General features: G+C 60.1%; 57 protein-coding genes and 4 tRNA genes (1 of these 61 only partly in view). 38 read left to right on the forward strand and 23 right to left on the reverse strand.

The annotated features are described in order from the left end of the window. Both I9184_RS00845 and I9184_RS00850 read left to right on the forward strand, forming a co-directional pair. A protein-coding gene (locus tag I9184_RS00845) for a TetR/AcrR family transcriptional regulator (RefSeq protein WP_171722789.1) crosses the window boundary here: on the forward strand, positions 1-565 show its 3' portion. It extends 95 nt beyond the left edge of the window; 565 of the gene's 660 nt are visible here — the last part of the coding sequence; its start codon lies beyond the left edge, outside the window; its stop codon occupies positions 563-565. Between the two features lie 256 nt (positions 566-821). Next, a complete protein-coding gene (locus tag I9184_RS00850) occupies positions 822-1,517 on the forward strand; it encodes a THxN family PEP-CTERM protein (protein WP_209832326.1) in 696 nt (231 codons plus the stop codon). A gap of 390 nt (positions 1,518-1,907) precedes the next feature. Here the strand turns inward: I9184_RS00850 and I9184_RS00855 are convergent, their stop codons facing one another. Together I9184_RS00855 and I9184_RS00860 are read right to left on the reverse strand one after the other, a co-directional pair. Continuing rightward, on the reverse strand, positions 1,908-2,528 hold the full coding sequence (locus tag I9184_RS00855; protein ID WP_171634247.1) for a pyridoxamine 5'-phosphate oxidase family protein: 621 nt from the start codon (positions 2,526-2,528) through the stop codon (positions 1,908-1,910). A 12-nt stretch (positions 2,529-2,540) separates the two neighbouring features. Next, positions 2,541-3,005 (reverse strand): nuclear transport factor 2 family protein, encoded by a 465-nt coding sequence (locus tag I9184_RS00860; protein WP_171634244.1) that lies wholly within the window; start codon positions 3,003-3,005, stop codon positions 2,541-2,543. A 292-nt stretch (positions 3,006-3,297) separates the two neighbouring features. Between I9184_RS00860 and I9184_RS00865 the strand changes: the two genes are divergently transcribed. The 3 genes from I9184_RS00865 to I9184_RS00875 all read left to right on the forward strand — a co-directional run bounded on the left by I9184_RS00865 (position 3,298) and on the right by I9184_RS00875 (position 6,623). Beyond that, positions 3,298-3,861, forward strand: coding sequence for a TetR family transcriptional regulator (locus I9184_RS00865; protein WP_171634241.1), 564 nt, complete (start codon positions 3,298-3,300; stop codon positions 3,859-3,861). A gap of 142 nt (positions 3,862-4,003) precedes the next feature. Then, positions 4,004-5,161, forward strand: coding sequence for an acyl-CoA dehydrogenase family protein (locus I9184_RS00870; protein ID WP_171228939.1), 1,158 nt, complete (start codon positions 4,004-4,006; stop codon positions 5,159-5,161). Between the two features lie 190 nt (positions 5,162-5,351). Next, a complete protein-coding gene (locus tag I9184_RS00875; RefSeq protein WP_209832328.1) occupies positions 5,352-6,623 on the forward strand; it encodes an FAD-binding oxidoreductase in 1,272 nt (423 codons plus the stop codon). A gap of 2 nt (positions 6,624-6,625) precedes the next feature. Here the strand turns inward: I9184_RS00875 and I9184_RS00880 are convergent, their stop codons facing one another. After that, a complete protein-coding gene (locus I9184_RS00880; protein WP_171634230.1) occupies positions 6,626-7,327 on the reverse strand; it encodes an SDR family oxidoreductase in 702 nt (233 codons plus the stop codon). Positions 7,328-7,430: 103 nt separating this feature from the next. On the opposite strand from I9184_RS00880, the gene I9184_RS00885 reads away from it, so the two are divergent. Further along, positions 7,431-8,282 carry a LysR substrate-binding domain-containing protein gene (locus tag I9184_RS00885; protein WP_209832330.1) on the forward strand — a complete coding sequence of 284 codons (852 nt, stop codon included), beginning with the start codon at positions 7,431-7,433 and terminating at the stop codon, positions 8,280-8,282. On the opposite strand, the gene I9184_RS00890 is transcribed toward I9184_RS00885, so the two are convergent. Continuing rightward, a complete protein-coding gene (locus tag I9184_RS00890; protein ID WP_209832332.1) occupies positions 8,273-9,175 on the reverse strand; it encodes a LysR family transcriptional regulator in 903 nt (300 codons plus the stop codon). The genes I9184_RS00885 and I9184_RS00890 overlap by 10 nt on opposite strands. Before the next feature lie 75 nt (positions 9,176-9,250). Here I9184_RS00890 and I9184_RS00895 point away from each other — a divergent pair, with 75 nt between their 5' ends. From I9184_RS00895 to I9184_RS00915, 5 genes are all read left to right on the forward strand, one after another. After that, positions 9,251-12,463: a reductive dehalogenase gene (locus tag I9184_RS00895; protein ID WP_209832334.1), complete on the forward strand. Its 3,213-nt coding sequence runs from the start codon at positions 9,251-9,253 to the stop codon at positions 12,461-12,463. 125 nt (positions 12,464-12,588) lie between these two features. Continuing rightward, positions 12,589-13,455, forward strand: a complete 867-nt coding sequence (locus I9184_RS00900) for a xanthine dehydrogenase family protein subunit M (RefSeq protein WP_209832336.1) — start codon at positions 12,589-12,591, stop codon at positions 13,453-13,455. Continuing rightward, complete coding sequence (locus I9184_RS00905) at positions 13,452-13,931, forward strand: (2Fe-2S)-binding protein (RefSeq protein WP_209832338.1); 480 nt, start codon at positions 13,452-13,454, stop codon at positions 13,929-13,931. The genes I9184_RS00900 and I9184_RS00905 overlap by 4 nt, the downstream gene beginning before the upstream one ends. Continuing rightward, entirely contained in the window at positions 13,931-16,186 is a 2,256-nt protein-coding gene (locus I9184_RS00910) for a xanthine dehydrogenase family protein molybdopterin-binding subunit (RefSeq protein ID WP_209832340.1), read from the forward strand. Before I9184_RS00905 ends, I9184_RS00910 begins: the two co-directional genes overlap by 1 nt. After that, positions 16,179-16,424, forward strand: a complete 246-nt coding sequence (locus I9184_RS00915) for a MoaD/ThiS family protein (protein ID WP_152458904.1) — start codon at positions 16,179-16,181, stop codon at positions 16,422-16,424. Before I9184_RS00910 ends, I9184_RS00915 begins: the two co-directional genes overlap by 8 nt. Here I9184_RS00915 and I9184_RS00920 read toward each other — a convergent pair. Beyond that, on the reverse strand, positions 16,421-17,125 hold the full coding sequence (locus tag I9184_RS00920; protein ID WP_171722794.1) for a DUF374 domain-containing protein: 705 nt from the start codon (positions 17,123-17,125) through the stop codon (positions 16,421-16,423). The two genes, I9184_RS00915 and I9184_RS00920, sit on opposite strands and share 4 nt — an antisense overlap. Before the next feature lie 141 nt (positions 17,126-17,266). On the opposite strand from I9184_RS00920, the gene I9184_RS00925 reads away from it, so the two are divergent. Beyond that, a tRNA-Trp gene (locus tag I9184_RS00925) sits at positions 17,267-17,342 on the forward strand. A gap of 427 nt (positions 17,343-17,769) precedes the next feature. Here the strand turns inward: I9184_RS00925 and I9184_RS00930 are convergent. Then, positions 17,770-18,537 carry an alpha/beta fold hydrolase gene (locus I9184_RS00930; protein WP_171634209.1) on the reverse strand — a complete coding sequence of 256 codons (768 nt, stop codon included), beginning with the start codon at positions 18,535-18,537 and terminating at the stop codon, positions 17,770-17,772. Between the two features lie 378 nt (positions 18,538-18,915). Here I9184_RS00930 and lptF point away from each other — a divergent pair, with 378 nt between their 5' ends. Next, the gene (gene lptF, locus I9184_RS00935; protein WP_171722795.1) at positions 18,916-20,055 is read left to right on the forward strand and encodes an LPS export ABC transporter permease LptF; all 1,140 of its coding nucleotides are present in this window, start codon (positions 18,916-18,918) and stop codon (positions 20,053-20,055) included. 3 nt (positions 20,056-20,058) lie between these two features. On the opposite strand, the gene I9184_RS00940 is transcribed toward lptF, so the two are convergent. Next, the gene (locus I9184_RS00940) at positions 20,059-20,892 is read right to left on the reverse strand and encodes a LysR family transcriptional regulator (RefSeq protein ID WP_171722796.1); all 834 of its coding nucleotides are present in this window, start codon (positions 20,890-20,892) and stop codon (positions 20,059-20,061) included. Between the two features lie 101 nt (positions 20,893-20,993). Between I9184_RS00940 and I9184_RS00945 the strand changes: the two genes are divergently transcribed. After that, on the forward strand, positions 20,994-21,596 hold the full coding sequence (locus I9184_RS00945) for an HD domain-containing protein (RefSeq protein WP_152458899.1): 603 nt from the start codon (positions 20,994-20,996) through the stop codon (positions 21,594-21,596). A 39-nt stretch (positions 21,597-21,635) separates the two neighbouring features. On the opposite strand, the gene speB is transcribed toward I9184_RS00945, so the two are convergent. The 10 genes from speB to I9184_RS00995 all read right to left on the reverse strand — a co-directional run bounded on the left by speB (position 21,636) and on the right by I9184_RS00995 (position 32,667). Further along, on the reverse strand, positions 21,636-22,478 hold the full coding sequence (gene speB, locus I9184_RS00950; protein WP_171634201.1) for an agmatinase: 843 nt from the start codon (positions 22,476-22,478) through the stop codon (positions 21,636-21,638). Next, positions 22,475-23,644: a carboxynorspermidine decarboxylase gene (gene nspC / locus I9184_RS00955; RefSeq protein WP_209832342.1), complete on the reverse strand. Its 1,170-nt coding sequence runs from the start codon at positions 23,642-23,644 to the stop codon at positions 22,475-22,477. Before nspC ends, speB begins: the two co-directional genes overlap by 4 nt. A 111-nt stretch (positions 23,645-23,755) precedes the next feature. Next, positions 23,756-24,967, reverse strand: coding sequence for a saccharopine dehydrogenase family protein (locus tag I9184_RS00960; protein ID WP_209832344.1), 1,212 nt, complete (start codon positions 24,965-24,967; stop codon positions 23,756-23,758). 14 nt (positions 24,968-24,981) lie between these two features. After that, positions 24,982-26,871, reverse strand: a complete 1,890-nt coding sequence (speA, locus tag I9184_RS00965) for a biosynthetic arginine decarboxylase (RefSeq protein ID WP_209832346.1) — start codon at positions 26,869-26,871, stop codon at positions 24,982-24,984. A gap of 101 nt (positions 26,872-26,972) precedes the next feature. Next, the gene (locus I9184_RS00970; protein ID WP_209832347.1) at positions 26,973-28,058 is read right to left on the reverse strand and encodes a DUF1513 domain-containing protein; all 1,086 of its coding nucleotides are present in this window, start codon (positions 28,056-28,058) and stop codon (positions 26,973-26,975) included. A 3-nt stretch (positions 28,059-28,061) separates the two neighbouring features. Then, positions 28,062-29,072, reverse strand: a complete 1,011-nt coding sequence (locus I9184_RS00975; protein ID WP_209832349.1) for an imelysin family protein — start codon at positions 29,070-29,072, stop codon at positions 28,062-28,064. A 3-nt stretch (positions 29,073-29,075) separates the two neighbouring features. Next, positions 29,076-30,623 (reverse strand): di-heme oxidoredictase family protein, encoded by a 1,548-nt coding sequence (locus I9184_RS00980; RefSeq protein WP_209832351.1) that lies wholly within the window; start codon positions 30,621-30,623, stop codon positions 29,076-29,078. Beyond that, positions 30,583-31,068, reverse strand: a complete 486-nt coding sequence (gene bfr, locus I9184_RS00985) for a bacterioferritin (protein WP_170346155.1) — start codon at positions 31,066-31,068, stop codon at positions 30,583-30,585. The genes I9184_RS00980 and bfr overlap by 41 nt, the downstream gene beginning before the upstream one ends. After that, the gene (locus tag I9184_RS00990; protein ID WP_171722804.1) at positions 31,016-31,309 is read right to left on the reverse strand and encodes a (2Fe-2S)-binding protein; all 294 of its coding nucleotides are present in this window, start codon (positions 31,307-31,309) and stop codon (positions 31,016-31,018) included. The genes bfr and I9184_RS00990 overlap by 53 nt, the downstream gene beginning before the upstream one ends. A gap of 86 nt (positions 31,310-31,395) precedes the next feature. Further along, positions 31,396-32,667, reverse strand: a complete 1,272-nt coding sequence (locus I9184_RS00995; protein ID WP_209832352.1) for an imelysin family protein — start codon at positions 32,665-32,667, stop codon at positions 31,396-31,398. Positions 32,668-32,916: 249 nt separating this feature from the next. On the opposite strand from I9184_RS00995, the gene I9184_RS01000 reads away from it, so the two are divergent. Then, complete coding sequence (locus tag I9184_RS01000) at positions 32,917-33,474, forward strand: DUF2796 domain-containing protein (RefSeq protein WP_209832354.1); 558 nt, start codon at positions 32,917-32,919, stop codon at positions 33,472-33,474. Between the two features lie 472 nt (positions 33,475-33,946). Here I9184_RS01000 and I9184_RS01005 read toward each other — a convergent pair whose 3' ends face one another. After that, positions 33,947-34,897, reverse strand: a complete 951-nt coding sequence (locus tag I9184_RS01005; protein WP_209832356.1) for a GlxA family transcriptional regulator — start codon at positions 34,895-34,897, stop codon at positions 33,947-33,949. Positions 34,898-35,065: 168 nt separating this feature from the next. Between I9184_RS01005 and I9184_RS01010 the strand changes: the two genes are divergently transcribed. Genes I9184_RS01010 through I9184_RS01025 form a run of 4 tightly spaced genes read left to right on the forward strand, consistent with a single transcriptional unit; the run spans position 35,066 to position 39,540 of the window. After that, positions 35,066-35,776 carry a GntR family transcriptional regulator gene (locus I9184_RS01010; protein WP_209832358.1) on the forward strand — a complete coding sequence of 237 codons (711 nt, stop codon included), beginning with the start codon at positions 35,066-35,068 and terminating at the stop codon, positions 35,774-35,776. A gap of 7 nt (positions 35,777-35,783) precedes the next feature. Further along, positions 35,784-36,701: a dihydrodipicolinate synthase family protein gene (locus tag I9184_RS01015; RefSeq protein ID WP_171722809.1), complete on the forward strand. Its 918-nt coding sequence runs from the start codon at positions 35,784-35,786 to the stop codon at positions 36,699-36,701. A 5-nt stretch (positions 36,702-36,706) separates the two neighbouring features. Continuing rightward, complete coding sequence (locus tag I9184_RS01020; RefSeq protein WP_209832361.1) at positions 36,707-38,203, forward strand: aldehyde dehydrogenase; 1,497 nt, start codon at positions 36,707-36,709, stop codon at positions 38,201-38,203. Next, positions 38,200-39,540, forward strand: coding sequence for an FAD-binding oxidoreductase (locus I9184_RS01025; protein WP_209832363.1), 1,341 nt, complete (start codon positions 38,200-38,202; stop codon positions 39,538-39,540). Before I9184_RS01020 ends, I9184_RS01025 begins: the two co-directional genes overlap by 4 nt. A gap of 10 nt (positions 39,541-39,550) precedes the next feature. On the opposite strand, the gene I9184_RS01030 is transcribed toward I9184_RS01025, so the two are convergent. From I9184_RS01030 to I9184_RS01045, 4 genes are all read right to left on the reverse strand, one after another. Beyond that, positions 39,551-40,285 (reverse strand): SDR family oxidoreductase, encoded by a 735-nt coding sequence (locus I9184_RS01030; protein ID WP_209832365.1) that lies wholly within the window; start codon positions 40,283-40,285, stop codon positions 39,551-39,553. After that, entirely contained in the window at positions 40,282-41,013 is a 732-nt protein-coding gene (locus I9184_RS01035) for an SDR family oxidoreductase (RefSeq protein ID WP_209832367.1), read from the reverse strand. Before I9184_RS01035 ends, I9184_RS01030 begins: the two co-directional genes overlap by 4 nt. Positions 41,014-41,027: 14 nt before the next feature. Then, positions 41,028-42,131 (reverse strand): mandelate racemase/muconate lactonizing enzyme family protein, encoded by a 1,104-nt coding sequence (locus I9184_RS01040; protein ID WP_209832369.1) that lies wholly within the window; start codon positions 42,129-42,131, stop codon positions 41,028-41,030. 72 nt (positions 42,132-42,203) lie between these two features. After that, positions 42,204-43,751, reverse strand: a complete 1,548-nt coding sequence (locus I9184_RS01045; RefSeq protein WP_209832371.1) for a trimethylamine methyltransferase family protein — start codon at positions 43,749-43,751, stop codon at positions 42,204-42,206. Positions 43,752-43,978: 227 nt separating this feature from the next. Here I9184_RS01045 and I9184_RS01050 point away from each other — a divergent pair, with 227 nt between their 5' ends. From I9184_RS01050 to I9184_RS01060, 3 genes are all read left to right on the forward strand, one after another. Next, on the forward strand, positions 43,979-45,451 hold the full coding sequence (locus I9184_RS01050) for an NAD(P)/FAD-dependent oxidoreductase (protein ID WP_209832373.1): 1,473 nt from the start codon (positions 43,979-43,981) through the stop codon (positions 45,449-45,451). Continuing rightward, positions 45,452-46,438, forward strand: coding sequence for an alpha/beta fold hydrolase (locus tag I9184_RS01055; protein WP_171722817.1), 987 nt, complete (start codon positions 45,452-45,454; stop codon positions 46,436-46,438). Positions 46,439-46,510: 72 nt separating this feature from the next. Next, positions 46,511-46,587, forward strand: a tRNA-Met gene (locus I9184_RS01060). 385 nt (positions 46,588-46,972) lie between these two features. Here the strand turns inward: I9184_RS01060 and I9184_RS01065 are convergent. Continuing rightward, positions 46,973-47,047, reverse strand: a tRNA-Thr gene (locus tag I9184_RS01065). Positions 47,048-47,130: 83 nt separating this feature from the next. On the opposite strand from I9184_RS01065, the gene I9184_RS01070 reads away from it, so the two are divergent. The 16 genes from I9184_RS01070 to I9184_RS01145 all read left to right on the forward strand — a co-directional run bounded on the left by I9184_RS01070 (position 47,131) and on the right by I9184_RS01145 (position 56,467). Then, positions 47,131-47,286, forward strand: a complete 156-nt coding sequence (locus I9184_RS01070) for a hypothetical protein (protein ID WP_171118532.1) — start codon at positions 47,131-47,133, stop codon at positions 47,284-47,286. A 6-nt stretch (positions 47,287-47,292) separates the two neighbouring features. Beyond that, positions 47,293-48,561 (forward strand): UDP-N-acetylglucosamine 1-carboxyvinyltransferase, encoded by a 1,269-nt coding sequence (murA, locus tag I9184_RS01075; protein WP_152458871.1) that lies wholly within the window; start codon positions 47,293-47,295, stop codon positions 48,559-48,561. After that, positions 48,558-49,034: a DUF2948 family protein gene (locus I9184_RS01080; RefSeq protein ID WP_209832375.1), complete on the forward strand. Its 477-nt coding sequence runs from the start codon at positions 48,558-48,560 to the stop codon at positions 49,032-49,034. The genes murA and I9184_RS01080 overlap by 4 nt, the downstream gene beginning before the upstream one ends. Then, positions 49,035-49,556, forward strand: coding sequence for a GNAT family N-acetyltransferase (locus I9184_RS01085; protein ID WP_171634128.1), 522 nt, complete (start codon positions 49,035-49,037; stop codon positions 49,554-49,556). A 61-nt stretch (positions 49,557-49,617) separates the two neighbouring features. Next, on the forward strand, positions 49,618-50,919 hold the full coding sequence (gene hisD / locus I9184_RS01090) for a histidinol dehydrogenase (protein WP_209832376.1): 1,302 nt from the start codon (positions 49,618-49,620) through the stop codon (positions 50,917-50,919). Between the two features lie 98 nt (positions 50,920-51,017). Beyond that, positions 51,018-51,497, forward strand: a complete 480-nt coding sequence (locus tag I9184_RS01095; protein WP_171722821.1) for a UPF0262 family protein — start codon at positions 51,018-51,020, stop codon at positions 51,495-51,497. Between the two features lie 3 nt (positions 51,498-51,500). After that, positions 51,501-51,953 carry a low molecular weight phosphatase family protein gene (locus I9184_RS01100; RefSeq protein ID WP_171634118.1) on the forward strand — a complete coding sequence of 151 codons (453 nt, stop codon included), beginning with the start codon at positions 51,501-51,503 and terminating at the stop codon, positions 51,951-51,953. A gap of 2 nt (positions 51,954-51,955) precedes the next feature. Then, entirely contained in the window at positions 51,956-52,354 is a 399-nt protein-coding gene (locus I9184_RS01105; RefSeq protein ID WP_152458860.1) for a ketosteroid isomerase-related protein, read from the forward strand. Beyond that, positions 52,347-52,940: a GNAT family N-acetyltransferase gene (locus I9184_RS01110; protein ID WP_209832378.1), complete on the forward strand. Its 594-nt coding sequence runs from the start codon at positions 52,347-52,349 to the stop codon at positions 52,938-52,940. Before I9184_RS01105 ends, I9184_RS01110 begins: the two co-directional genes overlap by 8 nt. 62 nt (positions 52,941-53,002) lie before the next feature. Continuing rightward, on the forward strand, positions 53,003-53,272 hold the full coding sequence (locus I9184_RS01115; protein ID WP_171722823.1) for a DUF4242 domain-containing protein: 270 nt from the start codon (positions 53,003-53,005) through the stop codon (positions 53,270-53,272). 67 nt (positions 53,273-53,339) lie between these two features. Beyond that, positions 53,340-54,215 carry a carbon-nitrogen hydrolase family protein gene (locus I9184_RS01120; RefSeq protein ID WP_209832380.1) on the forward strand — a complete coding sequence of 292 codons (876 nt, stop codon included), beginning with the start codon at positions 53,340-53,342 and terminating at the stop codon, positions 54,213-54,215. A gap of 91 nt (positions 54,216-54,306) precedes the next feature. Then, positions 54,307-54,525, forward strand: a complete 219-nt coding sequence (gene infA / locus I9184_RS01125) for a translation initiation factor IF-1 (protein ID WP_005978431.1) — start codon at positions 54,307-54,309, stop codon at positions 54,523-54,525. An 11-nt stretch (positions 54,526-54,536) separates the two neighbouring features. Next, on the forward strand, positions 54,537-55,115 hold the full coding sequence (locus I9184_RS01130) for a Maf family protein (RefSeq protein ID WP_171634104.1): 579 nt from the start codon (positions 54,537-54,539) through the stop codon (positions 55,113-55,115). Next, positions 55,112-56,134: a ribonuclease E/G gene (locus I9184_RS01135; RefSeq protein WP_209832382.1), complete on the forward strand. Its 1,023-nt coding sequence runs from the start codon at positions 55,112-55,114 to the stop codon at positions 56,132-56,134. Before I9184_RS01130 ends, I9184_RS01135 begins: the two co-directional genes overlap by 4 nt. Next, positions 56,131-56,313, forward strand: a complete 183-nt coding sequence (gene yacG, locus I9184_RS01140; protein ID WP_209832384.1) for a DNA gyrase inhibitor YacG — start codon at positions 56,131-56,133, stop codon at positions 56,311-56,313. The genes I9184_RS01135 and yacG overlap by 4 nt, the downstream gene beginning before the upstream one ends. 79 nt (positions 56,314-56,392) lie before the next feature. Beyond that, a tRNA-Phe gene (locus I9184_RS01145) sits at positions 56,393-56,467 on the forward strand. The last annotated feature ends 26 nt before the right edge of the window (positions 56,468-56,493 follow it).

Below are 56,493 nucleotides of genomic sequence, written 5' to 3' on the forward strand. Positions count from 1 at the left end.
CTTTGCCGAACGGGGATTCGAGGGTGCGTCGATCCGGGATATCGCGGCCTTGGCAGGGGTTCAGATTGGTCTTGTGCACCATCATGGTGGTGGCAAGGAGGAATTGTTTTACAAAACCGTGGCGCGGCGCGCGGACGCGCTGGCGCAACTTCGGATCGACGCGTTGAACAGGGCCAAGGCCGTCGCTCCGCTGACGCTTCACAGCATTCTGGACAGCTTTATCCGACCCTATGTGGACCTGGCAGAAACGGGTGGGCCTGGATGGATGGCATATGGGCGGTTGGTGGCCCACGTATCGGTTGACCCCAGGTGGCGCGATATCGCAGCGGAATGTTTCGACCCTACCGCCCAGCTGTTCATTACCGAGATCGCCACGCTTTACCCGGATGTCGATCCTGCGGTTTTGGCAAGTGGCCAGGTTTATTCGGTCTCGGCGATGCTGGCCCATCTCAACAGCGGATGGCGGGTCAAAGCCCTGTCGCAGGGCGGTGACGTATCAGGCATGGAGCGTCTGGTGGACTTTTGCGCCGCCGGTATCGAAGCAATGGTACGATCCGACCATTGATGAACCATCACGCGGTGCCCGGTTGCGTGTTCAATCGTTCAGTTGGCGCCTTGTATCCGAAGTATCTGTTTCCAAAAGTTGGACAATTGGCGCGTACTAGATGATTGTGTCCTTTTCGACGCTCTTTGGGGCGTCATTCGCCTTGATTGAGGTGAAAACGTGGCGTCAATGTGGCGTTTGAGCTAGGAATATGATCCTGTTGTGCTGCTCTTTCCCAGAGTGGTTTGTAACGAGTATTCATACGTAAGGTGGGCACATGACATTGATACGAAACATAGCTGCGATCGCTGTTGCAGGTGTGATGGCTGCAAGCGGTGCGTCGGCGCTGACCATTTCCAGCATCTCGCCCTCTTGGCAAAACGTAAATCCAAGTTCCGGCGTTACTGAAAGCACCTCTGGTTCTACGATTTCTCTTCGGTGGGGAAGTGGCAGCAGCTCAAGTGGTTACGATTTCACGCCAACTGGCACGCCAATTTCAGGTCTGTTGCCTGGAACGGCATTTGCTCTGGGTCAGTTCTCGCATCTGAATTTCCCGATCACTGGAACAACACTGAGCTCGGTCGACCTTCTTGTCGATATATTGATAAGCGGTGGCCCTCTGGTGTCCTCTTCGTTTGCCCTGACGCATAACGAGACATTGAATCGCCCAGCGAACTGTCCGGCGGATTCCACCCCTTGTGATGACATCGTGACCATTGCCAACAATTTGGGCTCTCAAAGCTTTAATTTCCGTGGACAAAATTATGTGTTCTCGGTCCTCGGTTTCTCTCAGGACGGCGGCAGCACCATTTCTAACGGCTTCAGCACAACGGAAAACATGCAAAACGTCGCAACGCTGTATGGGGAATACACGATTGCCCCCGTGCCGCTGCCCGCTGCTGGCTGGCTGCTTCTTGGCGGCATCAGCGGTTTGTTTGTGATGGGGCGTCGGAAAAAGCGCAGCACGGCCTGATTTGGCTTTAAATGCTCTCACCATTATTGGTGGTGAGAGCAGACCCGGAACTGTGCCGATCTTTTTCGACCAGGATTTTCAGCCTGACAGCGCATGCGCCCCCTGGGTTCGACTTGATAGCTTTGGTTGGAATCGACAAGCGCGCTTGTTGGACACCTGTCGCGGTGACGCGCGGTCATCATTCTTGCTGCAAGTGTTCGAACAAAATCTTGCTGAATACCGATGGCGGCGATGTTCGTACCGCACTGGGTGAAGCGAAAAAACCGAACATGATGATCAGAATGATCAGAGCAGTACCGGCAAGGCAAGCCGCCGAGAGGTGAAAGACCGAGCGAACCATTGCGACACTCCCTTCTCTTGATATCCGTAAATTTTGTGAGGGCTGAAACGTCAACCTGACTTTGCCAATTGCTGTTTCAGCCTTTGGTTTTCCGCCTGCAACTCTGCCAACTGCTGCCCCAGCCTGTTCAGATGAGGGCGCAACTCTGCTTCGGTGAAGCGCGGCGTGATGTGGCTTGGGCAGTTCCAGTCCAACGCCTCGACGCGGATGACCACGGCCCGTTCGGCCGGTGCCTCGGCCTCTTCCGGGTAAAGGGTGGCGGCCGCTGTTTCGCCTTCCGTGAACACGACACGCCCAAGGATCTTGAGACGGCGTCGGTTGGCGTAATCCATCAGGATCATTGCAATACGATCATTGCCGTCCAGATTCCCGCGCGAGATATACTGTTTATTGCCGGAAAAATCCGCATATCCGATGGTCTGAGGGCCAAGCACCTTCAGAAACCCTGTCGGCCCGCCCCGATACTGCACATAGGGCCAGCCGGTCTCGGACACGGTGGATTGATAGAACCCGTCCCGCGCCTGAATGAACTCTTTCTCGGGGTCTCCGATCAGATGGCCTTGCCGCGGGCCACCTGCAATGAACTTGGCATAGGTTCTGGCCGATCCCATCCTTTCTTGATGGGCGCGGACTGCGGGTGTGAAGGTCAGTTCGGAAAAAGCGCGGGGCATTGGAAAATCCTTTCAAAGACCCAGTTCGGACAACCCGGGGTGGTCATGAGGGCGTTCGCCCAAGGGCCAATGGAACAGCCTGTCATCTTCGGCTATCGGAAGATCGTTGAGCGAGGCATGGCGATGTGACATGCGCCCGTCATCGGCGAACTCCCAGTTTTCATTGCCATAGGATCTGAACCACTGACCGCTGTCGTCGCGCCATTCATAGGCATAGCGTACGGCAATGCGATTTCCGGCAAAGACCCACAGTTCTTTGATCAGGCGATAATCCAGTTCCTTCCGCCATTTGCGGGTCAGAAAGGCGTGGATGTCGGCATGGCCGGACAGGAATTCAGCCCGATTCCGCCATTGACTGTCATCCGTATAGGCGGGCGTCACGCGGTCGGGATCGCGGCTGTTCCAGGCATTTTCCGCCGTGCGCACTTTTTGAGTGGCAGTTTCCAACGTGAAGGGAGGCAAGGGAGTTCTGGACATTTCGCAAAGGCTTTCAGGTGAGGGAGGCGGCAAGAAGAGCAATGGTCAGAAGGAAGGGGACGTACTGAGGTGGAAAAATGCTGGCGCGACGTTTCATCGGTCAAATCCTCGGGTGTACAGATCGGTTAACTTACAGGCAAAGTGTACCGATCTGTAAACTTTTGCAAGTGGAAATTTCATGGTGAGACAAGGCGCCTGGTAAAACTATTTCAAAACAACGCTTTGGCCTGGGGTCATTGTACTTCACGCTCCATGGTAATATGTACAGAACGGTACACCATGGAGCCGAATCATGCGCCCAAACAAACGGGATGAGTTGGTCAGCAAGGCCCTGAAGGTCTTTTACCGCGACGGGTTTCACGCAACCGGCATGGACAAGCTGGTCGTGGAAACAGGCGTGTCCAAGACGTCGATGTACAAGCATTTCCGCACCAAGGAAGACCTGATCGTCGCCGCGCTGCGCTTGCGGGATGAGAACTTTCGCGACTGGTTCTTTCAGCGCATCGACGAGATGGCGGAAACACCGGCCGAGCAGATCATCGTCAGTTTCGATGCCCTGAAAGAGTGGTTCGAAGAGGACGGGTTCCGGGGCTGCATGTTCATCAAGGCCGGGGCCGAGTATCAGGACAAGGATCACCCGATCCATGTACAGGCCGCCGAACACAAACAGCTTTTGCTGGAACACTTCACGGCCATAGCCCAGCAGGCCGGCGCGCATGATCCTCGGAAGCTCGCGAGTCAGATCGTGTTGTTGCAAGAAGGAGCCATTGTTTCCGCCGTTCTGCTCAAGAACTGCGATCCGGCGGAAGACGCCAAGGATGCGGCCAAGCACCTTTTGGCCAAAGCACTGACTTAACCCCGCCAGCCAATAGGTATTCTCTGACATCGTAGGCCAGGGAACGTTGCGTTGTTCCGCAAAGGGACGCGGCGTCACAAGGATTGGCGTGAACCGAACACGGCGCTAGCCTTTTCCGGAAAGACCGATTGGAGGGCGTTCAATGTCACTTTTCACTTCGACTGCGGCATGGGTCACTGATGAACACCGCATGTTCGCGGATATGGCGGGTCGGTTCATGGATGACGAACTGTCGCCTAATATCGAAACCTGGGTTGAAAACGGCGTTGTGGATCGCGATTTCTGGCGCAAGGCCGGCGAAACCGGGCTGATGGCGGGTGCGATCCCCGAAGAATATGGCGGCGTCGGCGGCGGCATGGGCTTTGACGCCATCACGGCCTACGAACAGGGCGCGCGGGGTGATGCGGGTTGGGGTTATGGCATTCAGTCGATCGTGACCCACTATCTCACCGCGTATGGCAGCGAAGATCAGAAGAAGAAGTGGTTGCCCAAACTGGCGTCGGGTGAATTGGTCGGCGCGTTGGCAATGACCGAACCCAGTACCGGTTCGGACGTGCAGGCGGTGCGGACGACTGCCGAGAAGGACGGCAACTCCTACCGGTTGAACGGGTCCAAAATCTTCATCACGAACGGACAGACTGCGGATCTGATCATCGTGGCCGCCAAGACCGACAAAACCGCTGGCGCACGCGGCGTTTCGTTGATCGTGGTGGAAACTGACGGGTGTGAAGGTTTTCGCCGGGGGCGGAACCTCAAGAAACTGGGCATGAAGGGCAATGACACTGCCGAACTGTTTTTCGAAGATGTCAAAGTGCCGATGACAAACCTGCTGGGCCCCGAGGAAGGGCAGGGATTCTATCAGCTTATGAAACAGCTGCCGTGGGAACGGCTGAATATCGCGATCATGGCGCTGGGCGCGATCGATTTCGCCATCGGCGAAACCGTGAAATACGTGCAGGAACGCAAAGCCTTCGGGCAGCGGGTGATGGATTTTCAGAATACCCGGTTCAAACTGGCGGAATGCAAGACCAAGGCCGAGGTTCTGCGCAGTTTCATCAATGATTGTATCGGGAAACTGGAAGCAGGCGAGTTGGACGCGGCAACTGCTTCGATGGCCAAATACTGGGGGTCCGAGGTGCAGAACGAGATCATGCATGAATGCCTGCAACTGTTCGGCGGCTACGGGTTCATGATGGAATACCCGATTGCACGTCTTTACGCGGATGCCAGGGTGCAGATGATCTATGGCGGCACCAATGAGGTCATGAAAGAGCTGATCGCGCGATCGCTCGACGTCTGAGCCCACCACGCGGGCCCTCCCGCCCGTCGTCTTCATTCCTGACGGAATGACTCCTCCGGTTGGGCCCGGCAGGCCCGGGCAAAGCCCGGGCCTGCCGGGCCTGTTTCGTTGTCGCAGCACGGGTCAAAAGGCCGCTTGCAAAGGGGGGGTGTCGGTATGATGATCCGCCGACAAGACTCAGAGGCCCGACGTGAACGATCCCGAACAATCACTTTGGCAGACCACCTGCACCGAGACAGTCCCCGCACCGCCCCTGACCGCTGACGCAGCGGTTGATCTGGCTGTCATCGGAGGTGGCTACACCGGCTGTTCAGCGGCTTTGACCGCTGCCCGCGCCGGCGCGTCGGTCTGCCTGCTCGAGGCGCAGGAAATCGGGTTTGGCGGTTCGGGGCGCAATGTCGGTCTGGTCAATGCGGGGCTGTGGCTGCCGCCGGATGACATCCGGGCGCATATCGGTATTGAACCGGGGAACCGTTTGATCGACTTGCTGGCCAAGGCGCCGGCGGATGTGTTTGCCTTGATCGATGAATATGGCATTGCGTGTGAGCCCGTGCGCAACGGAACCCTGCATTGCGCTCATTCCGCGTCGGGTTTGAAGGACCTGCATACGCGTCATGCGCAGTTGAGCGAAGCCGGAGCGCCGGTTGTGCTGTTGTCGGCGGACCAGGCCGGTGAACGCACCGGCAGCCAGGCCTTTCACGGTGCCTTGTTCGATCCACGGGCAGGAACCATTCAACCTTTGGCCTATGCGGTGGGTTTGGCACGCGTGGCGTCACAGGCCGGGGCGCGGATACATACGCAAAGCCCCGTGCAGACCATGACATATGAGGGCGGGCACTGGGTTCTGGTGACACCGGGCGGGACGGTTCGGGCAAGATCGGTCATTCAGGCGACGAATGCCTATCATCTTGCGCTGCCGGATACCGCGCCTGCCTATGTGCCGGTCTATTATTTCCAGTACGCCACGGCCCCGCTGACGGACAATTTGCGCGCCAGTATCCTGCCACGGAAAGATGGGTGCTGGGATACCGGGCTGATCATGACGTCATTCCGGCTGGATCAGGCGGGGCGGATGATCATTGGCGGCATGGGGGATCTGGGACACGCCGGCCGGGTTGCACATTCCGGTTGGGTCCGGCGCAAGCTGGCCGAGCTCTATCCGCAATTGGCCAACCAGTCGTTGGAACACGGGTGGCACGGGCGGATCGCAATGACATCGGATCATATTCCAAAGATCACGCAGATCGGCCCCAACGCTTTGGCCGCACACGGGTATTCCGGTCGCGGCATCGGCCCGGGCACGGTGTTCGGCCGCTTGATGGCCGAAAGCCTTCTGGCCGATGATCCCTCGCTTCTGCCGGTTCCCGCCGTGTCGGAACACCGCGAAAACTGGACGCGCGTGCGCCGCGCATTTTTTGAATCCGGCGCGGCGCTGACGCATCTTGTAAAGGCGCGGTTCTAAGTTCAGACAGACCGGGTGATACCGCCGTCCACCCGGATATTCTGTCCGGTGATGTAACCGCCGCCTTCCGAGGCGAGCAGAGCGACGACCGAGGCGATCTCGTCGTAGCTGCGCCCATAACGACCCATCGGAATGCGGCTGCGGAATTCTTCTTTCTCGGGCAGGCTGTCAATGAAGCCCGGAAGAATGTTGTTCATGCGGATATTCTCGGCGGCATATTTGTCTGAGTACAGCTTGGTGAAGGCGGCCAACCCGGCGCGGAACACGCCCGACGTCGGGAAAACCGGATCCGGCTCGAAGGCGGCAAAGGTCGAGATGTTGATGATCGAGCCTCCTCCCTGCGCCTGCATGATCGGGGTCACAAGCCGGGTTGGGCGCACCGCGTTCAGGAAATAGACATCCATGCCGGTGTGCCAATCCTCATCCGTCAATTCAAGGATCGGGGCACGGGGACCGTGACCGGCAGAATTGACCAGAACGTCGACACGCCCCCAATGGGCCATGGCGGCATCGACAAGTTTCTGCAAATCCTCGGTGGACTGGTTCGAGCCGGTAATACCGACACCGCCCAGCTCTTTTGCCAAAGCTTCCCCTTTGCCCGAGGAGGACAAAATGCCGACCTTGAACCCGTCCGCCGCCAGCCTCCGGGCGGAATCCGCCCCCATGCCGCTGCCGCCCGCCGTTATAAGTGCTACTTTTTCCATCTGACATCTCCGTTTTCAGTTGATCCCAAGATGGCCGTCGGACAGTGGTTTGACCAATCAGTTCTGCTGCCTCTATTCTGTAGAAAATCTACAGGATAACAGCATGACCGCCCTTCCACCCCTTAACGCCTTGCGCGCTTTCGAGGCTTCTGCCCGTCACTTGAACTTTCGACTGGCCGCCGAAGAGCTGGGCGTGACGCAGGGCGCCGTGGCGCAGCAGGTGCGCGGGCTTGAGGCGCGATTGAACGAGGTTCTGTTCGACCGCCTGCCGCGCGGGTTGCGCTTGACGGATGCCGGGCGGCGGTTTTACGCGCCCCTGCGACGTGCTTTCAGGTTGATCGAAGAGGCTGTGGCCGACTTGTCTCCGGACCGGCGGATCACATTGTCGGTCACGCCCAGCTTTGCCTCGAAATGGTTGGTGCCGCGTTTGTCGGGCTTCACGGACCTGTATCCGGACGTCTCGGTTCAGGTGGATGCGCGCGAGCGTCTGGCGGATTTCAGTTCGGATGGCGTCGATCTTGCAGTCAGGCAGGGTCGGGCGCCGTTTGCGGCGGAACTGGAGGCGGTGCCTTTGTTCTCGACCGAATTCATCCCGGTATGCAGCCCTTCTGTTGCGGGCGGAATCAGCACCTCTTCTGATCTGCTGACGCAAGTGCTGCTGAACGACACCCACGGATTGTGGCCCTTGTTCCTTGAACGGGTGGGGGTAAGCGGAAAACCCAGAATGATGAGCTTCAGCCAGACCAGCCTTGCGATCGATGCCGCAGTTTCGGGGCAGGGGATAGCACTGGCCAATGCGCCTCTTGTCGCGCCCGAGGTGGCCTCGGGCCGTCTTGTTCAGCCGCTTGCGGATGTCCTGGTTGCAGATCTGGGGTTTTACGTGGTTGCGCCCCGCAAGCCGCGCCAGCCGCAACTGGTCAGGATCATGCGCGACTGGCTGTTGTCTCAGGTCTGAAGAGACGCGGCGATCGCCTCGATCCGGGCCCGCAACCAGCGATGTGCCGGGTCATTGGCCGACCTTTGGTGCCAGACCATGTAGATCGACACCGGCGCGCATTCGAACGGCAGTGGCGCGCAATCCAGCATGGCCAGCGGGCCCTGTTTCATCAGCGCCGTGTCGGTCGAGATCAGGTCGCTGCCCAGTATGAAGGCCGGGATGGCGTTGAAATGCGGCAAGGTCACCACCGCTGGCCTGATCTGGCTTTGATCGACGCCACGCATGACGGCGCGGGCATTGCGGCCATCGGCAAAGCGAACCTCGACATGATCGCAGTTGCAATAGGCGTCCCAACTGTCCGGCGGCGTGCGCTGTGTGGCGTCATAGAACAGCATCAGCGGGCTGGTCATCAGGCGTTTTTGAAAGATATCCGGCCCATCCGGTGGCAACGGGGTCAGCATCAACTGGCATCTGTCACTGCGCAGCAGCTCGGGGTCGGGCACGCCTGAAGGAATGAATTCCAGCCGCAGACCCGCGCCTTCGGCACGTGTTTCTCGTAACAGCTGCGGAAAGATCAACTCGCGCGGCATGTCATTGGTGGCGATGCGGATCCTGATCTGTTCAGACTGCGGATCGAACGGCCGCCCTTCGGTCAGCGCCCGCATTCCGTCCAGCACCTTTTGTGCGGGCTCCTTCAGAGACAAGGCGCGCTCGGTCGGGGTCAGGCCCTGACCGGACCGAACAAACAACGGGTCGCCCAGCACCAGCCGGAGCTTGGCGAGCGTGTGGCTGATGGCCGATTGCGTGACGCCCAGCCGATCCGCAGCTTTCGAAACCGAGCTTTCCTCGAGAATGGTCAGAAAGGTGCGCAGAACCTTGCCGTCGAGATCAGTGAAATCGATTTTCTTCATACCGCTTATGATTATGCATGAATGGTTTCGCTGTCCATGACGGGGTAGGGGATGAGTGGCAACAGGAGGCGCATAATGGGATTCCGCTTTTTCTCGGACAAGAACCGGCCCGTTCACATGGGGCGATACCCGTTGGAGCGTTTGACCCGACAAGATACCATGCCGGATTTGTCGCGCGTGCCCGCCATGGGCGAACTGAGTTTCCTCCGGCCGGAACGGCCCTACAGCATCGTCAACGCCATGGGCGAGTTTCAGGCGATGCTGGACGCGATCCGCGACGGGTTGGTGAACCCGATTGCATCCGAGATCCCCTCAGATCCGCAGGAGCGCGCCAACCATCTGAAGGCATTTGGGTATTTCAACGACGCATCGATGATGGGCTGTGGGCCGTTGCCGTCGGATGCACTGCTGGAGGAACCACGCCGCAACCCCGATATCGACCGGCTTGCCCACGCATTGCGCACGCGCCAGACCAAAACGCTGGCCTCTGGGATCGATCTCATCATGGCCGATCTGAAAGACAGTATGGAGGCCGCGCCCAAGCCGATTGACGACCACCGTCACGCCATCGTCTTTCTTTACGAACACAACCGCGACCCTGACCCTTCCGAACCCGGTGCGGACTGGATCATCGACGCGCAGGATCATCGTGCCTGCCTGCTGGCAACCGAGAATGCCGTGGTCATCGCCAACTATATCCGACTGCTGGGTTTTGACGCCCGCGCGCACAGCATGATGTCGTCCGAAGTTGATCTGGGCAAGCTGGCCATGGCCGCCGGTCTGGCCTCGGTCGAGGGCGACCAGCTGGTTGCGCCTTGGCTGGGCACCCGGTTTGGCCTTGCTGCCGTGACGACCGAGATGCCCATCGCGCATGACCGGCCGCTGAGGCCCATGCCGCAACAGCCGTGGTTTCGGACCCAAGGTCCGGCATGGTGGCTGGGCACGGGATTTGCCAAGAACGCCCTCAACCGTGACCCATATGCCAAACGACGCTATGTGGACGGGGCCCATCCCTTCGAAAAGCTCAAACGGGTCGAGGCTCCGACAACCTATATCGACGAAGAGAATGTGGCCCGCGTTCCCAAGCGCGCCGACATGTTCGCCCGCGCCCAGTTCGGCGACATGGGCAAGTCATTGCAGGACGCCGCGAAAGGCGGGTACTACGTGCGCAAGGCCGCGCCCAGCTTTGCCCAGCGTCGCGCGCTGGGTGCATTCGTTCTGTTGCAGGATGGTGAAAGCGCCGAGGTCGCCGGATCCACCGATGCCGAGCGCAATGCGGCGAACATCAAGGCGGCGACCTATTTCCTGGGGGTCGATGCGGTGGGCCTCAGCCGCTGCCCGGAATGGGCGTGGTATTCTCATGACGCCACGGGCGAAGAAATCGTGCCGCCGCATGATCAGGCCATCAGCATGATCATCGATCAGGGCTATGAAACGATGGAAGGGGCCAGCGGTGACGACTGGATCAGCGTCGCCCAATCCATGCGCGCCTATCTGCGCTTTTCACTGCTGGGCGGCGTGATTGCCCAGCAGATCCGCAACCTGGGCTACAAGGCCAAGGCGCATACGGTTATGGATGGCGAGGTGCTGCAACCGCCGCTGTTGCTGCTCTCGGGGTTGGGTGAGGTCAGCCGGATCGGAGAAGTTATCCTGAACCCCTATCTGGGCCCGCGCCTGAAATCAGGCGTGGTGACGACCGACATGCCGATGGCGTATGACAAACCCATCGATTTCGGCCTGCAAACCTTTTGCGAATCCTGCAACAAATGCGCCCGCGAATGTCCCTCGGGCGCGATCACCGCCGGACCGAAGCTGATGTTCAACGGTTACGAAATCTGGAAATCCGACAGCCAGAAATGCGCCACGTACCGTGTGACGACCCCGGGCGGCGCGATGTGCGGGCGCTGCATGAAGACCTGCCCGTGGAACCTCGAAGGCCTCTTCGCTGAACGCCCGTTCCGCTGGGCTGCGATGAACATCCCCACCGCCGCGCCCGCGCTGGCCAGGCTGGACGATGCGGTCGGCAATGGCGGGCTGAACGACACCAAGAAATGGTGGTGGGATATCGAGTTGCAGCCCGACGGCGCCTATCGCCCTACGACGCACCCGTTGAACCGGCGCGATCTGCAAAAGGATCTGGACCTGAAATATGAGGATCAGACCCTGGCCGTCTATCCCGCTTATCTGGCTCCGCACCCATGGCCCTATCCCTTTGCAATGGACCGAGAGGCCGGGATTGCAGCCTATGAGGCCATGGTGACGGCTGACGAGTACAAGGCCCGCAAGGCAAGCGGGGACATGTCGATCATCCATCGCTATCAGATCGCCGGTGATGCGCCCGTGATGCGGGTCGCCGTGACCAAGGTTGAAAAGATGACGGCGGATGTCACGAAATACGAATTTGCATCGCTGGACGGTGCGCCCCTGCCGGGATGGACAGCGGGCGCACATCTGGACGTTCTGGTCGCGCCGGAATTCCTGCGGCAATATTCCATGTCCGGCGACCCGTCGGATCGTACGAAATATCAGATCGGAGTGCTGCGCGAGGATGACGGGCGCGGCGGGTCCGCGCTGTTGCATCGCATCTTTTCCGAGGGCCGAAAGGTTTTCGTGTCCAATCCGATCAACCACTTTGAATTGGATGAAAGGGCCACCAGAACATTCCTCATGGGTGGCGGCATCGGAATCACCCCGATGATCGCATTTGCCCATCGTCTGCATGCGCTGGGCCGCGAGTTCGAATTACACTATTCGGCCAGCACACGGGGCGGGGCGGGGTATCTGGATGATCTGGCCGCCATGCCCTGGGCGGATCGCGTTCATTACCATTTCTCGGATGAAGGCACCCGCGCCGACCTGAATGTAATTCTGTCCGGCTACCGGGATGGATGGCATGTCTATACCTGCGGGCCGGATCGTTACATGGACGGCGTGGTTCAGGCGGCCGAGCAGCAGGGCTTTCCCGAAGAGGCGCGTCACCTGGAATATTTCTCGGTTCCTGAAACGCCTGAATATGAAAACCACGCGTTTGAGCTCAAGCTTGCGCGTTCGGGCCGGACACTGCCCGTGCCCGCAGACAAGGACGCGGCGCAAGTTCTGAACGAAGCCGGTATTCATGTGGATGTGAAATGCGCAGACGGCATCTGCGGCGTCTGTAAATGCGGTGTCATCTCGGGCGAGGTCGAGCATCGGGATTTCGTTTTGTCCCGCAAACAGCGCGAAGGCGCCATGATCCTGTGCCAAAGCCGCGCGGCGGAACCTGATGGGGTGATCGAGATCGATCTCTGAACCCTGTCCAAAAGCGACATTTGGAAGTTGAATTTTGATCGCTCGGCCCATGGACGCCGGACGAGGGGTGAATTAACGTCGCCGCGAACCCAGATATTCCTGACCAACAGGTACGAGGTAGCTTCATGGATTATCACAGCCCTGCCAGCTTTGCCGAAGCTTCGGCTCTGGCCGCGAACGCGACGGGCATCACACGTTTTCTGGCGGGCGGTACGGATGTACTGGTGCAACTGCGCTCGGAACTGGTGACGCCCGATACGCTGATCGACATCAAGAAGATCGACGGCGTGCGTGACATCACCCGCAATGCCGACGGCAGTTGGACGATCGGCGTGGCCGTCACCGGCGCCGAGATGAGCGAGCACCCCGAGCTTGGCCGCGACTGGCCCGGTGTGGTCGAGGCGATGGACCTGATCGGTTCAACTCAGGTTCAGGGCCGCGCGACGCTGACGGGCAATCTGTGCAATGGCTCACCTGCGGCTGATTCCGTGCCCGCCATGGTGGCCGCAGGCGTGACCGTCACCGTAACCGGCCCCGATGGCACGCGTGACGTTGCGGTCGAGGACATCCCGACCGGGCCCGGCAAGACCTCGCTGGCGAAGGGCGAGTTGATCTCGGCCATCAACATCCCTGCCCGAGGCAAGAATGGGGGCGACGCCTATCTGCGGTTCATCCCCCGTACCGAAATGGACATTGCGGTGGTGGGCGTAGGTGTGAACCTCCGTCTGGACGGTGAAGTCATCACAGAGGCGCGCGTGTCGCTGGGTGCCGTGGCACCGACCGTTCTGTTGGTTGAAGACTGTGCCAACGCGATCATCGGCAGCACTTTGGACGATGCCGCCCTTGACGCACTGGCCGCGGCCGCGTCCGCCGCCTGCAATCCGATCGACGACAAACGAGGTACGATCGCATTCCGTACCGAAGTCGCCGGCGTTCTGGCCAAACGTGCCGCAAAGATCGCCTATGCCCGCGCGAAGGGAGAAAACGCATGAGCAAGCTCCACGTATCCACCACCGTGAACGGGGACGCAGTCGAATACCTGTGCGACCCGCGCGAAACCCTGCTGGACTGTTTGCGCGACAAACTGAACCTGACCGGCGCCAAAGAGGGCTGCGGCACCGGTGATTGCGGCGCGTGTTCGGTCACCGTCGATGGCCGTCTGGTGTGCTCGTGCCTGATGCTGGGTGTCGAGGCCGAAGGCAAGCAGATCGAAACCGTCGAAGGGATTGCGGATGGTGACATCCTGCACCCGTTGCAGAAGAAGATGATCGAATACGCCGCGCTGCAATGCGGCATCTGCACCCCGGGCATTCTGGTGGCGGCGAAGTCGCTGCTGGAGAAGAACCCCTATCCGACCGAGGAAGAAACGCGTTATTGGCTGGCGGGCAACCTATGCCGCTGCACCGGTTACGACAAGATCATTCGCGCCGTGATGGACACGGCGGCTGAGATGCGGGAGGCGTCATAATGGCTCTGGACGATCGCAAAACTGACTTCACCTTCGTTGGCACCCGCCCCGATCGCCCTGACGGTCTGGACAAGGTGACGGGCCGGGCCAAGTTCGGTGCGGATATCTCGGCCCCCGGTATGTTGCACGGCGCAATTCTGCGCTCACCCCATGCCCATGCCCGGATCGTCAGGATTGATACCTCGAAAGCCGAGGCATTGAAGGACGTCAAAGCCGTCGTGACCCGCGCCGATTTCGCCGATGTCCCGTTCAAGCCCGGGCTTGAAGGCGAATTCTGGAATGTGCTGGAAAATGTCATGGCGGGGGAAAAGGCGCTCTATGACGGGCACGCGGTAGCTGCGGTGGCGGCCACATCTGCCTTGGCGGCACGTGATGCGCTGAAACTGATCGAGGTCGAATACGAGGTGCTGCCGCACGTCACCGATGTGGACAAAGCGATGGCCCCGGATGCGCCGGTGATCCGGGAAGGTGCTGCGGATTATTCGGTGCCGGAAGGGATGCACCCGAACGTCGTGCGTTATCACGAAAGCGGTCACGGTGACGTCGAGGCGGGCTTTGCCGAGGCCGATCTGGTTATCGAAGACAGCTTTGTCACCGAGGCGACCCATCAGGGCTATATCGAACCGCATGCCTGCCTGGGCATGCTGGGCAATGACGGCAAGGGCGAGTTGTGGTGCACAACCCAAGGCCACTGGATCGCGCAAAAGACCTGTGCGGCGCTGCTGGGAATCGAAACCTCTCAGCTGCGCGTCACGGCGTCTGAAATCGGCGGCGGTTTTGGCGGCAAGACCACGGTGTTCATCGAACCCGTCGCGCTGGCGCTCAGCCGCAAGGCCAACCGTCCGGTCAAGATCGTGATGACCAGGTCCGAAGTTTTTCGTGCCACCGGGCCGACCTCTTCGGCGTCGATGGACGTGAAGATCGGCATGAAGAAAGACGGCACGATCACGGCGGCGCAGGGTGTCTTCCGTCTGCAAGGCGGGGCCTTCCCCGGCGCCCCGGGCGATATGACGGCCATGTGTGCCTTTGCGCCCTACAACCTGACCAACGTCAAGCAGATCGGTTACGATGTGATGTCGAACCGTCCGAAACAGGCCGCGTACCGCGCGCCGGGCGCTCCGATGGGCGCCTTCGCCGTTGAATCCGTCCTTGATGAGCTCTGCAACAAGCTGGGCCTTGATCCTATTGATGTGCGTCTGAAAAATGCCGCGCATGAGGGCACGAAGGCCAGCTATGGCCCGACCTACGAACGCATCGGTCTGATGGAAACGCTTGAGGCTGCCAAGGCGCATCCCCATTACGCGGCACCGCTGAAGCCGGGTCAGGGGCGCGGGGTTTCCTGCGGTTTCTGGTTCAACCACGGGGGCGAGACCAGCGTCTCATTGGCACTGTCCGAGGATGGTTCGGCGCAGTTGATGGTCGGCACACCCGACATTGGCGGGTCGCGCGCATCCATGGCCTTGATGGCGGCCGAGGTTCTGGGCATTCCGTATGAAAATATCCGCGTGACCATCGCCGACACGGCGACGCTGGGTTACAACGACGTGAGCCATGGTTCGCGCGTGACCTACGCGTCGGGCCTCGCGACGATCAAGGCCGCAAGACACGCGGTCGAGAAACTGTGCGAACGTGCGGCGGCCAAGTGGGGCATCCCGGTCGATGCGGTGAAATGGGAAGACGGCTGCGCGGTGCCCTCGGGGCCTAATGCGGGGGATTTCGACCCGATGCCTTTGGCCGACATCACGGCGGATATGGGATCGACCGGAGGCCCGATTTCGGGCCATTTCGAAGCAACCCCCGAAGGCGCGGGCGTATCCTTTGGCACCCATATCGTCGATGCCAAGGTCGACCCGGAAACCGGCAAGACATCGATCACCCGGTACACGGTCATTCAGGACGCCGGCAAGGCGATCCACCCGACTTATGTGGAAGGGCAGTTTCAGGGTGGCGCCGCACAGGGCATCGGCTGGGCACTGAACGAGGAATACATCTATGGCGAAGATGGCCGGTTGCAGAACTCGATCTTTCTTGACTACCGGATTCCCGTTGCCAGTGACCTGCCGATGATTGACACGGTGATCGTCGAAGTGCCCAACCCGGGCCACCCGTTCGGGGTGCGCGGCGTGGGCGAGACGGGCATTGTGCCGCCCCTGGCCGCCATTGCCAATGCGGTGTCCAATGCGGCGGGTGTTCGGATGAAGCAACTGCCGATGTCTCCGCCGCGCATTCTGGCGGCCCTGAAAGAAAATGGTTGAGGTCCACCTTTGGTCCGGCCTCCGGTCACTGACCGGGGGCCAGCAAGTGGTTGAGGTCGAGGCCAAAACCACCGGAGAGCTATTACGGGCTTTGGTCCGTGCCCACCCACAGTTGCAGGCCCCCATTGATGCAGGGGTCTCCATCGCGATCGACGGGCGCGTCATAGCCACCGGGCTTACCGAGCCGATTCCCGAAGGCAGTGAAGTCTATCTGATGCAACGTCTCAGGGGCGGTTAGGCGTCAGGTGACCAGGGCTCGCGCCCGACCATCCGGTCAGCTTCTGCCGTGATGTCGTTCATGTGCTGCTCCAGGCTCAGGCGCAGGGTCTCGATTTCCTCTTCGCTGGCCTTGCGGGGCACTGTTTCAGTCCATTCCCGGCACAGAAACACGCCTTCATTTCGCCAGGGGCGGGGCATCAGAAGGTGATCCCAGGTTCCCGCTTCGCGACCATGTTTCGTGGAAAAGGTGATACCGAATACACGCTTGCCCGAGGTGCGCGCCCACACCAACGGAACCGTCGACAGAACCCGTTCGGGCCCGCGCGGACCATCTGCCGCGATCCCAATAGAGATACCCTGCTTCATCTTGCCCAGAACCTGACGTGACAAGGCGACGTGGCGTGTGTTGCTGGCCATGGCGATCGTGTCCATGCCAAACAGCTTTTGTACTCGGCCCACCATGCTGCCCGCCCGGGCAGAGGAGGTGATCGAACAGATGCGCCCCTTGTCCAGCGGGAAGAAATAGGGCGACTGCGCCAGCCGTTGATGCCACAGCACGACGATGACCGGTTCACCTTGTTCGGCCAGCTGATCCAGTTCTTCGTATCCGATGCGCTGCCAGCGTGTGTTGCGGTTGACCAATCGAATGTAAGTGGCGATCCGGCGGGCCACCCAGTTCAGCACGGCTTCGCTGTCTGCGATCTTCTTGCGGAGGTTCACACGGGGTTCCTTTTGCTGACCGGACCTTGTCTTAGCGCACTGCACATTTTGCGCAACTTGTTTGTCGGCTCAGATAGTGGCGTGGAATTCGAAAAAGCCTCTTGAGTCCGCCGCGCGGCTGTCATATCTGGGGCTCACCATAGGGGTATAGCTCAGTTGGTAGAGCGACGGTCTCCAAAACCGTAGGTCGCGGGTTCGAGCCCTGCTGCCCCTGCCATCCGCATTAAAACACCATTCGGCAATCGTGCCTGGCGCGTTTCCAGCGCGCGCGGCTTTCGGCTATGGCCGGGGCGGACCGGCAATTAGAACGCATGCAGGCTTTGTGAGCCGCAGTGCAGCCAATCCCTATATGCCATCTAAAAATACCGGCCCAGAGTGTGAACAGCGTCACTGACTGACATCGGGAAGTCTGGTTATCTGAGGATGTCAAAGAGTTGGCGTTCAGGTTCTGCACAGAACGCAGGTTTTCAGTTTCTCCCTTGTGACTGGGGCGCGCTTGTGGTCGAGCGCGCCCTTTCCGTTTCTCGTCAGCAACCCATAGTGACGATATCAGAACGTGCAGAGAATCCGTCCAAAGACGGTACTTGAGTAGAACCCGCAAAATCGGGCTTTGCACCATAGAAAGGTGTTGGGCGACCGGTCAGTCAGGCCAGCAGCGCCAGATCCCCGATATTTGTCTTGTGCCGGGTCGGCATCGTTTTTGCCGGATGGCCGTCGATCGTCAGGGCGAGGTCCTCATAAAACCCGCCGCTGTCGAACCACCAGCGATGCGACTTCATCATCTTGCGCTGCCCTTTGGGGACGTCTCGTTGATATTGGTGGTCACAGAAAATATCCCAATGACCTTTCGAGGTCAGCTTCGGCATCCCGACACGACCAGCGCGACGCCGACCGCCGTGAACAATCCCACCGGCCAGGGCCAGCACCTTGTCTTTCCGGCTATAGTAATTGGTGAATCGCTTGCACCGTTTTTTCAGGACCAGATCGCCCCATGCGCCCTTTTCCAGCCATTCTGAATCGATGTCCGCTGACGCAAACATGACCTGATCCGCCGACCATATCTTGTTGCCTGGCCCGGCCGAATCCCCGAAGTCCGAGAAAGCGCGCAGTACCACCAACGCCCCCATGGAATGCGCGATCAGATGCACCTTGGGGCGTGGCGACATCCCCAACAGCGGCAAGATCCCGTCCCCCACCAGATGCGGCGCCACCGCCTTGGCATCGGAGCGGTCCGAGTCGTAGGTGTGCACCGATCCGTCGCTGGGCCAGTCAAAGGCAACGACCGCGCCCTGATACCCGTTGCCCCTGAGATTGGTTTCTATTTTCCCCAGCCGGTCCAGCATGTCCTTCTGGCTGGTGTTGAACCCGTGAACATAGATCAGGACGGCCGAATCCCCGCCCTCCTGTCGCACGAGATCCAGCCATTTGGTTTTTTTGATAATACTACCCTTACGAATTTTTCCACCAGGGCTTTGCTGGGTGATGTGAACATACCTGGTCTTTGCCGCCGGCTTAAACGTGAACTTTTTCTTCGGGGCGTTATAAGTGCGGCGTGAAAAAAACAGTGCCAAGTCGGAAACTCCCTTCTGAACAATTCCTGAATTGTGCCACGAACTGCCATTTTCACAAAGGGTTGGCCTTTAACCTCTTCGGGGCCAAATCGGCGTCGTTGGGAGAATGCGGGAATGCGCCAAGGTTGCATACCGGGGCATCCTGACGTCCAATGCCTGTTTCCTCTGCCGGCTTAATGCCCTAGTGTCCGCTGCAAACGAACACACGCACGAGGCCCCATGTCGCGTTTTGATGGATATTTCCTGCGGCAATTGCTGATTCTGTTTGGCTTTTTCACCCTGGTGCTTGTCGGTGTGTTCTGGATCACCCGGTCTGTCAGCCTGTTTGACAGGGTCATCAGCGGTGGGCAGTCGGCGATGGTCTTTCTGGAATTCACCGCGCTGACTTTGCCGACCCTGATCCGCACGGTCATGCCCATGGCGGTGTTTGCCGCCGCCGTCTATGCCACAAATCGCCTGAGCCGCGAAAGCGAACTGACGGTTATGCTGGCCACCGGATCCAGCCCTTGGCGGCTTGCCCGGGCGGTGCTGCTGTTCGGTGTGATTACCGGGGTGATGATGGCGATCATCAGCGTGTTCCTGCGCCCGGCCTCGGTTGAACAGCTGGAAATCCGGCAGGCTGAAGTGGCTGGAGATGTGACGGCTCAATTGCTGAACGAAGGCGAATTTCTGCACCCCGCCGAAGGTGTCACGGTTTACATAGGCAGGATTGATCTGGACGGCACACTTCATGAAGTCTTCGTGTCTGATCGCCGCGATCCTGAAAACGCGGTCAGCTATTCAAGCGTAACGGCATATCTGGTCAACAATGATGCTGGCATTCACCTTGTGATGGTTGATGGGGTTGCATTGCGCCTGAACAAGGAAGGCAAGGTGTTGTCATCGACCCTGTTCCAGGACGCGTCCTACGACATCTCGGAACTGACGAATACAAATCCGATGGCCCGGCGCAGCCTCGAAGCCATTCCAACCGCCGACCTGATCCGCAACCGGGATGAGGTTTCAGCCACGGAAGGGTTCAGCCAAGGCAAGCTGATCGAAGAGCTGCACCAGCGGTTCTCGTGGATTGCGATTTGCATCGCCGTGGCGCTGGCCGGGTATTCAACCCTGATGCTGGGCAGCTTTTCCCGGTTTGGATTGTGGCCTCAGATATTGGGCGCCTTCACCATTCTTGTGCTGCTTGAAGGTGTGCGCGGGTTTGTTTCCCCGGTGGTGATCGATGACCCGGAGCTTTGGTTTCTGCTGTACCTTCCCGCAATCATAGGGGTGCTGATCTCGGGCCTTTTCCTGCTTGTTGCTGGTCGGCCGCTTGTGCGAAAACGGCAGCGCGATCCCCAGATCATGCCGACACCGGCCTGAGTTCTAGCCGCGAAGATCCACCAAACAGCTGTGAATGTCGTCAAATTCCTCGCGATCACCGCGGGTGACCAGATACATGGGCAGCGGCAAGCTGATACTGTCCTCGACCCGCTCCAGAGCACCCGAGGCCAGATGTTCGGAAATGACGTAATCGGGGAAATAGCCGTTTCCGCCTCGGTGCAGAACATATCGCAGCGCCATCATGCAATTGCCAAGAAACACTGTCTGACCCGACGCCCGTCGCGCAGCCGATCTGACATGGTCCTGATAGACCTCGCCCAGTTCAAGGTTGACGAAGATCATGTCATCGTCCGTGCCGTCAGCCTGTGGCGTCCGGACCAGGGACAATAGCTCGGGTTCAAGCGCGTACCATGTGACACGCCGGTCCGCCGGCTTTTCATGTGTGATCGCCGCGTCCAGCACATGGGTTGCCACCGCTTCGACCATGTTCAGGTCGTGGTCATAGTTCAGCGTCAACAGCAATTTGCCAAAGCGCTGTTCAAACCGAACCGCCAGGTCCACCAGCAACGGATCCCAGATGCTGAGCTGGCCGCCCAACCGCAGTGCCGGGCGGTTCTGTGCCTGTCCCGGCAGGTCGCGCGATGCAAAGCCCCAAAGGGACAACATCTGTTCCGCATAGGGTTTGAACTGCCGGCCGAACTCGGTCAGCGCCGTTCCTCCGGCACCGCGCGTGAACAGCGCCCTGCCGGTTTCCTCCTCGATCAGGCGAATACGCGCGCTGACAGCGGTCTGCGTCACATTCAACTTGCGAGCGGCGGCATGAAAGCCACCGGCTTCGGCCACGCAGAGAAAAGTTTCCAGAGCTTTGAATTGCATGTCGAAAGTATTTTTTGATCATTGCGATAAAATCAATTCATTTTTTTGAAGGGTGGTTTCGAACTACGCTTTCGCTCAGGACACATGCCAAAGGATCAGCCATGCTGGACAAAAGCCACAAACCCACCTGGACCAGTTTCGAAACAGCCACCAAGGCCGACTGGGACGCCGTGATGGAGTATGAAGAGGCGTATAATGCGGCCCTGCCAGACCGTATCCTCGATGCCATCCGCTCGTTGGACGAAGAATGGACGCCCTATCCGGTCAACCGCTACCAGCACAGCCTGCAAGCCGCGACACGTGCTTACGAAGACGGTGCGGATGAGGAACTGGTGGTGGCGGCGTTGATCCATGATACCGGCGATATCCTGTCGCCCTACAATCACGGAGAGCTGTCAGCGGCGATGATGAAGCCTTACGTCAGCGAAAAGACGTATTGGATTCTCAAGCATCATTGTGTGTTTCAGGGGTACTACTACAACCACCATCTGGGCGGCGACCGCAACGCGCGCGACAAATATCGCGACAGTCCTTATTGGGAAGATTGTCGCTATTTCTGCCATGAATATGATCAGAAGGCGTTTGACCCGAATTATCCGACCAAGCCGCTGGAGTTCTTCGAACCCATGTTGCGCCGCGTCCTGAACAGGGGCGAAGGCCATATGGAGCTGAACGAAACCGCCGATGACGGCAAAACTGGCTAGGAACCGGATCAGGCGGGCCAGCCCGGCCCGCCTGTCTGATCAGCAGCTCGCCATCAGGCGATAGACGATCTGCGCCGCGGTGAAATCCCAGGCGGCATTGCCGTCGGGGGCCAGTTCGACCACGTCGAAGCCGACGCATTTACGACCCTTCAACGCATGTTCCACCAGGCGAAGCGCCTGATAGTATCCCAGCCCGCCCGGAACAGGCGTGCCGGTCGCGGGCATCTGCGCCGGGTCCAGCCCATCAACGTCAAAGCTGACATAGACCAGTTCGGGGAAGTCGTCGGGCAGGTCGACGGCATGGATGTTGCCGGTCACCAGCTCTTCGGCATCCACGTGGAAGACGTGGTTCCTCAGGCGGCTTTTGGCTTCCTCGGTGGAAAAGGCGCGCACGCCGAACTGGGCCAGTGGGATACCTTCCTCGGCCAGCAGATGCATCACCGAGGCATGCGAGTGTTTTTCGCCCTGATAGGCGTTGCGCAGATCGGCATGGGCGTCGATCTGCACGATACCGACGGGCTGGCCCAGGGCGCGGGTCACACCCATGACCGCGCCATAGCTGAGCGAGTGTTCACCGCCCAGCGTGACCGGCACCTTGCCGGCACGGACGGCGGCCTCGGTGTGCTGGGCGAGGCGCTCCATGACGTCCGGCAGCGGGCCGGCGCAATCCAGTGGGGCTTCGGTAAAGATGCCTTCGACGCAGGGTTCCGCGTGACCCGTGATGCGTTCGAGTTCATTGCTGGCCTCGATGATCGCTTCAGGGCCTTTGGCGGTGCCAGACCCGTATGAGACCGTGCGCTCCAGCGGCACCGGGATCACACGGAACCGGGCGTCTTCGCTGCGTTCGGCCTCGGTCAGTTCGCTGTCGAGGAAAATGCTCATGAAAGTCTGTCCTTAAAGTCGTCATAGCCGAATTCCCTGATGATCTTCAGGTCATCGGTTTCGCTGTTCCACAGGGCGATGGTGGGCAGGGGCACGCCGTTGAACGTGTTGGTCTTGACCATCGAGTAATGCGCCTGATCGAGGAAGGCAAAGCGCTGCCCGATCCGCAGCGGCTCGGCCCAAGTGTAGTCGCCGATCACGTCGCCCGCCAGGCACGAGGGGCCGCCCAAGCGATAGGTGTGGCCGGTTTCGGCCTCGTCCATCAGGGCGGGGCGATAGGGGGCCTCGATCACGTCGGGCATGTGGCAGGTGGCCGAGATATCGGTGATGGCGAGGTTCATGCCATTGGTGGGCAGGTCAAGGATTTCTCCGACCAGAATGCCTGCGTCCAGGGCGACGGCCTCACCGGGTTCGAGGTAGACGTCGACGCCATATGCCTCGCGTATGGTTTTGATGAAAGCCACCAGACCCTCACGGTCGTAATCGTCGCGGGTGATGTGGTGACCGCCGCCGAAATTCAGCCATTTGAGCTGGCCCATGAATGGCCTGAGTTTTGGTTCGACAGCCGCCCACGTGCGTTGCAGCGGCTCGAACCCTTGTTCGCAGAGTGTGTGCATGTGCAGGCCGTCAACTCCGGTCAGAGTCTCGGCAGTCAACTGGCTGACCGGCGTGCCCAGGCGTGAGCAGGGCGCGCAGGGATCGTATTTCGGCACCTCACCTTCGGAATGTTCCGGGTTGATCCGCAGGCCGACCTGAACGCCCGCGGCCTGGGCTTTGGTCAGGAACCGGTCTTTTTGCGCCGGAGAGTTGAAGATGATGTGATCGGACAGCGACAGGATTTCGTCGATATCCGTGTCCTTGTATCCGGCGCAGAAGGTGGCAACCTCGCCGCCATATTCTTCGCGGCCGAGCCGTGCCTCGTAGATGCCGGACGCACAGGTGCCGCCGAGGTGCTGGCGGACCAGCGGGGCCAGCGAGAACATCGAAAACGCCTTGAGCGCGCTCAGGACATGCGCGCCGGACCGGGTGCCGATGTCGGCGAGGATGCGCAGGTTTCGCTCAACCGCCTTTTCATCGACAACAAAGCAGGGGGTTGGCACGCGGCTGAGGTCGAAATTGCGAAAGGCACCGGCATCGCCGGCCTGTGTTGTCATCATGTCGGACATTTCAGGCGTCTCTGAGTTCGTGGAGAGGCCGGGGGCTCTGCCCGTCGCCATTGTCGCTCGGACCAATGGCGCGACAATGGCAACCCCCGGAGTATTTGGAAAAAGATGAAGTCAGAATTCGACCGGGCCGTCGAGTTCGTGGACCTGCCAGGGCAGGCCGTGTTCATTCAGCATGTCCATGAAATCATCCGGATCGAGCTGTTCCATGTTCCACACGCCGGGCTCGCGCCAGTTGCCTTTCAGCACCTGTGCTGCACCGATCATGGCGGGGACGCCGGTGGTGTAGCTGACGGCCTGAGAACCAACCTCGCGGTAGCACTCTTCGTGATCACAGATGTTGTAGATGTAATAGGTCTTCTCGCCCGAGCCGTCTTTGGCCTGACCCGTCGCGATGTCGCCGATGCAGGCCTTGCCCTTGGTTTCCGCGCCCAGATCACCGGGATCGGGCAGCAGGGTTTTCAGGAACTGGATCGGGATGATTTCCTTGCCGTCATGCATCACCGGATCGATGCGGGTCATGCCGACATTTTCCAGCACCTTGGCGTGGGTGATGTAGGCGTCGCCGAAGGTCATCCAGAAACGGGCGCGCTCGATTTCGGGGAAGTGGGTCGAGAGCGACTCCAGCTCCTCGTGATACATCAGGTACATGTTCTTGGGGCCGATGGCGGGGAAGTCGAATTCGACCTTATGGGTCATGGCGGGGGAGTGTTTCCATTCGCCACCTTCCCAGTGGCGCACCTCGGCCAGCACTTCGCGCAGGTTGATCTCAGGGTTGAAGTTGGTGGCAAACTCCTGATCGTTGCTGCCGCCATTGGCGTCCAGAACGTCGATCTGGCGGATGGTGTCCAGCTTGTGTTTCTTGAGCCATTTGGCAAACACGCTGGTCACGCCCGGATCAAAGCCCGAGCCGAGGATAGCGGTCAGGCCCGCCTCTTTGAACCGCTCCTGATAGGCCCATTGCCAGTGGTATTCGAACTTGGCCTCGTCCTCGGGCTCGTAATTCGCGGTGTCGAGATAGTGGATGCCAGCTTCAAGGCAGGCATCCATCAGCACCAGATCCTGATAGGGCAGGGCGAGGTTCACGAGGATCTCGGCCCCGGTTTCCTTGATCAGTTTGACCGTGTCTTCGACCTTGTAGGCGTCCAGCTCGGCGGTCTTGATCTCAACGCCGACGCGTTCTTTCACGGCTGCGGCGATGGCGTCGCATTTCGATTTCGTGCGGCTGGCCAGCGTGATTTCGGTGAAGATGTCCGAGTTCATCGCCATCTTGTGCACGGCTGCGTGGGATACGCCGCCTGCGCCGACAACCAGTGTTTTGCCCATGGTCTGTCTCCTTCTTATTCGTAATAGGTGTAGCCGTTGATCGAGTCGCGATAAGCGCTCATCAGGGTTTTGCGGTCCTTGGCTTTCAGAGTACCGGTCGAGATCGCCTCGTCCACCATTTTGCGGAAGGCGGCGACGCAGTCGGTGGGGTCGAATTCGACATAGGACAGCACCTGACTGATCGTGTCGCCCTCTTGTTCGTGCAGCAGGTCGAACCCTCCGTCAGCGCGCAGGTCGATGGTGACGACGTTGGTGTCGCCGAACAAGTTATGCAGATCGCCCAGCGTTTCCTGGTAGGCGCCGACGAAAAAGACGCCCATGAAATATTCATCATCTTCCGGCAGGGTATGCACCGGCAGACTGGGTGAAACACCGTCGGCCAGGATGAACCGGTCGATCTTGCCGTCGCTGTCGCAAGTGATGTCGGACAGGACTGCGCGGCGGTCGGGTGTTTGGTTCAGGCCCTGCAAGGGCACGATCGGATGCAGTTGGTCAATGGCCCAGACGTCTGGCAAGGACTGAAACAGAGAAAAGTTGCAGTGGTAGATATCGGCCACTTTCTCAAGCTGGTCGTCCACGTCGGTTTCCAGATCGTCACTGGCCGCCAGCGCCTTGAGGCGGGTCATCAGCGACAGGTAGATCCGTTCGGCCCGGGCCATCTGGCGCAGGTCTACATATCCACGGCGGAACAGGGCGCGCAATTCGTTGCGATAGAAGGTGGCGTCGTTCCAGCATTCCTGAAGACGGTCTTTGCTGAGATAGCCGTGCACCGCGGCAAGGTCTGAAACCATGTGGTGATCGTCGGCTTCAACCTCGGGGCCGTTGGGCGCATCATAGAGCGTGCTTTCCAGCACGTTGAACACCAGCATCGACGACGTCGCCACCACCGCGCGGCCGCTTTCGGTAACCAGCGTCGGGTGGTCCACCTCGGCCTCGTCCATGGCATAGGCCACGGTTTCCACCACATTAGCGCAATATTCCTCGACCGTGTAGTTGATCGAGTTTTCAGCCGCCTTCTTTTCACCGGTATAGTCCACCCCCATACCACCGCCGAGGTCCAGATGGGTCAGCGGCACGCCCTCGCGCGTCAGTTCGGTGTAATAGCGGCAGGCCTCGCCCACCGCGCGGCGCACGTCGTTGACGTCCTGCACCTGAGAGCCCAGATGCGAATGCTGCAACTTCAGGCAATGCAGAAGGCCCGCGTCGCGCAGCTTGTCCACCGTGGCCACCAGTTGATCGGTGTTCATACCAAAGGCGGACCGGTCGCCCGAGCTTTCTTCCCATTTGCCGCTGATCTGGTTGGTCAGCTTGACCCGCACGCCAATCAGGGGTTCAATGCCCAGCTCTTTGTATACTTCGATCACCGTGTCAGCCTCTTTCGGGCTTTCAAGAACGATCACCGTGTTGAACCCGATCTTGCGGGACAGGATGGCCAGCTGGATGAATTCGGCATCCTTGACACCGTTGCAGACGATCAGCGCTTCGCTGGCCAGCCGATGTGCCAGCGCGATCACCAGTTCGGGTTTGGACCCGGCCTCGAGCCCATAGTTGTACTTCTTGCCGAATTCGACGATCCGGTCGACGACCTGGGCCTGCTGGTTCACCTTGATCGGGAACACACCGCGATAGCTGCCCCTGTAGCCGACGCGGGCGATGGCTTCGCGGAAGCTTTCGTTCAGATGCGCGATCTCGTGTTCCAGATAGGAAGAGACGCGCAGAACCATCGGGGCCTTGATGCCTCGGTCGTTCAGATCGCTGAGAATACCTGGCAGGCTGATCGCGCCAACATCGGGAGCCAAGGGATTGCGCAGACCGATCTCGCCCTGCTCCGTCACCTCGATGAGGCCTTTGCCCCATTTCTCAACTCCGTAGATCGAATGCGGTGCGTCGGGCGTCTGTTTCAATCAAGTCGGTCCTTAACGTTGGGGTGCCAGTTTCGCGCCCGGCAATACGGCAGCTGTTTGATTCTTCCAAGTCTAAACTATGTGACGGAAAAATCCGAATTTCATGCCGGTGGGCTGATCGGGACCAGATGATTGTCCCACTGGCACATCGCGCGGGTCCGGATCTCGGGGTGCGCAGTGGTCAACGCGCCGAACACACCGGTTCCGGTGGTGAAAACCAAATCGTTTGGGCCGGAACCAAGCCCGCAGACATCCTCAAGCTCGAACGCATCGCTGAATGTGCCACTGGCCACGTCGAACCGCTGCAACGCATTGCCGCGTGGACAGGTGATGGCAACGGTTGTGCCATCCGCCGAAAACGCGATGCTGCCCGCATAACCTTGCAGCGTGCTCTGATCCTGCACCGGCGCAGACAGAAGGTACGGGGTTTCCCCCTGACGGTGCAGGCCCAGCAAGGGCGGATGTTCGGCTTTGCTGCCCTGCCACTGCATCGCAAAGCCCACCAGCCCGTCGCGACGGACCGCCAGATGGCGGATCGAGTTCTTGTGAAGCGAAGGCGACAGCGACACCTGTTCCTGAACCAGGCCCGTTAGGGAAAGGTAGGTCAGGTTGGGCTTCATCGTCGGCAGGTTCAGCTTCGTGCGCCCGGTTTCGGGATGAGTTTCGATACCGCCATTGGCAATCACAAGTGTTTTCCCACCCGGCATCAACCGCATGTCATGCGGCCCGACGCCGCCGGACGGGAATTCGCCCAAGCGCGCAAAGGTTTCAGCGTTCCAGACGCCTATGATACCTTTTCCGGCCTCGTAATCGTTTTCGGTGGCAAAGAAAATCGTGCCGTCGGCTGAAAAAGTACCGTGACCATAGAAATGCCGGCCTTCCGGCGCCGTCAGCCGCGCGATCGGTGATCCCGTCACGCAATCAATCACCACGGCAAAGGTGCCCGGACGGCGCGCAAAGGCGACGGCCTGTGCTTTGACCGGATGTGCCGCCGCCGCATGCCCGCGCGCGGGCAGGGGCACGGAAAACAGAAGGGTTCCCTGTGCATCCAGCCCGGCCAGTCGATACGAACCATCCGGAAACAGCGCTGCGGCCAGAAACTCCGGCGTGCCCACCGAGGCCCATCCATGGATCGGAGGAAGAGAGGTTGCAGCAAGCCCTGCAAGGAAACGGCGGCGCGATGTCACGGATCAATCTCCGTCCAGAGAATTGAAGCCTGCGCTGATGCCCAGCGTCGGGCCAAGTTCAGTCGAAGCAATGGCGCGAATATCGTGGATGGACTGTTGCAGGGCCTCGATACGGAACCGGGCCTGCGGATCCGAAACGCCCGCCAGCGCCGGGTCGTCAATGGGCTGGGCATTCTCAATGGCGCGCGCAAAGGCAGCATCCAGATCCGCGGCGATATCGGGATGATCAAAGGCCAATCGCGATGCAAGATCACGAAGGGCCATCAGCGAAAGTTCGACATGGCGCAAGGATCGCTTCGACCGCCACGCTTCGGCGCGGTTCGGACGCGGGCGGTCGAACGTGCCCAACGGGCGACCAAGCCGAGTGTCGGCCGTGAACTCAAGACCCGTGGACAACGCCTTGAACAGTTCCTGCATCGCTTCGTCCTGCGTTCGGTAGCGGCCGTTTTCACCGGGCCGGGTCAGGCCGGGGGCATAGCTTTGCCAGTCATCGGCCATCGCCCGTGCGTTGGCATCAATGTCCGCCGCGATCGCCTGAATCAGCGCGCAGCGGTAATCCGCATTGCCCTGCTCTGCAAAGGCGGGATCGAACAGCATTTGTTCCAGCGCAAAGAACCCGCGCCCGGCTATGGATGTCTCGGCATAGGCTTCGGGGTCTTGCACGGCGTCATCCTCGGTTGCGATATGCTGGGACAGGGCTTTGGTGGTGAACCCTTTCGTGTCGGGCCAGAACGCCATGGCAAATGCACGATCATCGACCTCGGTCGGACCGAAACGCAGGTGACTGGCGGAAATCCAGCTGTCGAAGGCCGCATCGTAAGCCGCGCGCAACGCAGGTGAGGTCGGATCGCAATCCACCCGCGATGCACTGACCAGAGCCCCGGTCGTTTCCGGCAGCTTGTCGAACCTGGGCAGTATATGTGTCTCGGCAACGTCCATCAGGATCGGTGCGCGGTCCTGCGCCTGTGCGGCAAGCGGCATCATCAACGCGGCAATAATTGTAAGAATACGCATGGGTCAGAGGCTCTCCAGAAAACGGATCAGGGCGTCGCGGTCAGTTTTCGGCATCGACACAACCGCATCGCGCGCGGCCTGGGCTTCGCCGCCGTGCCACAGGATCGCCTCGAGCAGATTGCGTGCCCGCCCGTCATGCAGTAACTGCGTGTGGCCCGAGACGCGTTCGGTCAGACCAACACCCCACAAAGGCGGCGTCCGCCATTCGCGCCCCGTCGCGCGGGCCTCGGGGCGGTGATCCGCCAGACCTTCGCCCATGTCATGCAGCAGCAGATCCGTGTAAGGCCAGATCAGCTGAAAACTGTGCTCGGGCCGATCTTCCAACCGGTGGGTGACATGGGCCGGAGTATGACAGGATGCGCAGCCGGTCGTGTGAAACACCTCTTTGCCGCGCAAAACCTCGGGGTCGTCGACATCACGGCGGCCGGGCACGCCCAGATTGCGGCTGTAGAAAACCACCAGGTCCATGCCCTGCTGATCGATCTCGAACTCGCGGGTATCGGTGTCGCCATGCGGGGCCTCGACGCAGTTCACCTGCAAGTCCGTGCAGTCCCCCTGAGGTGCCGGGTAAAGCGGGCTTGAAATACCGATATCCCCGGCAAAGGCTGCGGCGGATTGCTCCATCACCGTCGGCATGCCTGCCTTGTGCCCGAACCGGCCCATCATCGGGGCGCCGTATTCAACAGACCAGACGATGTTCGGACGGCCCGAGATGCCATCCCCATCCACGTCGTCGGGATCAGCCTTGGCCAGAAGGTCTTCGACCGGGATCGCCTCGAGCAGGCCAAGCCCGATCATCTGTGGTGCGACCCTCGGGCTCAGCATTGCATCCGGGTGCAGAGGGCCATAGCCCAGATCAGCGGCCCTGTAAGTCGGGCGGCGCAGTGACGCGGTCTCGCCGTCAGAGAGTTCAACAGGGACTTCTTCGTAAGAGATATCCAGCCGATATTCCGCCGGATGCCCCGCAAGCGCGAAATCCTGCATCTGCCCGCCATAGTTGGGATCGGGCCGGGTGGCGATGTAATCCTCGATCTCGGCATACCCGTCTTCCGGCGCGCCGGGGATCGAGACCCGAAGGAACATTGAGACCGCGTTGTCATCGGGCCCGTTCGGTGTGTGCCCCCGCCCATCCTTTATATGGCAACGCTGGCAGGATCGCGCGTTGTACAGCGGCCCCAACCCGTCAGAGGCCAATGTGGATGATGGTGACGACACCCAGATTTTCTTGAACAACCCGTTGCCGACCTTGAAATCCAGCTCCTGCTCGAAGCTCAGATTGCCCGAGGGTTGCGAGAACGCATCCGCGTCGTTGCGGACCCGGACAGTTGCCGCCCCGGCCGAGAGTTCTTCGAACGGCTGCGACACGCCAAAATCCTGCGGGGGTGCCGTCACGGCGGCAATGCGGGCGCGTTCCTCGTCGGTGCGGGGGGTGAATTTCAGATGCAGGTCCCGCAGCTCGGCTGCCAGGGAGGGGGTGGCCGCCAGGGCGGCCACTGACAGGGCAAAAAGACTATTCGCCTTCGTCCATTTTCGATGCGTTGAGTTGCGCATAATTGGCTTCGCCGATCCTTTCATACAGGTCGAGCTGCGTTTCGAGGAAGTCGATATGTCCCTCTTCATCGGACATCAACTGTTCGAACAGCGACATGGAGACAAAGTCGCCGGCCTCCCGACAATACTCGCGCGCTTCCTTGTAAAGTGCCCTGGCGTCGATCTCGGCCGCCAGGTCGCATTCCAGCGTTTCCTTCGGCGTCTGACCGATCCGCAACGGGTCCAGTTTCTGAAGGTTGGGGTGACCTTCCAAAAAGATGATCCGTTCGATCAGCTTGTCCGCGTGGCCCATCTCTTCGATGCTTTCCTCGCGGCTTTTCTTGGCCATATGGCCAAGGCCCCAGTCTTCTTGCAGGCGGTAATGCAGCCAGTATTGACTGACGGCAGTCAGCTCATGCCGCAGAGACTTGTTCAGATATTCGATGACCTTCGGATCGCCTTTCATCAGCCTTCTCCTGTGTTGCTCCGGCACGCAAAGTGCGGAGTTGCATGGGGACTTCCAGATTACCGCTGGCCCGCATTGTGTCTAGGAACAGCGGCATGCACCCGCCACAATCCGCCGATTTGCCAAGGGCATGGTAGATCTTGCCGGGGGTGATGATGGTCCGCGGATCCGCCGTGCGCATCCAGTCGATGGCGGCACGGATGTCGTGATCGGATATGTTGGTGCAGTGGCAGACAATCATTGGTCTTGGCTCGTTTCGCCGCCCTGTCAGGCGATCAGTAAGGGTTGCTCGGGCCGGAAAGAAACCCTCTCCGGCCCGCTTGAAGATTAATGGAAGACGGCGTCCGGGTTATCCAGGCTGTCTGACCCTTCAAACGCAACCCCGTCCAGCTCCAGCGCGGTTACGATGCGCTCGATCGTTTTGGTCTGATCGATCAGGCCGTTGACGCCGCCCATGATCAGGGCCTCACCGCCTTCGTTACCGCGCTCAAGCATCTGGTCATAGGCAAATCCCGCCTCGGCCGTTGTCTTGATCTTGCCTAGGGCCTGCATGGTGGCGGCCAGTTTCGCTTTCATCTCGGTATCCAGCGCCGGATCGGTGGCGATGACCAGATCGGCCAGAGATGCGCCCGAAACCGGGGTGCCATCAATGCGGGTATAGCTGCCCAGATAGACGTTCTGGATGCCCAACCCGTCATAGTAATGGCTGTTGTGGGTGTTGTCCGAAAAGCAGTCATGTTCTTCTTCGGGATCGTTCAGCATCAGGCCAAGGCGCATCCGTTCGCCGGCTTGCTCGCCATACGAGAGAGAACCCATGCCGGTCAGGATCGCGCTGATGCCTGCTGCTTCGTTCTCCACAAGGGCTGCGCGCGCCGCTCCGCCGTCTTTCCACTGATCCGCCATCCAGGCCAGATCGCTGACCAGCAGTTCGGTCGCAGCGCTCAGATATTGCGCGCGACGGTCGCAATGGCCGCCGGTACAGTCCTCGCCCTGCGCATAATCAGTCGCTGGGCGGTTGCCGGCACCGGCGCCATGGCCGTTCATGTCCTGACCCCACAGAAGGAACTCGATGGCGTGATACCCGGTTGCCACATTCGCCTCGATACCATCGGCTTCGTGCAGGGTGTCGCTCAGCAGTTCGGGGGTGATTTCGCTGGCATCAATGGTCTCGCCCGACAGTTGGAAACTGGGGGTGGCGATGACGTTCAGCACGGCAAATTCGTTTTCGTCCGTCGCGCCGCCATAGGCCGCGTCGACATAGTCGATCAGCCCTTCGTCCAAGGGCCAGGCGTTTACCTTGCCTTCCCAGTCATCAACGATGGCATTGCCGAAGCGATAGACTTCCGTCTGCTGATAGGGGACACGCGCAGCAACCCAGGCCGCGCGCGCCGCGTTCAACGCTGCGTCCGAGGGATCGGCGATCAGCGCGTTGACCGCATCCTGCAATTTCCTGGCTGAAATCAGGCTGTCCTCAAATTTGGCTTCCGCAATATTGGCATAGGTGTTCAGTACATCTGCCTTGGTGGGGGCATCACCCGAGATCGCGGCGGTTGCCATGCAAAATGTCAGGGCGCTGGCAGTGGTGAATAACTTGGTCATAGGAGTTCGGTGCTTTCCTGTCAGAACTGTCGGATCGCGCGGGGATGCCCCGCGGGTTTCGCGAAGAATTAACTGAGTGATTTAGTCGGTAATGTCAACCTGAGTTTTATTGTCGGATATAGGCAATGATAGTTGAATCCCACGCTCTTCCCCAAATCTGGCGAGCTCTGATTCGAGGGTTAACGTTGCGTGGCAGGTGATTCGCGGTAAAATCACTGTTGTGATTCTGTTAAAGGCGGTTTTTGGTTAATGAAGTGCTCTGTTCTGGCGTTGTCTCTTTTTCCGGCAGCTCTTGCCGCTCAGGCGACGCAGATCACGCCCACCCATCAACATGGGTCCGGTCAATTGGAAATCGTGTTTACGGACACGGAATTTACGCTGTCGCTCAGGGTTCCAAGCATTGACATCATTGGGTTCGAGACCCCGGTGGCAAGTGATGACGAGCGTACGCGTGTCGCCATCGCGATTTCCGAACTGTCCAAACCACTGGATCTGTTTGTCGTCCCGCCCGACGCCGTGTGTTTTACCGCATCTGCAAACGTGATCCTGACGCATGATATTCCGGGGCAGCAGGACAACGCGGGCGAGGGGGGCACGTCATTCGCAACGGGCGAACATTCGGAATTTCAGGCTGACTACGTTGTTCAATGTCAGGATATGGATGCGCTGACCACGATGGAATTTGCGTATTTCCAGCGGTTCAACGGGACAGAGAAGCTGAACGTTCGCGTCGGATCAGGCGCGGCGACCAGCGCCCATGAAATCACGCGCGCCGCGCCCAGGCTGGATATGACGCAAATCCGTTAGAAATGGCGCTTGAGCGCCTGTTGGGCGGTTTCAGGCACGCAGCCGAATCTGTCGAGCCAAGATTGCCCCGTCCATCCGTGGGGTGCCGGGCAGAAAACGAACACCTCAGATCGAAGCATATTGCTCCCCGGTGCGATCTTTGAATGCAGCAAGGACGAAACCTGTAATTTATATTTTTTGCAAGTGGTTATGGCCTTTGAGGTTGCCGGACTTCGCTGAATCAAAAGTCTCCAATTGAGGCAAAGATTAACGAATAAGGGCACAAGAATCGCATGTATGACAAGTTCTCGCAAAACTTATGCCAATATCCAAATCTATTGGTACATCATCCTGCCGATCTGTTGACTAGTCCGGTTTTAATGAGGGGGTATCTCGGCAGGGTTAGGGGGATGCCCGTTCAGGCCCGTCATGGGCCGACAAAGCGCGGCATCCCCTGCCGTTTCGATTGCGGCAAAACCACTACCACACAATGTCAGTCGATCTTGTTGCGTTGCGCGTGCGGGGTGACGCCAAAGCTTGATCGGTAGACGCGCGAAAAATGGCCCGGGTTTTCAAAGCCGCAGGCCACGGCAATCTCGGTGACGGATGCTTCGGTCTGAAGCAGCAGTTTCTGGGCGCGTTCCAGCCGCATTTCCATGAAGTATTTCTTGGGCGACGTGTTGAGGTATTTTCCAAACAGCCGCTCAAGCTGCCGGGTTGAAATGCCAAGTTCTTCTGCAATGAACGAAGGGGAAACCGGGGTTTCGATACTGTCCTGCATGATTGTGATTGCCTTGGCGAGGTGCGCATTGCGCATTCCGTTGCGTGATTGCAGGGAAACCCGTTGTTTAGCTGTGGCATTGCGTACCGCGTTATAGACCATCTGATCCGCCACATCGATGGCCAGTTCTTCACCGTGATCGCGTTCGATCAGGTGCAGCATCAGATCCGCCGTTGCCGTTCCGCCAGATGCGGTAATGTGCTTTTCATCGGCCACGAACACGCTGCGTACCAGGTTGACCTCGGGAAAGGCCTCCATGAACGCGTCGTGATATTCCCAGTGGATTGCCGCTTGCATTCCGTCGAGAAAGCCAGCCTCGGCCAGCACCCATGCCCCCGAGCACAGGGCGCCGATTTTCGTGCCGCGCGCGCGTTCGCGGCGCAGGGTTGCAAGCAGGGGGCGGGTGACGTGGTCACGCATGTGAATGCCCGACAGAACAAACAGCTGATCACATTTGGCCAGACCCTGAAGCCCGGAATGCACCAGCGTGATGGATCCGTTCGAGCACACGGCCTGCTCGCCATGTTCTGACACAAAGGACCAGCGGTACAGTTCTTCGCCGCTCACAAGATTGGCGATCCGCAAGGGTTCGACTGCGCATGAAAACGCAAGGTGCGAGAACTCCTCGACAAGGACGAAAGTGATGTGCCGCGTCTGAGGCATGAGCAGTACCGTTTGCAAGCTGGGACAAAGCCCGGAACATGAGTCTATTTCGCAGGCTCCCATGCTGCACGAATTATTATTGTATACAAGTTGTATTTTTATGGAATACAAAACTGTGACCGCACGCGATTCGACCGCGTTCGCCGAACAGAAGGATGAGGCCAAAGCATGAAAGACGAAGCCAAGTCTCGTAAAAGCGCGCTGAAAGAGCACCTGAAAGTGTCCATCCTCACGCTGCGCCTGCGCCCAGGCGCCGATCTGGACGAAGCGCATTTGTCCGAGGAATTCGGCTTGTCGCGCACGCCGCTGCGCGAGGTGTTTCGACAATTGGCTGGCGAAGGCTATCTGGATCTGCGGACAAACCGCAGCGCCCGGGTTTCGGAAATGTCCTACACCACACTGCGCGACTTCTTCCTTGCCGCGCCCATGGTATACGGAGCGATCCTGCGTTTGGCGGCTTTGAATGCGTCGAACGCCCAGATCAATGATTTGAAAGAGGCCCAGCAGGCGTTCAAGGCGGCCCTTCGGTCCGGGTCCGGCGAGGACCGAGCCTTGGCCAACAACCGCTTTCATGACGTGACCGGCGAAATGTCCGGAAATGTCTACCTGCTGCCGTCGTTCAACCGGCTGTTGATCGATCACGCCCGGATCGGCATGACGTTTTATCGGCCTCAGACGGCTGAGATGTCCGAGAACCTGTCTCAAGCAAGCCGCCAGCACGACGCCATCATCGCCGCCATCGAGGCGCGTGACGAGGCGGCTGCTGCGCAGCTGGCCGAAGATCACTGGAACCTGTCACGCGATCAGATCGAGATGTTCGTGATGCCTGACGCGCTGGATGTCCCGATGGGAATCCCGCCCCTTTCGAAACCTGCATGAGGACGGAATGAACCCGATTTTCAAGTTTGAGGGGATTTATACCCCTGTGGTCACGCCCTATCACGACGATGGCAGCGTGAATTGGGACACGCTGTCCGACGTGATCGAATACCTGGTCGAAAACGGCGTGCATGGCCTGATCTCGGGGGGGTCGACCGGTGAGAACTATGCCCAGACCGTCCACGAACGTGTCGAACTGGCCCGGTTCACGCATGAGCAGTTGAAGGGCCGGTTGCCATTGGTGGTTGGCACAGGCGCGATGCTGACGCCGGATTCGATTGCCCTTGCCGCTGGCGCGCGCGAAATCGGCGCCGATGCGATCCTGCTGGCCAGCCCGCCGTATTCGGTGCCGACTGATCGGGAAAACGCGCTGAATGCGCTGGCCATCGACAAGGCCGCGGACCTGCCGGTGATGCTGTACAACTACCCGCACCGCACCGGCACGATGATGGGTGAGGAATTCCTCGACCGCGTTGGCCGCAGTCGCAACTTCTGCGGCATCAAGGAAAGCTCGGGCGATATCAACCGGGTGCATTTGCTGGCCCGCGACTATCCGCATATCCAGCTTGGCTGCGGCATGGATGATCAGGCGCTCGAATTCTTTGCCTGGGGTGCGCCGTTCTGGGTGTGCGGCGGGTCCAACTTCCTGCCTGCCGAACACGTGGCTCTGTATCAGGCCTGCGTGGTCGAAGGGAATTTCAACAAAGGCCGCCGGATCATGTCTGCGATGATGCCGCTGATGCGGGTGCTGGAACAGGGTGGCAAGTTCATCCAGACCATCAAGCATGGCGTCACCATGAACGGGATCGATGCGGGCGCTATGCGGCCTCCGTTGAAGGGCTTGAACAAGGACGACAAACGCGCGCTGGAACAGGTCACGCGCGTGCTGAAAAAGACAATCGCCGACATCGTGGCGGAAGGGTAAGAGACATGGATCTGCTGACACAGGACGAATACAAATCCATCGCCGCAGGCCTGAACCTGCCGACCGGGGCGTTCATCGACGGCGCATTCCGCCCGGCGGTCTCGGGTGAGACGTTTGCAACCGTAAACCCGGCCACCGGCGACAAGCTTGCCGATATCGCATGCTGCGGTGCGGCGGATGTGGATTTTGCAGTCGAAAAAGCGCGCGAGGCCTTCGACGATGGCCGCTGGTCGAAACTGCACCCGTCCGAGCGCAAGGACGTGCTGATCCGGCTGGCCAAGCTGATGACCCGCAATGCCCGCGAACTGGCGGTGATGGAAAGCCTCGACAGTGGCAAGACCATCTATGACTGCGAAACCGTGGACGTGCCCGAAACCATCCACTGTCTGAAATGGCATGCCGAGGCGATCGACAAGATCTACGATCAGGTCGCACCTGCCAGCGACGACCATATCGCCATGGTCGTGCGTGAGCCGATCGGCGTCGTGGGGCTGGTACTGCCGTGGAACTTCCCCCTGCTGATGCTGGCGTGGAAGATCGGCCCGGCACTGGCGGCGGGATGTTCAGTGGTTGTGAAACCCGCGGCTGAAACCACACTGACCGCGCTGCGTATGGCCGAACTGGCGATGGAGGCTGGCCTTCCCCGCGGCGTGCTGAACATCGTACCGGGTGGCGGTGCCGACGTGGGCGAACCCATCGGGCGGCACATGGATATCGACATGGTGTCCTTCACCGGCTCGACGGTGACGGGCAAACGGTTCCTGACCTATTCGGCGGAAAGCAACGCCAAAGAAGTGGTGCTTGAGATGGGCGGCAAGAACCCTGCCATCGTCATGGATGACGCCGAAAACCTAGACCGGGTGGCGGCGCATGTGGTGAACGGTGCGTTCTGGAACATGGGCGAGAACTGCTCTGCCTCGTCGCGCCTGATCGTGCACAAAGACGTGAAAGCCGAACTGCTGGACCGCATCGCGCATCACGCCAAACAGTGGAACATCGGCGACCCGCTGGATCCTGAAACCCGCATGGGCGCGCTGGTCAGCGAAGGGCATTACAACAAGGTCTGCGGATATCTCGATCAGGTTGAAAACGTGGTGATCGGCGGCAAGGCCGATAAAGGCTTTGTCGAGGCGACCGTCGTCGAAGTGCCGGGCAATGACGCCGTGCTTGCCCGAGAGGAGATCTTCGGCCCGGTCCTGTCGGTGATCGAAGTGTCGGGCTTTGACGAGGCCATCAAGATCGCCAATGACACCGACTATGGCTTGTGTGCCTCGATCTTTACCGCCAACGCCAAACGGGCCATTCGTGGTGCGCGGGCGATCCGGGCGGGCACCGTGACCGTCAACAGCTTTGGCGAAGGCGACATCACCACGCCGTTTGGCGGCTACAAGCAATCGGGCTTTGGCGGGCGCGACAACTCGATCCATGCGCATGATCAGTACACCCAGCTGAAAACCATCTGGATCGATCTTGCAGACGACGCCGGCGAGGCTGTGGATTGACACGATACGAGGCAAAAAGACTGCCGCGGCAGACCGGTCCGGCGGGATGGAATGCCATCCTGCCGCCCCAGGACCCTCTGCCAGAGCTCGAACAGGACCTGACCGCCGACATCACCATTGTCGGCGGAGGGTTTGCCGGGCTGACGGCGGCGCGGCGATTGCACCAACTGGACCCTTCGCTGAAGATCGCCCTGCTGGAAGCGGGCCGATTCGCCGATGGTTCGGCGGGGCGGAACTCGGGGTTCATGATCGACTTGCCGCATGATCTGGCCTCGGACAATTACGCAGGCGATGGGCTGGAAGCGGATCGCGCCGCCATTGCCCTGAACCGCAAGGCCATCGCCTTCGCGGCCGAGGTCGCCGCCGATTGCGACCTGCCGCAGGAAATGTTCGACCCTTGCGGAAAATACAATGCGGCCGCCACACGGGCAGGAGACGCCCATAACCGCGCCTTCGCCGAGTATCTGACCAAACTGGATGAGCCGCACACGCTGTACGACAAAAAGCAGATGCAAGAGATCACGGGCAGCCCGCATTATGTTTCGGGGCTGTTTGCGCCGGGGACGGTGATGATCCAGCCCGCAGCCTATGTGCGGGCGTTGTCGGGTCAATTGGCTGACCAAATCAACGTATTCGAGAACGCGCCAGTCACCAGCTTTGAAAAGCAGGGCGCAGGTTGGGTGGTCAACACCGCCAGGGCCAAAGTCAGCACCGGGCGGATCGTTCTGGCCAACAATGGCCATCTGGAAAGCTTCGGATTCTACCAACGGCAATTGATGCATATCTGCCTCTACGCCTCGATCACGGCGCCGCTGACCGAGGCGCAGATCAAGACACTGGGCGGGCAACCGCGCTGGTCGGTGACCCCGGCGGATCCGATGGGCACCTCGGTCCGGCGCATTTCGGGCAGCTACGGGGATCGCATCCTGATCCGCACCGGATCCAGTTTTCACCCGACGATAGAAACCACCCGGATGCGGTTGCGCAATGCCGGCTGGGTGCATGACCGGAAGTTCCGTGAACGCTTTCCGCATCTGCCCGATGTACGGATGGAGCATCGCTGGGCCGGGATGCTGTGCCTCAGCCGCAATGGGTCTGCGGCGTTCGGCGAAGTGGCGGATGGCGTGTTCTCGGCCTGCTGCCAGAACGGCCTGGGCATCGCCCGCGGCACCCTGCAAGGCATGGGCATCGCGGAACTGGCGCTGCAAGGCGGATCAGAGATCGCGGATCACTTTCTGGGGCAGCCGGATCTTCCGCGATTGCCGCCCGAGCCATTCGCCTCGCTTGGGGCGAACAGCTATCTGATCTGGAAAGAATGGCGGTCCGGCAAGGAATGACGCGTGGGCATCAGGGCAAGCTCAGCTTGGCCATACGCCCACCATCTATCGTAAAGACCTGCCCGGTGATGAAACCCGCATCCCCGGACGCCAGAAACGCGACGAGCGCGGCAACTTCTTCAGACCGCCCTGTTCGGGCCACCGGGTGGATCTTGGCGATGTCGCGACGGAATGCGGACGGGTCGGGCATGGATTCGATGAAATCTTCGTTCAACTCGGTGTCGATCCAACCGGGCGCGACGGCGTTGCAGCGGATACCTTCGCCCCCGTGATCCACGGCAACGGCGCGGGTCAGGCCGTGCAACCCTGCCTTTGATGCGCAATAGGCAGCGTGACCAGGATTGCTGCCTAAGCCTTCGATGGATCCGGTGTTGACGATGGCGCCCTTGGTCTGGCGTAGATGCGGCAGCGCGGCCTTGATCATCAGGAACGGGGCGGTCAGGTTCACCGTCAGGTTGCGGTGCCAGTCCTCAAGGCTCATTCCTTCGACCGAGGCTTCCTGCATCATGCCGGCGTTGTTGGCCAACACGTCCAGACGCCCGGCTTTCGCGATCACTTTGTTGACCACCTGTGCCGGGCTGTCGGGAAGGGTGAAATCTGCAGCAATGCCTTGGAATTCGGTGTCCTGACCACGTTGGGCGGTGAAGACCAGTGCGCCTTCGTCGTGCAAACGCCGGGCAATGGCCTTGCCGATGCCGCTGCGCCCGCCGGTGACCAGTGCCACCTTTCCATCGAACCGCTTCATGATACCGGTTTCCCTCCATTGACCTCGACGAGTGTGCCGCAAACATAGCGCGACGCGTCCGAGACAAGGAACATGATGACGTCGGCGATATCCTCGGGCTCGGCGATCCGGCCCAGCGGCACGGTCCGGCCCAGTTCGGCCACGGCTGTATCGGGGTCAAAGCCGCGCTTTTCAAAGCCTGATCGCAGCATCGGGGTATTCACCTCGTTCGGGCAAACGGCGTTGATGCGGATACCCTGATGGGCGTGATCCATGCCCATGCACTGGGTCAGGGACGCGATGGCCGCCTTGGTCATGCAATAGACCGCATGATTGGGGCCGGGGCGCAGCCCCCAGCAGGACGCGGTGTTGACGATGGCCCCGCCGCCAGCGTCCGCCATGATCGGAATTGCCGCACGACAAATGCGGAACGGTGCTTCGACATTGACACCCAATGACAGAGACCAATTCGCATCAGACGTATCCGTGACCGACCCGCGCGTGATGACGCCCGCATTGTTGATCACGATGTCAAGCCCGCCCAATGCGGACGCGGCTGCGCCGGGCAGCTGGTCTGCATATTCGGGAACAAGCAGATCACCGGGCAGATGTGCCTCGGCCTCGATGGCATCGACAGCCCGGTCGGCGACTGCGACCCGCGCCCCGGCATTGCGCAGGCGTTGAACGATTGACGCCCCGATGCCGCCAGCCGCGCCAGTGACCAGAGCCGATTTTCCTTTCAGGTTCATGACGTCATCCACTTTTAGAACGATGCGACAGGTGTGCCGAGCAGGCCTTCATCAGGAACCACGCCCAGCCCCGGCCCGGTTGGCAGCGCGATATGCCCGGCCTCGATCCGGATGCCGTTTTCAGGATCGTAGTTGCCTTCGATATATGGCGCAGCCAGCCAGACGCCTTCCAGCAGGTCGGGCCGAACGGTTGCACCGATATGGGTACATGCAGCGGCGATGATATCCCCGCCCCAGCTGTCATCGCAGGTATGGGGCAGGTTGCGCGCCTCGCAGATGTCGCGGAAGGCGCGCATCGGATGCAGGCCGCCGATGCGGGTGACCTTCATGCCGAACCCGTCGACCAGACCGGTGCCCGCCGCCGAGATCACGGTGTTCAGGCTGGTGCTGTTTTCATCCATATAGATGCCATGCGTGACCTGAGGCCGGATCTTCCTGAGATCTTCGATTGTGTTGCAGGGCTGTTCCATGATGAAGGGGATTTCGGGGCATTCGCGACTGACCCGCAGGGCGTCTCGTGTGGTCCAGCCCCGGTTGCCGTCGACGGCCAGACGCATACCCGATCCCTTGACCACGTCCCAAACCTTTCGGATGGTTTCGATGTCGATCTCGACCGGGCGGCCTCCGACCTTGATTTGCAGACGCGGGTAGCCTTCGGCCATTTTCTCGGCAGCCAGTTTCGCAATGTCGTCGGGTGCACCGACGCCCGTGGCATAATAGGACGGCACCTTGTCCGAGACCGCTCCGCCCAGCAAATCGGAAACCGGAACACCCAAGTGTTTGCCAAGCAGGTCGTGCGCCGCAATGTCGATGGCGGCCTTGGCATAACCATGACCGTTCAACAGCCCATCCATCCGGCGATGCAAGGCCAGAGGCAGGACCTCTGTTCCGATCAGGCCCGGGGCCATTTCGACCAGAGCAGCGCGCGCCCCGGCGGCGTGCGCCTCGGCATAGGTCGGGCCAACCGGGCAGGTCTCGCCCCAGCCGGTCAGACCGTTGTCCGACACGATTTTGACCAGCGTGGTATCCAGCGCCCAGACCTGAGCGTTGGCCATGGTATAGGGCCCGTTTTTGACCGGCAGGTCGTGGCTGTAGATATGCAGTTCGGCGATCTTCATCTTGGTTTACGTGTCTTGAGTGGAAAAAAGGGCCCACCCGGATGACGGGTGGGCAAGTACGGGGAGTGTGGATCAGTATGTTTGGTTCAACTCGTCCGCCGCCGGGATTTCCCTTTCGCGGCGGGCGATATAGTCCAGAAGGGCCTCGTTCTTGGCCTCGTCCAGCTTTGGTTCTTCATATTCGGCCAATAGTTTCCGCGCATGTTTCAGGGCACGTTCGGTGATTTCCACCTCCCCCTCGGCCACCCATTGCTCGATCGAGTTGTTGTCGAACAGTTCCGGCATGAAGAACGCGGTCTGAAAGTTGTCCTGCGTGTGCGGATGACCCAGATAATGCCCGCCGGGCCCCACATCGGGAACCGCTGCCAGGGCCTGGTCGAAATCGTGCCACTTTGGGCCTTCCGCCATCCGGTAAGCCATCGCGCATTGTTCGGCGTCGACGATAAACTTGGCGACCGAACAGTGCATGCCCGCCTCGTTCCAGCCTGCCGAATGCCAGATATAATTGGCCCCGGCGTGAATGACCGCACTGAGCGTCGTGGCGGATTCGTACCCGGCCTGTGCATCAAAGGTCTTGGCCCCACCCAGAGTGTTCGAAGTGCGCCACGGTACGTCGTAGAAGCGCGCCATCTGGCCGATCATGAAGTTCATCAGGCTGATTTCGGGCGTGCCGGCCATCGGCGCGCCGGATTTCATCGAAACGGTCGACAGGTAATGTCCCCAGATCGCCGGGCAGCCCTTGCGGATCACCTGCGTATAGGCCAGCGCCGAAAGCGCCTCGGCGGTCAGCTGCGCCACGGTCGCGGGCACCGATGCCGGGGTGTTCGCGCCACCCAGAACAAAGGGCGAGCACAGAACCGGCTGATTGCGGCGGCAGAAGGCCCGCATCGCACCCAGCATGGTTTCGTCCCACACCAGTGGGCTGTTGCCGTTGCAGTTGCCGGTGGTGACCGGATGATCGTCAATGAACCCTTCGCCGAACAGGATATCGCACATATCCATCACATCCTCGGCATTCCTGGGCGAGGTGGTCATGCCCATGAAGGTCTTGTCCGAGTACTTCATCGACGAATAGGTGATGCGCAGGTGCCGCTGGCTGATCGGGTGGTCGTAGGGCTCGACAATGTGATGGGCCGAGCTGTGCAGCGCCGGCATCATGTGCGACAGCTTGTGGAACATCGCCAGATCATCCAGCGTCGGGTTCCGGCGCACGTCATCCAGATCGCGCAGGAAAGGGGCCCCGGTCATTGGCACGAAGATCGCGTGCTTGCCACCCAGTGCAAGGTTCTTTTGCGGATCGCGCGCGTGATAGGTGAACTGCGCCGGAATGGTCGAGATCAGCTCGCGCACCATATTTCGGTCCAGATAGACCAGTTCGCCGTCAACCTTGGCCCCGGCTTTTTTCCAGTCTTCCTGCGCGATGGGGTCGCGGAACTGAACGCCGACATTTTCCAGAATGTCCATCGCCGCATTGTCGATGCGCTCAACCTGGGTTGCGTCCATGACCTCGCACAGCGGGATGCCTCGGGTCAGGCCCGGCAGCATGTCGAAATTTGGAGCGGTGCGTTGGGCTCGGCGGGCAGAACGTCCGCCGGAACGCGTGACAGTGCGAGTGGTCAAGGGGCAATCCTCCAATTTTGAAACAAACTGACGGATTCGCGGCGCAACCACCTCTCTGATTGCGATATGTGCTTGCAATAAGCGACACGGGTCATTCCAAATAATTTTGTCCCTGCGTAACGAAAAAGACGCCGGGTCATTGTTACCTGTGTGACCTACTTCACAGCCAGGCAAGTGCATAAATCTGCAACAGATAAACGCAGGGTTGTTTCAGAAGGCACTCACTCATGCACCACAAAACAGAGATGCTGATCGTCGGCGCCGGGTTTGCCGGGCTGACGATGGCGCTTGAGGCGCGCAAGCGCGGTATCAAGGATATCGCGATTTTGGAAAAGGCCGATGATATCGGGGGGACATGGCGCGAAAATACCTATCCCGGTGTCGCCTGTGATGTGCCGTCGCATCTGTATTCCATGGCGACCCATCTCAACCCGCATTGGAGCCGCGCCTATGCCGGTGGAGCGGAAATTCAGGCTTATCTGCAAAATGTCGCGCGTCAGGAAGGGTTGTATGACCTGTGCCATTTCCGGCAGGAGCTGAAATCGGCCAGGTGGGATGGAACGCGATGGCAAGTTGAAACGATGGATGGCCAGCAATGGTCGGCGCGGTTTCTGGTCTCGGCCATTGGCGCACTTCATTATCCCAGCATCCCGGATATCCCCGGCGCCGACGGTTTTTCGGGGCCCAGTTTCCACTCGGCCGAATGGAATCACGAAGTCGATCTGACCGGCAAGCGCGTGGCGGTCGTTGGAACCGGCGCATCCGCCGTTCAGTTTGTACCCGAGATCGCCAAGATTGCAGGCCACGTCGCGATCTTTCAACGCAGTGCGCCTTACGTGATGCCGCGCCCGGACGGTCCGATTGCGCCCTGGGTGCGCAGCCTTTACGCTTGGCTTCCCATTTTGCCCCGCATTCGGCGCAAGCTGATATTCATGATCTTCGAATTTCGCCACCGCGTGTTTCGTGGTGAGGAACGCGCGGTGAATTTTGCTTTGAAGATGTGGCAAAAGGCATTGGAGCGCGCCATCACCGATCCGGTCGAACGGCGGACTCTGACCCCCGACTATCGGATCGGCTGCAAACGTATCCTGAGTTCGAACGATTGGTACCCGACCCTGGCCCGCGACAATGTCAGCGTTGTTCCGAAGGGCGTCGCTCGAATCGAAGGTGACACGGTCATCGCGGCGGATGGCACCCGGACCAAGGCGGATGTCTTGATCTGGGGCACCGGGTTTCACGTAACCGACGTGGTCGAGCGTCTGGACATTACCGGTACGGACGGGCTGACGCTGCGCTCTGCCTGGTCGGATGGCATGTGCGCGCATCTGGGTACCGCAGTTTCGGGTTTTCCCAATTTCTTCCTGCTTCTGGGGCCGCATACCGGGTTGGGGCACAACTCGGTCGTGCTGATGATCGAGGCCCAGGTTGGCCATATCGGCCGGGTCCTGAGCGAGATGCAGCGCGAAGGGTTGTCCGCAATCACTCCAGACGCCGCAAAACAGGCGGCGTTCACGCGGGAAATGCACAGCCGCCACGCGGACGGCGTCTGGCAGGCCGGCGGCTGTACATCCTGGTACATGGATGCGGAAGGCCGAAACACGACCTTGTGGCCCGGCACCGTTGCCGAGTTTCAGAAACGCATGGCACAATCAGGGTTGGAGCAATACGGACCCGCCGCCCCTGGCAATGGAGAAAGTTGAATGACAACCGTTCTGATCGCAATCGCCGTCCTTGTTGCGGTTCTGTTTGTCTTGAACCTGTGGACCCGGAAGATTACCCGCCGGGGTCGTGAAACCGTGCCGCAGCTGGGTCAGATCACACCCGTTCGCGGCGGCAGCATCCACTATGTGGAAAAGGGAAATCCCGAGGCGCAGACCATCGTCATGATTCACGGTCTGGCCGGGCAGTTGCAGCACTTTACCTATGCGTTGGTGGATCTTCTGGCCGACGACTACCACGTTATCGCGCTGGACCGGCCGGGATGCGGGTATTCAACGCGCGATACGGCCGAGCTGGCGCAATTGCCCCACCAGGCAGGCATGATTGCCGAGTTTCTGGACAAAAAAGGCGTGGACCGCGCCGTTCTGGTCGGCCATTCACTGGGGGGCGCGGTTTCACTAGCGATGGCACTGGACCATCCGGCCCGGGTCGCCGGTCTGGCGCTGCTGGCGCCGCTGACGCACAAACTGCCCGAAACCCCGGCGATCTTCAAACCGCTTGAGATCCGCTCCGAATGGATGCGCAGCCTGATCGGCAACACGCTTGCCGTTCCCCTTGCGTCCCGAACCGCGCCGCACACGCTGAGCGCAGCGTTTGATCCGGAAACCCCGCCGGACGACTTTCTGGACCGGGCAGGCGGCGCGCTTGGCCTGCGGCCTTCCGCCTTTGTCACGGCCTCTCAGGACGTTGCCGGGGTCGATGCAAGTATCAATGCGCAGGTCGCGCGCTATCCGAAACTGACTGTCCCCGGGGGCATCTTGTATGGCCGTCAGGACGCGATACTGTCACCGCCGCTGCACGGGCCGACAATGACCGAGTTCGGGCTGAGTTACGAAGAGCTGGACGGGTTCGGCCACATGATTCCGATCACAGAGCCCGAAATCTGTGCCGTCTTCATCCGCAGGATGACCGACGCCACCACATCCCCTCGAACATCCTTGCAGGCCAGGCCATCAGAGCAGGCGTGAAAGAAATCTTGAGGTTGGTTGATTTCCCTCTTGACCCTCCCGGGCCCCTCGCTTACATCGCCTCTCACTCACGGCGGAGTAGCTCAGTTGGTTAGAGCAGCGGAATCATAATCCGCGTGTCGGGGGTTCAAGTCCCTCCTCCGCTACCAAAACCCTTCCCATTTTGTTGTATGGTTTGAGGCCGCAACGCCGGGGATCCTCCTTCGCTTGTGTTTCTACGTATCCAGCCGGCAACACCCGTCTTTGTGCAGATGCTGCCAGCTTGTTCTGGCGTGCCTTGTGCGTCAGATCCGCCCCATGCCGTTAAACAGCCGGGGGTCTGCGTCCTTGATCGCCCGGCTGCCGTGCTTTACCCGTGTGTGTTGTCGATCACGGCGATATCCCCGTCCTGCCAGTTGATTTCGACCGTGCAGCTTTCGGCGATGTCGTGTTCTTCGTTCGTCAAGAAAACCTCCGCCGCCCCAAATCAGGGAATTTACAGGAAGTGTCCCGAGAGTCCGAGCATATCTACAACATCGACTAAATCGGAAATCATGGTGCTGCTGGAGAGAATTGAACTCTCGACCTCTCCCTTACCAAGGGAGTGCTCTACCTCTGAGCTACAGCAGCGCTGTGGGCGGGTGATTAGACTCAAACGAAACGCGGCGCAAGGGTGTCTGGACGGTTTTTTTTGCCTCCTGTAGAGAAAGATCATGACGAATAAAAATTCACCCAAAAAACAAGGCAAATCCGGGGATGCGCGCGAAGAGCGGCTGAAAGCGGCGCTGAAGGCCAATATGGCCCGGCGCAAGGCGCAGGCCAAGGCGCGGGCGACCTCTGGGGACAAGGCCGACAAGGACAAGGGATAAGAGCAGATGGATTCGATTCTGGTGACGGGCAACGGCCCGCTAAATGGTCAGATACCGATTGCGGGGGCCAAAAACGCGTGTCTGACGCTGATGCCTGCAACCTTGCTGAGCGAAGAACCGCTGACGCTGACGAACGCACCACGTCTCAGCGACATCAAGACCATGACCGCTCTGCTGCAATCACTGGGGGCCGAGGTGTCGTCGCTGCAAGATGGTCAAGTGATCGCGATGTCGAGCCACAGCCTGACCAGCCAAACGGCGGATTATGACATCGTGCGCAAGATGCGTGCCTCGAATCTGGTGCTGGGCCCCTTGCTGGCGCGGTTCGGGCAGGCGGTTGTTTCTCTGCCCGGTGGCTGCGCGATTGGTGCCCGTCCGATGGACTTGCATGTGGAAGGGCTCGAGGCGCTGGGCGCCGAGATCGAGCTCAAGGACGGCTATCTGCATGCCAAGGCTCCGGGCGGCCTGAAAGGGGCGGTGCACGAGATGCGATTTGCCTCGGTCGGGGCCACCGAAAACATCGTCATGGCGGCGACGCTGGCCAAGGGCACCACGGTGCTCAAGAACGCCGCGCGCGAGCCCGAGATCGTCGATCTGGTCGAATGCCTGCGCAAGATGGGTGCGCAGATTTCGGGCGAGGGCAGTTCGACCATCGAAATTCAGGGCGTCGACCGGCTGCACGGTGCCACCCATCAGGTTGTCACCGACCGGATCGAACTGGGCACCTATATGCTGGCCCCGGCGATTTGCGGCGGCGAGGTCGAACTGCTGGGCGGGCGCATGGCGCTGGTTGAATCCTTTGCGGCCAAGCTCGACGCGGCGGGGGTCAGTGTCACCGAAACCCAAAACGGCTTGAAAGTGGCGCGCAAGAACGGCCGTGTGCAGGCTGTGGATGTGGTGACCGAACCCTTCCCGGGCTTCCCGACCGACCTTCAAGCGCAGATGATGGCGCTGATGTGCACGGCTGAGGGCACCTCGGTTCTCGAAGAACGCATTTTCGAAAACCGCTTCATGCATGCCCCGGAACTTGTGCGCATGGGCGCGAATATCGAGGTGCACGGCGGCACCGCCACCGTCACGGGTGTCGAAACCCTGAAAGGCGCCCCGGTGATGGCGACGGATCTGCGGGCTTCGGTGTCGCTGATCCTCGCCGGATTAGCGGCAGAAGGTGAGACGACGGTAAGCCGGGTCTATCATTTGGACCGCGGATATGAACATGTGGTGCGCAAGCTGGAAGGCGTGGGCGCAAAAATCGAACGGATCAAGGGCGAATGACGGACGCAAGTTTTGAAGACGGGCGCGAAGCCCCGCTGAATCTGGGGGCTGAGGATGCAGATGACCTGAAGGTGATCTCGACCCTGGTGCAGGATGCGGTTTTTCCCGTGACCGAGATGAAATGGCAACCGTCGCACCGCCGCTTTGGCCTGTTGCTGAACCGTTTTCGCTGGGAAGACAAAGATGCCGCCGCCCGCCGTGACCGCCCGTTTGAACGGGTGCAGTCGGTGCTGGTCTTCGATTCCGTTCTGTCCGTGGCCAGTCAGGGCATTGATCGCAGCGAGAAAGACATGGTCATGTCGCTGCTGTCCGTCGAATTCGAACCCGGTGAGGATGGCGCGGGCCAGGTCTTGCTGACCCTGGCGGGTGACGGCGCGATCCGCCTGACGGTCGAGGCGTTGGATGCCACGCTCAAGGACGTCACGCGCCCATATCGGGCCCCATCCGGCCGGGCGCCGCAGCACCCCGAATAGATGCAGAACAAGCGCGGCATTTCTCAGGCGTTTTCAAATGTGCCCGAGGGTATTGCCCTGCGTCCCGCGACCGTGTTCGATGTGTTCGACATCAGTCGCGTGCTGATACGGTCGATCACGCAGCTTTGTGTGGCCGATCACAACAATGATCCCGGCCATCTGGAACAATGGACCGCACACAAGGACCCGGCGACCATCCGGGGCTGGTTCAAGCCGGGATCACAGATCTGGCTGGCCGAGCGTGAAGGTCAGGTGGCCGCGGTCGGTGGGTTGTTCGAAACCGGCAAGATCACCTTGCTCTATGTTGACCCGGATCACGTCGGCAGCGGGGTGGGGGCCGCGTTGCTCAACCGGCTGGAACGGCAACTGGCTGCGTGCGGCTGTACCGAGGTGCATCTGGACGGCACGAAAACCGCCCGGGAATTCTATTTGCGCCACGGCTGGAAGGTCACCGGTCAATGCAGTGACAGTCGGGACCTGACCTGCTTTGCCATGCGCAAATCGCTGCACCCCCAGGGCTGAGGGTTGAGGCCGCGCCCCGTGGGCGATATGTCCCGTGGCGCAACGCCCGGAGTGCCAGATCATGCCCGTTTTCCTTGACGCCACATCACCCGATTTCGAAACCGCCTTTCAGGCCCTGCTGTCCGCCAAGCGCGAGGACAGCCCGGATGTGGACGCGGTTGTGGCGCAGATCATCGACGATGTCCGCAACCGGGGCGACGCGGCAGTCATTGAATTGACCGCGAAATTCGACCGGTTGGAGCTGACGCCCGAAACGCTGGCCTTCAGCGCTCAGGAAATCGCGGACGCGGTGACGCAGGTCTCGGCCGAGGATCGCGCGGCGCTGGAACTGGCCGCCGCCCGCATCCGGGCCTATCACGAAAAGCAGATGCCTAGTGATCACAGCTGGACGGATGAGGCCGGGGCCACGCTGGGCTGGCGCTGGTCGGCGGTTTCTGCCGCAGGGCTTTACGTGCCGGGCGGGCTGGCTTCTTACCCGTCATCGGTGCTGATGAATGCCATCCCGGCCAAGGTGGCGGGGGTTGAACGGCTGGCCATCGTGGTGCCCACCCCGGACGGGCAGGTGAACCCGCTGGTGCTGCTGGCAGCGCAGCTGTCGGGTGTGGACGAGGTCTATCGCATCGGCGGCGCGCAGGCCGTGGCGGCGCTCGCCTATGGCACCGACACCATCGCGCCGGTCGACAAGATCACGGGCCCGGGCAACGCCTTTGTTGCGGCGGCCAAGCGCCGTGTCTTTGGCAAGGTCGGCATCGACATGATTGCGGGCCCTTCCGAGATTCTGGTTATCGCCGACAAGAACAACGATCCCGACTGGATCGCGCTGGACCTGCTCAGCCAGGCCGAACACGATGAAAGCGCGCAGTCGATCCTGATCACGGATGATGCCGCTTTTGGCCAAAGCGTCGCTAAGGCGGTCGAAAAACGCCTCGAAACCCTGCAACGCCGCGCCATCGCCGGGGCCAGCTGGCGCGACTTCGGTGCCATAATCACCGTCCGTGATCTGGATCAGGCTGCAATCCTATCGAACCGTATCGCCCCGGAACATCTGGAGCTTTGCGTCGCAGACCCGGTGGCGCTGAGCGAAAAAACCATCCACGCCGGGGCCATCTTTCTGGGCCAGTACACACCTGAAGCCATCGGTGATTATGTGGGCGGTCCCAACCACGTGTTGCCCACCGCGCGTTCGGCACGGTTTTCGTCAGGCCTCAGCGTGATGGATTTCCTCAAACGCACCACGCTCAGCCAGATGACCCCCGAAGCCCTGCGCGCCATTGGTCCTGCCGCCGAACAGCTGGCGTGCTCGGAAAGCCTCGAGGCGCATGGCCTCTCGGTCACCGCGCGCCTGAACCGCCTGAATGGCTGAAATGACGCAAAGACCTGGCGCATATGGCGTTTCTGTGCGTTGCCCGTTGAATATCATTGCTATAGGTCTGTGCTGACGCAAGGAATGTGACTGTAAAGATGACCCGCATCTCGCATATCGAACTGGATGATAGAAATCTGCCGCCGCCCACGCCCGAGATCGAGCAGGAACGCAAGGTTGCCATCTATGATCTGCTGGAAGAAAACAGCTTCTCGCTGCCCAAACGGGACGACCGCGTTGTGCCCGAAGGCCCCTATCGCCTTCAGCTTTCGATCCGCGACAAACGGCTTGTCTTCGACATTGAAACCGAGGCCAACGAAAAAGCGGCCGAGTTTCACCTGTCGCTCGGTCCCTTCCGGCAGGTGGTCAAGGATTACTTCCAGATCTGCGAAAGCTATTTCGATGCGGTGAAATCACTGCCGCCCAGCCAGATCGAAACCATCGACATGGCCCGCCGGGGTATCCACAACGAAGGCAGCCGCGTGTTGCAGGAACGGCTGGAAGGCAAGGCAGATGTCGACACCGACACCGCCCGTCGCCTGTTCACGCTGATCTGCGTTCTGCATTTTGGGGGCTGACGCGTGAAGCCTCTGCCGCAGTCGGTCTTGTTCTGTTGCGACCACAACGCGGTTCGGTCCCCGATGGCCGAGGGGCTGATGAAGAAATTCTATGGCACCGGCACCTATGTTCAGTCCGCTGGCGTGCATAACGATCTGGAAATCGACGGCTTCAGCATCGCCGTCTGCCACGAGGTCGGCGTGGAACTGTCCCGCCACCGCTCGCGCTCCTTTGACGAGATGCAGGAATGGGGTGATGACCTCAGCTCGTTTGATCTGGTGGTGGCGCTTTCACCCGCCAGTCAGCGGCAGGCGCTGGAACTGACCCGGGTTTTTCACCTCGATGTCGATTATTGGCCAATAATGGACCCTACCGGGTTGGGCGAGACCCGCGAAGAAAAGCTACATCACTACCGACAGACCCGCGATCAGATCATCAAACATCTGAAAGACCGCTGGGGCGAACCTACGGAGTGACCATGAACCAGACCGTCAAAACCTATTTCGAAGCCTTCAATGCCGGTGACGTGGATGCCATGCTGGCCTGCCTGTCTGATGACGTGGCCCATCACGTGAACGAAGGCCAGATCCGCATTGGCAAGGACAAGTTCGCCGCGTTCTGCGCGCATATGAACCGCTGCTACAAAGAAAACCTGACCGACATCGTCGTGTTCGAAGCCGAAGGCGGCACCCGCGCCGCAGCCGAATTCATCGTCAACGGCACCTACTTGGAAACCGATGATGGCCTTCCGGATGCGCATGGCCAGACGTACCGCCTGCCTGCCGGTTCGTTCTTCGACCTGAAGGATGGCAAGATCACCCGCGTCACCACTTTCTACAACCTGGCAGACTGGACCAAACAGGTTTCGAATGGCTGAGGTCACCGACGTCCGCCCCCTGACCGGAACGGCACTCGGGGCCGCTCTGGACGATGTCGCCCGCCTGCGGATCAGAGTGTTTCACGCCTGGCCCTACCTCTATGACGGCGATCTGGAATACGAACGCAAATACCTGCAATCCTACCGCGACAGCGACAAGGCCATCGTGATTGGCGCCTTCGACGGCGACCGCCTGATCGGCGCCTCGACCGGCGCACCGCTGACTGACCACGCTGACGATTTCGCGGCGGCCTTCGAGGGCTCCGGGCTTGACCTGCATGACATCTTCTATTGCGCCGAATCGGTGCTGTTGCCCGACTATCGTGGGCAGGGTGTCGGCCACAGGTTCTTTGACGAACGCGAAGCCCACGCCCGCGCGCTGGGTTTCACCAAATGCGCATTCTGCGGCGTGCAACGCCCGGCAGATCATCCGATGCGGCCCGACAATTACCGCCCGCTGGATGCCTTCTGGCGCGCGCGGGGGTATGAACCATTGCCCGGTGCGATCGCACAGTTTTCGTGGAAAGACATTGGGGAAGAGGGTGAGACGCTGAAGCCGTTGCAGTTCTGGATCCGGGATCTCTGAACGCCAAACGCAAAAAAATTCCCGAATCATGGTAGTGTTGGGTTTTCTGTGGGGGAATTGCCATGAAACGCTATGTTATCGAACGCGATCTTCCGGGTGTCGGTTCCATGTCCGGTGACGAACTGTGCGGCGCGTCTGCGAAGTCGAACGAAGCGCTGGCGCAAATACCCGGCGTGCAGTGGGAGCATTCCTATGTTGCTGGTGACAAGACCTTTTGCATCTATCTGGCCGAGAGCGAGGACGCGATCCACAAGCATGCGGAACTCAGCGGGTTCCCGGCCAACACGGTCACCGAAGTGACCACGATCATCGATCCGACGACCGCAGGGTAATTGGGCTGTACTCCGGTCTGCGTCCGCGACTAAGGTCACGCGAATTTGACCGAACGGGGACGCTGCCATGAAAGTCGCAACCGCCGCCTATGACCTCGACTGGCTGAATAGCTGGGCGCAATACGAAGACAAGCTTGAGGGGTGGGTGTCCCAGGCCGCAGGGCAGGGGGCCGAATTGCTGGTCTTTCCCGAATATGGCGCGATGGAGCTGTCGACCCTCGACGGGGCCGAGATTGCCGGCGATTTGGAGCGGTCGATCCGGGCCGTGTCCGACCGGATGGAGGATGTACAAAATCTGCACACCCGCCTCGCCAAGACGTACAAAACCTACATTCTGGGTGCGTCGGCGCCGGTTGTTGATGGCCCCGGGCGTCCGGTGAACCGTGCCGCCTTCTACGCGCCGGATGGCAGTTTCGACCATCAGGACAAACAGATCATGACCCGGTTCGAACGCGAGGATTGGGACATCGCCCCGGGGGGTCCGCTCAAGCTGTTCGACACCGCACTGGGCAAGATCGGTGTGTTGATCTGTTATGACAGCGAGTTTCCGTTGCTGGGCCGCGCGCTGAGCGAGGCAGACCTGATCCTTGCACCATCCTGTACCGAAGCGCTTTCGGGTTACTGGCGCGTGCGGATTGGCGCAATGTCAAGAGCTTTGGAAAATCAATGCGTTACGGTCATGGCCTCGCTGGTCGGGAACAACCAGTGGTCCGAGGCGGTGGATATGAACACCGGGACCGGCGGCGTCTTTGGCCCGCCCGACAAGGGGTTCCCGGCCACCGGTGTGCTGGCCGAAGGCACTTTGAATCAGCCGGGCTGGACCTATGCGGATGTCGACCTGTCAGCCATCGCCGAGGTCCGCGCGGACGGTCACGTGCTGAACCGAACCCATTGGGAGGAACAGGCCGCCCGAGTCGAATCGGTCACAATATCCGCTCTTTAGGTGATTCCGCCCTTGAAATAAGGCCGAAATAGGCTCATTTAAGCGCACACCCCCGCAGATTCTGCGGGTGCAACGTAATGATGGAGACAACATGGCCAAGGAAGATACGCTCGAATTTCCCGGTGTCGTGAAGGAACTCCTGCCTAATGCGACGTTTCGGGTCGAGCTGGAAAACGGCCATGAGATCATCGCACATACGGCAGGCAAGATGCGCAAGAACCGCATCCGTGTTCTGGCCGGCGACAAGGTTCAGGTCGAGATGACCCCATATGATCTGACCAAGGGTCGGATCAACTATCGCTTCAAGTAACGCCTGCCGCAATGGCGTTCATTCTCGGATCGGGCAGCCCAAGACGGCTGGACCTGCTGGCCCAGCTTGGCGTGCGGCCCGATGCCATTTGCCCTCCTGACATCGACGAAACGCCCTTGAAGGGCGAGCTTCCGGTTCCGTATTGCCACCGCATCACGCGCCAAAAAGTGCAGGCTGTTCAGGCAGATAGAGGTGACGTTACCCTCTGTGCAGATACCACCGTGGCCTTGGGGCGTCGGATTCTGGGAAAGCCCGAGGATGCGGGGCAGGCGGCAGAGTTTCTGCATTCCCTGTCTGGTCGTCGTCACCGCGTGATCACCTCGGTTGCGGTCCGGCGCGGAGACCGTGTGCTGCAGCGTGATGTCGTCTCACAGGTCAAGGTCAAACGTCTGTCGGATGTCGAGATCAACGCCTATCTGGCGACCGGAGACTGGCGCGGCAAGGCAGGCGCCTATGCGATTCAGGGGCCCGCAGGGGCTTTCATTCCATGGATTTCGGGGTCGTTTACAGGCATCGTTGGCCTGCCCCTGTCCGAGACCGCGGCCTTGCTGCAAGGCATCGGCTATCCACTGTATCGAGAGGCATCATGAAAGGTCGCACCATTGTTCTGGACCACATCCAAGGCCGCGAAGCGGCTGCGCTGATGGTCGACGGCAAGTTGGATGACTTCTTGATCGCCACAGACGCACCCGCGCCCGGCACGATCTATCGCGCCCGCGCTGACCGCCCGGTCAAGGGGCAGGGCGGAATGTTCCTGACCACACCAGATGGCCCTGCTTTCCTGCGACAAGTCAAAGGCTTGGGTCCCGGTGCCCTGTTGTTGGTACAGGTTACCGGCTTTGCAGAGCCCGGCAAAGCCATACCGGTGAGCAATCGCATCCTCTTCAAAAGCCGCTATGCGATTGTTACGCCGGACGCTCCGGGCCTGAACATTTCGCGCAGTATCAAGGACGAGGACACACGCGATCAACTGCTTGAAATTGCGCACGAGCAGATGGGTGACAGCGCCTATGGATTGATCCTGCGCTCCTGCTGCGCTGGTGCGGATGCCGAAGAGATCTCGGAAGACATCTCGGCCATGTTGACGCAGGCCGAGCAGGTGATGAATGACGACGGGACCGAGCCTGAACTTCTCAGCGAAGGTGACAGCCCCCATATCCTTGCCTGGCGCGACTGGACCGACCCGGCCGAAGTCGTGACACAGGCGGGCGGGTTCGAAACCCACGGCGTTCTGGATGCGCTGGATACCGTGCGTGGAGCGTCCGAGCCTTTGCCGGGCGGAGGGTATCTTTACATCGAACCCACACGCGCGTTGGTCGCCGTGGATGTGAACACCGGAGCGGACACCTCGCTGGCGGCGGGCACCAAGGCCAATTTCGCCTGCGCCAAGATGCTGCCCCGTGCTTTGCGCGTACGTGGGCTGGCTGGTCAGATAACGCTGGACCTCGCACCCATGCCAAAGAAGGATCGCCGCGGGTTTGAGTCCGCTTTGCGTGCCGCGTTCAGATCAGACCCGGACGAGACGATTCTTGCAGGCTGGACCCCGCTGGGCCACTTTGAGTTGCAGCGAAAGCGTGGTCGCGTTCCTGTGATGGAGGTCCTGAAATGAGCTGCCCGATTTGCGGAGGCGAGACCGAGCAGAAGTTTCGTCCGTTTTGTTCCAGGCGGTGTGCGGACATTGATTTGGCCAAGTGGCTGAACGGGTCCTACTCGGTTCCGTCGCAGCGCGAAGATGACCTTGAAGCCGAGGATGACACGCAGGACTTCACGCCAAAGCGACCGCATTGAAAAAATGTGAAAAAGCCTCTGGACACCGCTGGTAGCAAGTCATAGAAGGCCCCCACCCAACGACGAACGTCGTTCCCGTGCCCGGGTAGCTCAGGGGTAGAGCAGTGGATTGAAAATCCTCGTGTCGGTGGTTCGATTCCGCCCCCGGGCACCACTTCCTCAGGTAAGCCCTTGGCTTCA

This window comes from Ruegeria sp. HKCCE3926, from assembly GCF_017872515.1.
Classification (GTDB): domain Bacteria; phylum Pseudomonadota; class Alphaproteobacteria; order Rhodobacterales; family Rhodobacteraceae; genus Ruegeria.

Coding starts and splice junctions, on each gene's coding strand:
- I9184_RS01095 (WP_171722821.1), top strand. CDS start 51,018: ATGACCCGCATCTCGCATATCGAACTGGATGATAGAAATCTGCCGCCG.
- I9184_RS00860 (WP_171634244.1), bottom strand. CDS start 3,005: ATGTCCAGAACTCCCTTGCCTCCCTTCACGTTGGAAACTGCCACTCAA.
- I9184_RS00995 (WP_209832352.1), bottom strand. CDS start 32,667: ATGACCAAGTTATTCACCACTGCCAGCGCCCTGACATTTTGCATGGCA.
- I9184_RS01070 (WP_171118532.1), top strand. CDS start 47,131: ATGACGAATAAAAATTCACCCAAAAAACAAGGCAAATCCGGGGATGCG.
- I9184_RS01080 (WP_209832375.1), top strand. CDS start 48,558: ATGACGGACGCAAGTTTTGAAGACGGGCGCGAAGCCCCGCTGAATCTG.
- I9184_RS01120 (WP_209832380.1), top strand. CDS start 53,340: ATGAAAGTCGCAACCGCCGCCTATGACCTCGACTGGCTGAATAGCTGG.
- I9184_RS00865 (WP_171634241.1), top strand. CDS start 3,298: ATGCGCCCAAACAAACGGGATGAGTTGGTCAGCAAGGCCCTGAAGGTC.
- I9184_RS01005 (WP_209832356.1), bottom strand. CDS start 34,897: ATGCCTCAGACGCGGCACATCACTTTCGTCCTTGTCGAGGAGTTCTCG.
- I9184_RS00885 (WP_209832330.1), top strand. CDS start 7,431: ATGACCGCCCTTCCACCCCTTAACGCCTTGCGCGCTTTCGAGGCTTCT.
- I9184_RS00990 (WP_171722804.1), bottom strand. CDS start 31,309: ATGATTGTCTGCCACTGCACCAACATATCCGATCACGACATCCGTGCC.
- I9184_RS01030 (WP_209832365.1), bottom strand. CDS start 40,285: ATGAAGCGGTTCGATGGAAAGGTGGCACTGGTCACCGGCGGGCGCAGC.
- I9184_RS00855 (WP_171634247.1), bottom strand. CDS start 2,528: ATGCCCCGCGCTTTTTCCGAACTGACCTTCACACCCGCAGTCCGCGCC.
- murA (WP_152458871.1), top strand. CDS start 47,293: ATGGATTCGATTCTGGTGACGGGCAACGGCCCGCTAAATGGTCAGATA.
- yacG (WP_209832384.1), top strand. CDS start 56,131: ATGAGCTGCCCGATTTGCGGAGGCGAGACCGAGCAGAAGTTTCGTCCG.
- I9184_RS00975 (WP_209832349.1), bottom strand. CDS start 29,072: ATGCGTATTCTTACAATTATTGCCGCGTTGATGATGCCGCTTGCCGCA.
- I9184_RS01040 (WP_209832369.1), bottom strand. CDS start 42,131: ATGAAGATCGCCGAACTGCATATCTACAGCCACGACCTGCCGGTCAAA.
- nspC (WP_209832342.1), bottom strand. CDS start 23,644: ATGTCCGACATGATGACAACACAGGCCGGCGATGCCGGTGCCTTTCGC.
- I9184_RS01135 (WP_209832382.1), top strand. CDS start 55,112: ATGAAAGGTCGCACCATTGTTCTGGACCACATCCAAGGCCGCGAAGCG.
- I9184_RS01035 (WP_209832367.1), bottom strand. CDS start 41,013: ATGAACCTGAAAGGAAAATCGGCTCTGGTCACTGGCGCGGCTGGCGGC.
- I9184_RS00900 (WP_209832336.1), top strand. CDS start 12,589: ATGGATTATCACAGCCCTGCCAGCTTTGCCGAAGCTTCGGCTCTGGCC.
- I9184_RS01105 (WP_152458860.1), top strand. CDS start 51,956: ATGAACCAGACCGTCAAAACCTATTTCGAAGCCTTCAATGCCGGTGAC.
- I9184_RS01050 (WP_209832373.1), top strand. CDS start 43,979: ATGCACCACAAAACAGAGATGCTGATCGTCGGCGCCGGGTTTGCCGGG.
- I9184_RS00880 (WP_171634230.1), bottom strand. CDS start 7,327: ATGGAAAAAGTAGCACTTATAACGGCGGGCGGCAGCGGCATGGGGGCG.
- I9184_RS01115 (WP_171722823.1), top strand. CDS start 53,003: ATGAAACGCTATGTTATCGAACGCGATCTTCCGGGTGTCGGTTCCATG.
- I9184_RS01000 (WP_209832354.1), top strand. CDS start 32,917: ATGAAGTGCTCTGTTCTGGCGTTGTCTCTTTTTCCGGCAGCTCTTGCC.
- I9184_RS01020 (WP_209832361.1), top strand. CDS start 36,707: ATGGATCTGCTGACACAGGACGAATACAAATCCATCGCCGCAGGCCTG.
- I9184_RS00960 (WP_209832344.1), bottom strand. CDS start 24,967: ATGGGCAAAACACTGGTTGTCGGCGCAGGCGGCGTATCCCACGCAGCC.
- I9184_RS00890 (WP_209832332.1), bottom strand. CDS start 9,175: ATGAAGAAAATCGATTTCACTGATCTCGACGGCAAGGTTCTGCGCACC.
- I9184_RS00910 (WP_209832340.1), top strand. CDS start 13,931: ATGGCTCTGGACGATCGCAAAACTGACTTCACCTTCGTTGGCACCCGC.
- I9184_RS00870 (WP_171228939.1), top strand. CDS start 4,004: ATGTCACTTTTCACTTCGACTGCGGCATGGGTCACTGATGAACACCGC.
- infA (WP_005978431.1), top strand. CDS start 54,307: ATGGCCAAGGAAGATACGCTCGAATTTCCCGGTGTCGTGAAGGAACTC.
- I9184_RS00905 (WP_209832338.1), top strand. CDS start 13,452: ATGAGCAAGCTCCACGTATCCACCACCGTGAACGGGGACGCAGTCGAA.
- I9184_RS00915 (WP_152458904.1), top strand. CDS start 16,179: ATGGTTGAGGTCCACCTTTGGTCCGGCCTCCGGTCACTGACCGGGGGC.
- bfr (WP_170346155.1), bottom strand. CDS start 31,068: ATGAAAGGCGATCCGAAGGTCATCGAATATCTGAACAAGTCTCTGCGG.
- I9184_RS00895 (WP_209832334.1), top strand. CDS start 9,251: ATGGGATTCCGCTTTTTCTCGGACAAGAACCGGCCCGTTCACATGGGG.
- I9184_RS01085 (WP_171634128.1), top strand. CDS start 49,035: ATGCAGAACAAGCGCGGCATTTCTCAGGCGTTTTCAAATGTGCCCGAG.
- I9184_RS01110 (WP_209832378.1), top strand. CDS start 52,347: ATGGCTGAGGTCACCGACGTCCGCCCCCTGACCGGAACGGCACTCGGG.
- lptF (WP_171722795.1), top strand. CDS start 18,916: ATGTCGCGTTTTGATGGATATTTCCTGCGGCAATTGCTGATTCTGTTT.
- hisD (WP_209832376.1), top strand. CDS start 49,618: ATGCCCGTTTTCCTTGACGCCACATCACCCGATTTCGAAACCGCCTTT.
- I9184_RS01010 (WP_209832358.1), top strand. CDS start 35,066: ATGAAAGACGAAGCCAAGTCTCGTAAAAGCGCGCTGAAAGAGCACCTG.
- I9184_RS00850 (WP_209832326.1), top strand. CDS start 822: ATGACATTGATACGAAACATAGCTGCGATCGCTGTTGCAGGTGTGATG.
- speB (WP_171634201.1), bottom strand. CDS start 22,478: ATGAGCATTTTCCTCGACAGCGAACTGACCGAGGCCGAACGCAGCGAA.
- I9184_RS01015 (WP_171722809.1), top strand. CDS start 35,784: ATGAACCCGATTTTCAAGTTTGAGGGGATTTATACCCCTGTGGTCACG.
- I9184_RS00945 (WP_152458899.1), top strand. CDS start 20,994: ATGCTGGACAAAAGCCACAAACCCACCTGGACCAGTTTCGAAACAGCC.
- I9184_RS00980 (WP_209832351.1), bottom strand. CDS start 30,623: ATGCGCAACTCAACGCATCGAAAATGGACGAAGGCGAATAGTCTTTTT.
- I9184_RS00940 (WP_171722796.1), bottom strand. CDS start 20,892: ATGCAATTCAAAGCTCTGGAAACTTTTCTCTGCGTGGCCGAAGCCGGT.
- I9184_RS01055 (WP_171722817.1), top strand. CDS start 45,452: ATGACAACCGTTCTGATCGCAATCGCCGTCCTTGTTGCGGTTCTGTTT.
- I9184_RS01130 (WP_171634104.1), top strand. CDS start 54,537: ATGGCGTTCATTCTCGGATCGGGCAGCCCAAGACGGCTGGACCTGCTG.